At 45.7% G+C, this 57,671-nt stretch carries 40 protein-coding genes and 1 riboswitch (1 of these 41 running past the window's edge); of the genes, 17 read left to right on the top strand and 23 right to left on the bottom strand.

The genetic code is table 11. From position 1 onward, the window contains the following. A protein-coding gene (locus tag BMX95_RS07040; RefSeq protein ID WP_081201275.1) for a hypothetical protein crosses the window boundary here: on the top strand, positions 1 to 25 show its 3' portion. Its footprint begins 551 nt before the window's first position; 25 of the gene's 576 nt are visible here — the last part of the coding sequence; its start codon lies off the left edge, out of view; its stop codon occupies positions 23 to 25. A 79-nt stretch (positions 26 to 104) separates the two neighbouring features. Here the strand turns inward: BMX95_RS07040 and BMX95_RS07035 are convergent, their stop codons facing one another. From BMX95_RS07035 to BMX95_RS07015, 5 genes are all read right to left on the bottom strand, one after another. Beyond that, on the bottom strand, positions 105 to 2,600 hold the full coding sequence (locus BMX95_RS07035) for a hypothetical protein (RefSeq protein ID WP_081201273.1): 2,496 nt from the start codon (positions 2,598 to 2,600) through the stop codon (positions 105 to 107). Between the two features lie 310 nt (positions 2,601 to 2,910). Then, entirely contained in the window at positions 2,911 to 3,294 is a 384-nt protein-coding gene (locus BMX95_RS07030) for an acyl-CoA thioesterase (RefSeq protein WP_081201271.1), read from the bottom strand. 95 nt (positions 3,295 to 3,389) lie between these two features. Further along, entirely contained in the window at positions 3,390 to 5,699 is a 2,310-nt protein-coding gene (gene metE, locus BMX95_RS07025) for a 5-methyltetrahydropteroyltriglutamate--homocysteine S-methyltransferase (protein ID WP_165758966.1), read from the bottom strand. A gap of 160 nt (positions 5,700 to 5,859) precedes the next feature. Further along, positions 5,860 to 6,066: riboswitch (cobalamin riboswitch) on the bottom strand. Positions 6,067 to 6,161: 95 nt separating this feature from the next. Next, positions 6,162 to 8,531, bottom strand: a complete 2,370-nt coding sequence (locus tag BMX95_RS07020) for a ribonucleoside-diphosphate reductase subunit alpha (protein WP_081201267.1) — start codon at positions 8,529 to 8,531, stop codon at positions 6,162 to 6,164. An 81-nt stretch (positions 8,532 to 8,612) separates the two neighbouring features. Further along, complete coding sequence (locus tag BMX95_RS07015; protein WP_081201265.1) at positions 8,613 to 9,584, bottom strand: ribonucleoside-diphosphate reductase small subunit; 972 nt, start codon at positions 9,582 to 9,584, stop codon at positions 8,613 to 8,615. Positions 9,585 to 10,066: 482 nt separating this feature from the next. On the opposite strand from BMX95_RS07015, the gene BMX95_RS07010 reads away from it, so the two are divergent. The 8 genes from BMX95_RS07010 (at position 10,067) to BMX95_RS06975 (ending at position 20,062) form a co-directional block, all read left to right on the top strand. After that, on the top strand, positions 10,067 to 11,575 hold the full coding sequence (locus BMX95_RS07010; protein ID WP_081201263.1) for a carboxypeptidase M32: 1,509 nt from the start codon (positions 10,067 to 10,069) through the stop codon (positions 11,573 to 11,575). Between the two features lie 36 nt (positions 11,576 to 11,611). After that, positions 11,612 to 12,028, top strand: coding sequence for a hypothetical protein (locus BMX95_RS07005; RefSeq protein WP_081201261.1), 417 nt, complete (start codon positions 11,612 to 11,614; stop codon positions 12,026 to 12,028). A gap of 368 nt (positions 12,029 to 12,396) precedes the next feature. Next, complete coding sequence (locus BMX95_RS35425) at positions 12,397 to 16,833, top strand: PKD domain-containing protein (protein ID WP_280517373.1); 4,437 nt, start codon at positions 12,397 to 12,399, stop codon at positions 16,831 to 16,833. 30 nt (positions 16,834 to 16,863) lie between these two features. After that, the gene (locus BMX95_RS06995) at positions 16,864 to 17,907 is read left to right on the top strand and encodes a PorP/SprF family type IX secretion system membrane protein (protein ID WP_081201257.1); all 1,044 of its coding nucleotides are present in this window, start codon (positions 16,864 to 16,866) and stop codon (positions 17,905 to 17,907) included. 34 nt (positions 17,908 to 17,941) lie between these two features. After that, positions 17,942 to 18,103 (top strand): hypothetical protein, encoded by a 162-nt coding sequence (locus BMX95_RS34860; RefSeq protein ID WP_165758965.1) that lies wholly within the window; start codon positions 17,942 to 17,944, stop codon positions 18,101 to 18,103. 316 nt (positions 18,104 to 18,419) lie between these two features. Further along, positions 18,420 to 18,992: a hypothetical protein gene (locus tag BMX95_RS06985; protein ID WP_133053956.1), complete on the top strand. Its 573-nt coding sequence runs from the start codon at positions 18,420 to 18,422 to the stop codon at positions 18,990 to 18,992. A gap of 118 nt (positions 18,993 to 19,110) precedes the next feature. Then, positions 19,111 to 19,578, top strand: a complete 468-nt coding sequence (locus tag BMX95_RS06980) for a redoxin domain-containing protein (protein WP_081201807.1) — start codon at positions 19,111 to 19,113, stop codon at positions 19,576 to 19,578. 148 nt (positions 19,579 to 19,726) lie between these two features. Further along, positions 19,727 to 20,062: a T9SS type A sorting domain-containing protein gene (locus BMX95_RS06975; RefSeq protein WP_081201250.1), complete on the top strand. Its 336-nt coding sequence runs from the start codon at positions 19,727 to 19,729 to the stop codon at positions 20,060 to 20,062. A gap of 154 nt (positions 20,063 to 20,216) precedes the next feature. Here BMX95_RS06975 and BMX95_RS06970 read toward each other — a convergent pair whose 3' ends face one another. The 3 genes from BMX95_RS06970 to BMX95_RS06960 all read right to left on the bottom strand — a co-directional run bounded on the left by BMX95_RS06970 (position 20,217) and on the right by BMX95_RS06960 (position 26,599). Further along, the gene (locus BMX95_RS06970) at positions 20,217 to 21,389 is read right to left on the bottom strand and encodes a class I SAM-dependent rRNA methyltransferase (RefSeq protein ID WP_081201249.1); all 1,173 of its coding nucleotides are present in this window, start codon (positions 21,387 to 21,389) and stop codon (positions 20,217 to 20,219) included. Positions 21,390 to 21,493: 104 nt separating this feature from the next. Next, positions 21,494 to 23,335, bottom strand: coding sequence for a RagB/SusD family nutrient uptake outer membrane protein (locus BMX95_RS06965; RefSeq protein ID WP_081201248.1), 1,842 nt, complete (start codon positions 23,333 to 23,335; stop codon positions 21,494 to 21,496). Positions 23,336 to 23,353: 18 nt separating this feature from the next. Next, a complete protein-coding gene (locus BMX95_RS06960; protein ID WP_081201247.1) occupies positions 23,354 to 26,599 on the bottom strand; it encodes a SusC/RagA family TonB-linked outer membrane protein in 3,246 nt (1,081 codons plus the stop codon). A 759-nt stretch (positions 26,600 to 27,358) separates the two neighbouring features. Here BMX95_RS06960 and BMX95_RS06950 point away from each other — a divergent pair. Together BMX95_RS06950 and dnaJ are read left to right on the top strand one after the other, a co-directional pair. Then, complete coding sequence (locus BMX95_RS06950) at positions 27,359 to 27,925, top strand: nucleotide exchange factor GrpE (protein ID WP_081201245.1); 567 nt, start codon at positions 27,359 to 27,361, stop codon at positions 27,923 to 27,925. Positions 27,926 to 27,942: 17 nt separating this feature from the next. Continuing rightward, complete coding sequence (dnaJ, locus tag BMX95_RS06945) at positions 27,943 to 29,109, top strand: molecular chaperone DnaJ (protein ID WP_081201244.1); 1,167 nt, start codon at positions 27,943 to 27,945, stop codon at positions 29,107 to 29,109. A gap of 59 nt (positions 29,110 to 29,168) precedes the next feature. Here the strand turns inward: dnaJ and BMX95_RS06940 are convergent, their stop codons facing one another. The 5 genes from BMX95_RS06940 to BMX95_RS06915 form a co-directional block, all read right to left on the bottom strand. Then, positions 29,169 to 30,887, bottom strand: coding sequence for a vWA domain-containing protein (locus tag BMX95_RS06940; RefSeq protein ID WP_133053955.1), 1,719 nt, complete (start codon positions 30,885 to 30,887; stop codon positions 29,169 to 29,171). Between the two features lie 117 nt (positions 30,888 to 31,004). Continuing rightward, a complete protein-coding gene (gene hpt / locus BMX95_RS06935; protein ID WP_081201242.1) occupies positions 31,005 to 31,541 on the bottom strand; it encodes a hypoxanthine phosphoribosyltransferase in 537 nt (178 codons plus the stop codon). A gap of 3 nt (positions 31,542 to 31,544) precedes the next feature. Beyond that, entirely contained in the window at positions 31,545 to 32,768 is a 1,224-nt protein-coding gene (locus BMX95_RS06930; RefSeq protein ID WP_081201241.1) for a glucosaminidase domain-containing protein, read from the bottom strand. 12 nt (positions 32,769 to 32,780) lie between these two features. Next, positions 32,781 to 33,419, bottom strand: coding sequence for an O-methyltransferase (locus tag BMX95_RS06925; protein ID WP_081201806.1), 639 nt, complete (start codon positions 33,417 to 33,419; stop codon positions 32,781 to 32,783). A 482-nt stretch (positions 33,420 to 33,901) separates the two neighbouring features. Next, positions 33,902 to 35,443, bottom strand: a complete 1,542-nt coding sequence (locus BMX95_RS06915; RefSeq protein WP_081201239.1) for a sodium:solute symporter — start codon at positions 35,441 to 35,443, stop codon at positions 33,902 to 33,904. Positions 35,444 to 35,706: 263 nt separating this feature from the next. On the opposite strand from BMX95_RS06915, the gene BMX95_RS06910 reads away from it, so the two are divergent. Next, the gene (locus BMX95_RS06910; RefSeq protein ID WP_242673153.1) at positions 35,707 to 36,246 is read left to right on the top strand and encodes an LOG family protein; all 540 of its coding nucleotides are present in this window, start codon (positions 35,707 to 35,709) and stop codon (positions 36,244 to 36,246) included. Positions 36,247 to 36,460: 214 nt separating this feature from the next. Here the strand turns inward: BMX95_RS06910 and BMX95_RS06900 are convergent, their stop codons facing one another. Beyond that, positions 36,461 to 37,039, bottom strand: a complete 579-nt coding sequence (locus BMX95_RS06900) for a hypothetical protein (protein ID WP_133053954.1) — start codon at positions 37,037 to 37,039, stop codon at positions 36,461 to 36,463. Between the two features lie 515 nt (positions 37,040 to 37,554). On the opposite strand from BMX95_RS06900, the gene BMX95_RS06895 reads away from it, so the two are divergent. Beyond that, on the top strand, positions 37,555 to 37,956 hold the full coding sequence (locus BMX95_RS06895; protein WP_081201236.1) for a response regulator: 402 nt from the start codon (positions 37,555 to 37,557) through the stop codon (positions 37,954 to 37,956). Positions 37,957 to 38,003: 47 nt separating this feature from the next. Continuing rightward, the gene (locus tag BMX95_RS06890; protein WP_081201235.1) at positions 38,004 to 39,074 is read left to right on the top strand and encodes a sugar transferase; all 1,071 of its coding nucleotides are present in this window, start codon (positions 38,004 to 38,006) and stop codon (positions 39,072 to 39,074) included. 239 nt (positions 39,075 to 39,313) lie between these two features. Here the strand turns inward: BMX95_RS06890 and atpC are convergent, their stop codons facing one another. Together atpC and atpD are read right to left on the bottom strand one after the other, a co-directional pair. Beyond that, positions 39,314 to 39,571 carry an ATP synthase F1 subunit epsilon gene (atpC, locus tag BMX95_RS06885; RefSeq protein ID WP_081201234.1) on the bottom strand — a complete coding sequence of 86 codons (258 nt, stop codon included), beginning with the start codon at positions 39,569 to 39,571 and terminating at the stop codon, positions 39,314 to 39,316. 51 nt (positions 39,572 to 39,622) lie between these two features. Further along, on the bottom strand, positions 39,623 to 41,122 hold the full coding sequence (atpD, locus tag BMX95_RS06880; RefSeq protein ID WP_081201233.1) for a F0F1 ATP synthase subunit beta: 1,500 nt from the start codon (positions 41,120 to 41,122) through the stop codon (positions 39,623 to 39,625). Between the two features lie 384 nt (positions 41,123 to 41,506). Between atpD and BMX95_RS06875 the strand changes: the two genes are divergently transcribed. After that, positions 41,507 to 42,670 (top strand): hypothetical protein, encoded by a 1,164-nt coding sequence (locus BMX95_RS06875; RefSeq protein WP_165758964.1) that lies wholly within the window; start codon positions 41,507 to 41,509, stop codon positions 42,668 to 42,670. A gap of 200 nt (positions 42,671 to 42,870) precedes the next feature. On the opposite strand, the gene BMX95_RS06870 is transcribed toward BMX95_RS06875, so the two are convergent. From BMX95_RS06870 to BMX95_RS06840, 7 genes are all read right to left on the bottom strand, one after another. Beyond that, positions 42,871 to 45,909 (bottom strand): efflux RND transporter permease subunit, encoded by a 3,039-nt coding sequence (locus tag BMX95_RS06870; protein WP_081201231.1) that lies wholly within the window; start codon positions 45,907 to 45,909, stop codon positions 42,871 to 42,873. Positions 45,910 to 46,054: 145 nt separating this feature from the next. Continuing rightward, positions 46,055 to 47,104: an efflux RND transporter periplasmic adaptor subunit gene (locus BMX95_RS06865; RefSeq protein ID WP_081201230.1), complete on the bottom strand. Its 1,050-nt coding sequence runs from the start codon at positions 47,102 to 47,104 to the stop codon at positions 46,055 to 46,057. Between the two features lie 149 nt (positions 47,105 to 47,253). Next, positions 47,254 to 48,615, bottom strand: a complete 1,362-nt coding sequence (locus tag BMX95_RS06860) for a TolC family protein (RefSeq protein ID WP_081201229.1) — start codon at positions 48,613 to 48,615, stop codon at positions 47,254 to 47,256. Positions 48,616 to 48,685: 70 nt separating this feature from the next. Beyond that, entirely contained in the window at positions 48,686 to 49,321 is a 636-nt protein-coding gene (locus tag BMX95_RS06855; RefSeq protein WP_081201228.1) for a TetR/AcrR family transcriptional regulator, read from the bottom strand. A gap of 345 nt (positions 49,322 to 49,666) precedes the next feature. Beyond that, complete coding sequence (locus BMX95_RS06850; RefSeq protein ID WP_081201227.1) at positions 49,667 to 51,142, bottom strand: lipase family alpha/beta hydrolase; 1,476 nt, start codon at positions 51,140 to 51,142, stop codon at positions 49,667 to 49,669. A 2-nt stretch (positions 51,143 to 51,144) separates the two neighbouring features. Next, positions 51,145 to 53,283 (bottom strand): hypothetical protein, encoded by a 2,139-nt coding sequence (locus BMX95_RS06845; RefSeq protein WP_081201226.1) that lies wholly within the window; start codon positions 53,281 to 53,283, stop codon positions 51,145 to 51,147. Continuing rightward, positions 53,268 to 53,564 carry a hypothetical protein gene (locus BMX95_RS06840; RefSeq protein ID WP_081201225.1) on the bottom strand — a complete coding sequence of 99 codons (297 nt, stop codon included), beginning with the start codon at positions 53,562 to 53,564 and terminating at the stop codon, positions 53,268 to 53,270. Before BMX95_RS06840 ends, BMX95_RS06845 begins: the two co-directional genes overlap by 16 nt. Before the next feature lie 265 nt (positions 53,565 to 53,829). On the opposite strand from BMX95_RS06840, the gene BMX95_RS06835 reads away from it, so the two are divergent. Both BMX95_RS06835 and BMX95_RS06830 read left to right on the top strand, forming a co-directional pair. Then, complete coding sequence (locus BMX95_RS06835; RefSeq protein ID WP_081201224.1) at positions 53,830 to 55,701, top strand: DNA polymerase III subunit gamma/tau; 1,872 nt, start codon at positions 53,830 to 53,832, stop codon at positions 55,699 to 55,701. A gap of 165 nt (positions 55,702 to 55,866) precedes the next feature. Continuing rightward, positions 55,867 to 57,519 carry a pyruvate dehydrogenase complex dihydrolipoamide acetyltransferase gene (locus BMX95_RS06830; protein ID WP_081201223.1) on the top strand — a complete coding sequence of 551 codons (1,653 nt, stop codon included), beginning with the start codon at positions 55,867 to 55,869 and terminating at the stop codon, positions 57,517 to 57,519. The last annotated feature ends 152 nt before the right edge of the window (positions 57,520 to 57,671 follow it).

Here is a 57,671-nt window from a genome sequence, read left to right as displayed (position 1 = left end):
GACGATCACGATTTTGAAGAACTAGATTGTGAGTGGTGAGTTTAAATAAATAAAAATGCCCCACTTTACAGTGAGGCATTTCTATTTATCGAAGTAACTTCTATTTACTCAATAATCTTCTCTACCCTGGTGAGCTGACCTTCTTCATTTATACCTTCCAGAATAATCCGGATGCGTTTTGTTACATCGTTATTATAGAAGGTCAGGTTTATTTTGTGATTGTTCTTATCGGTAAGAATGTATGGCTGCCAGAATAAGGTAGGACGAATATCGGGCAGATCGGAATTGGTTACTTCCTTGCTGTAGTCGGGTGAATAAAACTCCTTGGGAACGGAATAACCGTTTAGTTTGGTTTTATCGAGCCCGCCCATATTGGAAGTATTGGCTGTAACATCGCCGCCTTTTTTGGTATAGATGGCAATGGCACCGCCGGCGCCACCACCCACTGCACCGAAAAACGGTGGCCGGAATGCTTTCACATATGCGATATCTGTAACCGGAATATTTTCAATGGCACTTACATCAACCGGCATTTCATTCAAAAACAGGGAAGGTGTAGCGCCCCGCCATTGTAACGAGGTTTGACCGCCGGTAGTGATCTGCAAACCGGCCACCCGGCCCTGCAGATACGTGAAGATATTCATAGCTCCCAGTGCTGCCACATCATCTGTAAGGTCAAATGTGGTGGCATCGCCGCCAGAGAATAAACCACTGGTATAGCGTTCATCCATTATCTGTGACTTCGACTTTGTTTTTGCCTTTACCGTAACGGCTTCCAGTGTTTTTACTTTTTTCTCCAGTTCAGGTTTCAACCGCTCCGCCTCACTGGCAAAGTACTTGCCCCTGTTCAACAGGCTTGTATCAATGGGCATGGGCACGCGCCAGGCCGAATCGGGTTTTATAAGAAAAGGAGGTTTATGTGTTCCATTGCTGAAATTAACCACGGATTTATTAGCGAGGTACTTGTTGTTGTTAAACTGGTAAAACACATTCACCGTATCAAAGAACACCAGTCCTTCCTGTTGAAATTTACCCGTTGAGTCAATTGATAAAAAGAACAATTGACGGGAGGAGTCTTTTGCCTGCAGGAACACGTTGATCTGGGTATTTTTTGGCACCTGGCTGGGCTGTATACCGGTTAATGTAGCGCTGAGCGAGAGATAATTTTCGCGTGGGTATTTTATAACCGGCAGTTTACCGGCGGCGAGGTCTTCCCATTTGAACCGGCGCCAGCCATTGGTAAGCATTACCAGGTCAAGGTGCGAACGTACCGTATCGTCGTTACCGGTTAAGTAATAATAGGGATTGTGAATATAGCCACGCAGATCGCCGCTTAATAGCAAATGCGATACAATGTTATCAGCATCGGGATCAGCTTTGGTCAATCCGGCATCGGTGATTGAGATACTCAGGTTCGATTTCAGCGTATCGGGCACATCGATCACCAGGGTATTTTTTGCCCGGCTTGCAGTGCTCCTGGTAATTGGTACTACACGGGTGGTAAAGAAATAATCTTCTTTATTTACGAAAGTAATACGCTCGGCAACAGGCTTCCAGTTCGCATCGAATAAGGTCATTTGCAACATACCGGTGGGAATGCCTTCCAAAGGAATGGAACCGCTCACCATAAAATTCTGCGTCAGGTTCAACCGGGCCTTGTATACAACCTGTGAGTTGAAATAACCCAGCAGGTACAGGGTTTTATAATCGTCTGATGCATCCTGTGACCTTCTGATAATAAATGCCTCCCGGCTACCGGTGGGAGCGCATTGTATGGTTACCCCGGTTTGTTTGGCTACAGGCAGGGATGTTTTATGTGTTTGCTTTTTTTCGTCTGTCCATTCGGCGGTATAGGTTTTACCGGCCTGGGGTTCAATGGTAAAACGCCCCATCCCATCATGCACTGTACCAAAAGTGGCTACCGTAGCTCCCGAGCCATCTTTAATGGCGCCTTCTGCCGATACAGGCAATCCGAATTCGTCGGTCACTTTAACTGCCACCACCGACTCAAGACCTGTTACCAGGTCACCGCCTTCAGGGAAGAAGCGTAAGGTAACGGCAGGTGCAGGATTACTGCCTGCACCACCTTGCGGCGCAGTGGCGGGTTGTTTGCCAGCCGTTGTTTTGGCGCTGGTTGTTGCCGCAGTGGAAGCTGGGGCAACTGCAACCGTTTTATTCAGAATGCGGATGGTTTTGCTAAAGATAAAAGAGGTATCAAAATTCATCATCCAGGTTGTATAGGCCCGGAAGACGATAATGGGCGGTGTATTGGCTGGCAGGTCAAAACTACCGGCAGAAGAGCCCTCATAAATGGGCAGCAGCTTTTGTTGTAACACCTTGCCCGACTGATCGAGCAGTTCAACATAAAAGTTCTTGCTGATGGGTGAGGGTACAATGCCCGCAAACAGGTACGATTTAAACCAGATGGTTTCACCGGTATTGTAAGCCGGTTTATCAAAGTGAACATATATCTTCTCCTGCGGGTATCTTTCACCATACAGGTTCACCATGGAATCGATCTGTTGAGCATAGCCGGCCCCTATACCGGAAAAAAGTAAGGCCAAAACAATCAGGGATCTATAAAAACGAATGCAATTCATGGGGCAATTTAACTTTTAACAAATTAATGGGTTTCATAGCTTAAAATTGATAAAATTTTGTCTACGAATTGTTAAAGAAAACCTCATATTAAGACTTTTTAATCTAAACCTCCGATTGGTTGGCGTTATCCGCCCTTTTCAGGGGCAGAGGGCAGAAGGCAGAAGGCAGAGAGCCGCGACGCGGCAGGTGAAACGGCAAACGTGAAACGGTTCGCGAGCTTTGAAATTAATAAACGACCTTACCCCGCCCGATTTCTCTGCCTTCTGCCCTCTGCCTTCTCCCTTCTGCCCTCTGCCAACTCACCACTCACTACAAAATGGCTACTGGTTTCTTGTGCTCATCCACCGCTACCAGCGTAAAGGTGCCGCTGATTGCCCGTTCCCGTTCAAATGAATACATTTCTTCAATATATATTTCAACCAGCACCCGTACACTGCTTTTACCCGTATGAATCACTTTACCAATCAGCTCTATGATGGTTCCGGCCGGTATGGGGCGGGTAAAATCTATTTTATCCGAGGAAACCGTTACCATTCGTTTGCGGGCAAAACGGGTAGCTGCGATAAACGCTACCTCATCCATCAGGGCCATGGCTGTGCCGCCAAATAACGTGTCGTAATGGTTAGTGGTGTTAGGGAATACGGCCTTGAAGATCCGGGTTTCGGATTGTTTGATCTTTTCCTCTATGGTCATTGGTATGCTGTAATTACGTTAAATTAAAAAAGCAAGTTACCCCGCAAAGAGGGGCAACTTACTTGTAACTGAAACTTAGGCGATGATTATTTTATTTAAATCAATACGGGTGCTGTTGCTTTCTCCCGCGCCTGCTGGGCTGCCTGCACCATGTTCTTCAACGCGGCAATGGTCTCCGGCCAGCGACGGGTCTTTAAACCGCAGTCAGGATTTACCCATAGGTTTTTAACCGGCAATAAGGCCGTTGCTTTCTCCAGTAAATGGGTCATTTCTTCCACTGTGGGTACCCGTGGGGAATGTATATCGTATACACCGGGCCCTATTTCATTAGGATATTTAAACCGGGCAAAGGCCTCCAGTAATTCCATTTGTGAACGGCTTGTTTCAATGGTGATCACATCGGCATCCATTTTGGCAATGTGCTCCATAATATCATTGAACTCGCTGTAACACATATGGGTGTGGATCTGCGTTTCGTCTTTAACCCCACTGGCCGATAAGCGGAATGCTTTTACCGCCCATTCCAGGTATGCCGGACCGTCTTTCTTTCTCAATGGCAATCCCTCGCGAATAGCCGGTTCATCAATTTGTATTACTTTGATGCCTGCTTTTTCCAGGGCCACCACTTCATCTCTTATGGCCAGGGCAATTTGAAAAGCCGTTTGCCACCTGGGCTGGTCATCCCGTACAAACGACCATTGCAGGATCGTTACGGGGCCGGTAAGCATTCCTTTCATCAGCCTGTTGGTTTGTTCCTGGGCAAAAGCGCTCCATCGAACGGTCATATCACCGGTTCTGCTTACATCCCCTGCAATCACGGGTGGTTTCACACAACGGCTGCCATAGCTTTGTACCCAGCCGTTTTTGGTGAACAGGAACCCATCGAGCTGTTCGCCAAAATACTCCACCATGTCATTGCGCTCAAACTCGCCATGCACCAGCACATCGAGGCCTATCTCTTCCTGCACCCGGATAGCCGAGATGGTGGCGTCTTCAATTTCCGACTCGTATTGTTGCTGGGTCAAATCTCCCTTTTTCAATTTAGCGCGCAGCTGCCGGATCTCTTCAGTTTGCGGAAACGAGCCAATGGTGGTGGTGGGAAATAAGGGTAATTGAAACCGCTGCTGCTGTATCTGTTGCCGAACGGTAAACTCACTCGTACGGGTGGCGTCTGCTTCTTTAATTGCTGCCGCCCGGTCTTTTACTGTTTGTTTATGAATACGGGTTGAGTTCCGGCGGCTTTCTATAATGGCTGCATTCTTTTTCAACAGGGTTGTATCGCCGGCCACTATTTGTTGTAACTCATTTATCTCATCCAGTTTTTGTTTGGCAAATGCCATCCAGTTTTTGATCTCTGCATCCAATGCAGTTTCTCCTTCCAGATCAACAGGAGAATGCAGTAAAGAGCAGGAAGGCGCCAGCATCAGCCGGTCTTCACCAATAACTGCTTTTGCTTTCTCGATAATCGCCAGTGATTTGCTGTAATCATTCTTCCAAATGTTACGGCCATCTACTACACCCAATGAGATGGACAGTCTGGGCGGCGCGGCTTTTACTACCTCATCTACCTGTTGCGGTGCCCGTACCAGGTCAATATGCAGGGCACATACCGGCAGGTTTACGGCCAGACTGGTATTTTCCTGTAAGCCTTCAAAGTAAGTGGCCAGTAATATTTTCAGATCACCGCACTGCCTGCGGATCTCTTTATAAGCATATTCAAAAGCCTGCTTTTGTTTCTCTGTAAGGTCGGTCACCAAAAATGGCTCATCGATCTGCACCCAGATGGCGCCATTGTCTTCCAGTTTTTTCAGCACCTCTATGTAAACCGGCAACAATTGTTTTAACAGGTCAATGCGGTCAAAGGGTTGATTGTCTTTTTCTTTCCCTAACAGTAAATACGATACGGGCCCAATCAATACCGGCTTTGGTGTAGTTCCTGTTACGCGTTGGCATTCGTTGAACTCGTTGAACAGTTTGTCGGACAGGATCCGGAATTGCTGGCCAGCCGTAAATTCAGGTACAATGTAATGGTAGTTGGTATCGAACCATTTTGTCATTTCCATGGCGGTGATGTCGAGGCCATGTTGCTGGTAACCGCGGGCCATGGCAAAATACAGATCGATCTCTGTGTTTTCCTTAATATCGGTGGCCACAGGCGTATAACGGGGCGGAACAGCGCCCACCAGCAACGACATATCCAGCACCTGGTCGTAAAAGCTGAAATCGTTACAGGGTATCATGCCGATACCCGCCTGTTTCTGCAATAACCAGTTTTCTTCCCTGATCTTTTTGGCGGTAAGAAATAATTCGCTTCTGGTAATGTTACCGGCCCAGTATTGTTCACTGGCCTTTTTTAACTGGCGTTGCGCCCCAATGCGGGGGAACCCAAGATTGTGTGTTAGCATACGCATAAAACATTTTGTGAAACATTAATGAATAGTATTAATGTCTTTACGTTTAATGTGTATGCTTTCGTGATAAAGTGTTAGACCGAAACAGTTACAATGTGAGGTGCAAGGTGAGGTGATTAACTGTTTTCGACTGCTGCTTTTGAACCGCGAAAGCATTGGTCTCCGTTTTCAGGCAAGTATCCTGGCTTGTTGTTTTGCTACATGCCTTCCCATACCATTGAGGCCTGATACAGTGGCTAATTATGCAGCGCTGTGAGGTTATACCCCACTACAACATACAGTTGCGCGACAGCCCGTGATTCTCACACGGTTCCTTTTTAATCCCCGCTTTACGCAGAGAACCCGAAAACAAGTGTTAAAGTAAAGAACTCCGGGTGCAAATATAGGAAAAAAAAGAGAGCCCCCATATGGAGGCTCTCCGTGTTCAATACTTGGTATATGTTCGAGCTGTGAAGACTATGAGCTGCAGGTTACGCAACCTTCTTCCATGGTGCATACCTGACCTTCTATTATTTCATCAGCGCTTTCACCTCCCATTCCTACTACAGGCTCCATTTGACGGCTGCCTTGTTTTTCAACCGTAAACTGTACTGCCTGGGCTGCTGCCTGTGTACGCAGATAATACATACCTGTTTTCAGACCTACCTTCCATGAATAGAAGTGCATAGAGGTCAGTTTGGCCACAGTTGGATTATCAACAAACAGGTTCAGCGATTGCGACTGGCAAATGAATGCACCGCGATCGGCTGCCATGTCAATCAAATGACGTTGTTTTATTTCCCATACAGTTTTGTACAACGCTTTGATATCGGCAGGTATTTCGTTGATGTTTTGAATAGAACCATTAGCCGCAATGATCTTGTTCTTCATGGTATCGTTCCAAAGGCCCAGTTGTACCAGGTCTTTCAACAGGTGTTTGTTTACGATGATAAACTCACCGCTCAATACCCGGCGAACATAGATGTTTGATGTATAAGGTTCAAAACATTCGTTGTTACCAAGGATCTGTGAAGTAGAAGCTGTTGGCATAGGTGCTACCAGCAATGAGTTGCGCACGCCATGTTTCATTACTTCTGCACGCAGGGCATTCCAGTCGTGACGGTTCGATGGTTGTACATTCCACAGATCGAACTGGAACTGTCCTTTTGATAAAGGTGAACCGGCAAAGGTTTCATACGCCCCATGTTCAATCGCCATATCCTTGCTGGCGGTCATCGCTGCAAAGTAAATGGTCTCGAAAATGTTTTTGTTCAACACTTTTGCCAGGTCGCTTTCAAAAGGCAAACGCATCAGGATAAACACATCCGCCAAACCCTGTACGCCTAAGCCAATAGGGCGGTGACGCAGGTTTGAACGTTTTGCTTCCTCAATTGGATAATAGTTGTTATCGATGATGCGATTGAGGTTACGTGCAGCCTGATAGGTTACATCGTATAATTTATCGAAATCGAATTTTCCTTCGTTTACAAAGCGGGGCAATGCCAGGGAAGCCAGGTTACAAACCGCTACTTCATCAGCGCTGGTAAACTCCAGGATCTCTGTACACAGGTTGCTGCTTTTGATGGTTCCCAGGTTCTGCTGGTTGCTTTTACGGTTGGCAGCATCTTTATACAGCATGTAAGGCGTACCGGTTTCAATCTGCGCTTCCAGAATAGCAAACCACAGGTCCTGCGCTTTTATTACTTTACGTTGACGGCCTTCTGCTTCGTAGCGGTGGTACAGCGCTTCAAATTCGTCACCAAAGGTATCGCCTAAACCAGGTGCTTCATTGGGACAGAACAGGCTCCAGTCGCCGTTCGATTCTACGCGTTTCATGAACAGGTCGTTTATCCACAGTGCATAGAACAGGTCCCTGGCGCGCATTTCTTCTTTACCATGGTTTTTACGCAGGTCAAGGAATTCTACGATATCAGCATGCCAGGGTTCCAGGTAAATAGCAAAAGCGCCTTTGCGTTTGCCACCGCCCTGGTCAACATAACGGGCTGTATCGTTGAATACACGCAGCATGGGAATAATACCATTGCTGGTACCATTGGTTCCTCCTATATAGCTACCGGTAGCGCGTACGTTGTGAATTGATAAACCGATACCACCGGCACTTTGTGAAATCTTAGCCGTTTGTTTCAGCGTGTCGTAAATACCATCGATGCTGTCGTCTTTCATGGTCAACAAAAAGCAGGATGACATTTGCGGCTTGGGCGTACCACCATTGAATAAAGTAGGCGTGGCATGGGTAAACCAGCGCTCACTCATCAGGTTGTATGTTTTAATAGCGCTTTCAATATCTTCTTTGTGAATACCGATAGATACGCGCATATACATATGCTGCGGACGCTCAACAATAACCCCATCTACACGCAACAGGTATGATTTTTCCAGTGTTTTAAAACCGAAATAATCAAAACCGAAATCACGGTCGTAAATGATAGAGCTATCCAGCAATTCTGCATTGGCTTCGATGATCTCCATTATGTCATCGGCCAGCAAAGGCATTTTACGGCCTGTAGCTGAATCGGTATAATCATACAGCCTGCGCATGGTACCAGAGAATGACTTCTCGGTATTCTTATGCAGGTTGCTCACGGCTATACGTGAGGCCAGCAAGGCATAATCTGGGTGTTTGGTAGTTAATGAGGCAGCTGTTTCAGCAGCCAGGTTATCCAGCTCGGAAGTGGTAACCCCGTCATAAATACCTTCAATTACTTTTTTTGTTACTTCTATCACATCAACCAGCGGGCTCAATCCATACGACAGCTTCTGAATACGCGCCGTGATCTTATCGAACTTTACAGTTTCTTTTTTCCCGTTCCTTTTTAATACGTTCATGTCAATGGAGTTTATAGTGCTATCAAATAATATTTCCGATCTTTCGGGATGCTGGATTTTTTACGCTCTGGCTTTCTCTCTTTAGAAATCTTCATCAAGCGAAAACTGTTGCGACTCTTTGCTGGCGTTTACCCCGGCTTTGCGGTAATCTCCTACTCTCTTTTCAAAGAAATTGGTTTTACCCTGCAGGGAGATCATTTCCATAAAGTCGAACGGATTGGTGGCATTGAACATTTTGGGATACCCCAGTTCACTCAACCATCTGTCGGCCACAAATTCAATATACTGTTGCATCAACCGGGCGTTCATCCCAATAAGGTCAACCGGTAATGCTTCGGTGATAAATTCTTTTTCAATACGTACGGCATCGCCGATGATATTGTACACCTGCTCCTGTGTTAATTTAGCACTGAGCATGCTGTACAACAGGCAGGCAAATTCGCAATGCAAACCTTCGTCACGGCTGATCAGCTCATTGCTGAAGGTAAGCCCGGGCATCAACCCTCTTTTCTTCAACCAGAAAATGGAACAGAAGCTACCGCTGAAGAATATACCTTCTACTGCTGCAAAAGCTACTAAACGCTCGGCGAAGTTCCCTTGTTCAATCCAACGCAAAGCCCACTCCGCTTTTTTCTTCACAGCCGGCACGGTATCGATGGCATGGAACAGCCGGTCTTTTTCGTTAACGTCCTTAACATATGTATCTATCAGTAATGCGTATGTTTCGGAGTGAATGTTTTCCATCATGATCTGAAAACCATAAAAGCAACGCGCTTCGGGCAATTGCACTTCACTCATAAAATTCACTGCCAGGTTTTCATTCACAATACCATCGCTGGCAGCAAAAAAGGCCAGTACATGTGAAATAAAATGGCGCTCGCCATCATTGAGCGAAGCCCAGTCTTTCAGATCGCCGCTTAAATCAATTTCCTCTGCCGTCCAGAAGCTGGCTTCATGCTTTTTATACATTTCCCATATTGCGGGATATTTGATTGGGAGAATAACAAAACGGTCCTTGTTTTCCTGTAACAACACTTCATTTTCATGCTGCATGACTATAGTAGTTAGAATGTTAAAAATGCGGCACGACAGCAGATAACAACCCCATAACTTCACTTGAAATGCTGAAGCATCAATCATTTGCCGGTACCTTATCGGGAAAGTTCCAAACATACTTTGTTACCGGCAGATCTCCTGGCTTGACTGATTGGTATGATGTCATTCAGTCAGCACCGTAACAAATTATTAATAAGAACCTGTACGAAAGTAATAGTCCTGTGAAAAACTAAATGAAAAGGTTCTTCACAGGGTGTTAATAGTTTTTACCTCAATGTTAAACGCATTTGAATAATGGGTATGTTCCACATAAGGCCAAACCCGTGCAAGCGATGGAAAAAGAGCCAGTTAGAACTGGTATGGGGAATAACGTTCCACTTGCCGTTTTCCACACTATACTTAATTATAGTGGTGGTTTTTGGGTATGGCATAATTTACCGACTTTCGCACCCTGTACTTAATTATAAATTTCATTCAGCATGACAAATACAGCTACCAGATCCCTGTACGAAGATTATATAAAAGAGATGCAAACGATCGCCGATCTGCGCTACGCCTCTGCTGTGTTGCAGTGGGACCAGGAAACTTATTTGCCACCCAAGGGAGCACCTATTCGCGGCCAGCAGATTGCCACCCTTTCTGAAATTGCCCATAAACATTTCACCGATGAAAAACTGGGCGCGCTGTTACAGGAGCTGTTGGCGGGTGATAAATTGTCAGCTGATGAAAAAAGGAATGTGGAACTGACGTGGCAGGATTACTCCAAACAAAAAAAATTCCCCTCTTCCTTTGTACGTACACTGGCCGAGGCAGTAAATAAAAGCTTTCACAGCTGGATGGAAGCCCGCAAGGCAAATGATTTTTCATTTTTTGCCAATGACCTGGCCCGCCTTATCGAATTAAAGAAACAGGAAGCCGATATGCTGGGTTATGAACACCACCCTTATAATGCATTACTCGACGATCACGATAAAGGCGCCACGGTGCAATTGCTCGATGGGGTGTTTTCGGCCATTCAGCAGCCGTTAAAAGAGCTGCTGGGGAAAATTGCCAGTCAGCCCGTGGCAGATGACAGCTTTTTACGCCAGCATTACAACAAGGACAAACAGTGGCAGTTTGGCCTGCAGGTGGTTAAAGAACTGGGATACGATATGGAAGCCGGCCGCCAGGATATTTCTGAACATCCCTTCACCACCAATTTCAACAGTAAGGACGTTCGTATTACTACGCGTATAGATGAAAATGACCTGAGCAATATGGTGTGGAGCTGTATTCATGAAGCAGGCCACGCCCTGTACGAACAGGGTTTGCCACTAACCGAATATGGATTACCGCTGGGTGAGCCCGCCTCCTATACTATTCATGAATCCCAATCGCGTTTATGGGAAAACCATGTGGGCCGCAGCCGTGCTTTTTGCGAACGCTGGTTGCCGGTATTACAAACGTATTTTCCCGAACAGCTGGGCCGGGTATCCCTGGAGCAATTCTACAAAGGCATTAATAAAGTGGAACCGTCGCTGATACGCACCGAGGCAGACGAACTTACCTATCATTTTCATATTATGATCAGGTATGAGCTGGAAAAACTGTTGATCGGCGGTGCCATGAATGTAAAAGACATCCCCGGTTACTGGAATGAGCAATATCTTACACTTATGGGGGTAAAAGTACCGGGCGACAAACAGGGCTGCCTGCAAGACGTGCACTGGAGCCATGGCAGCTTTGGCTATTTCCCCACTTACAGCCTGGGCAGCTATTACGCCGCACAGTTCTACTCTTATGCAAATCAGTCAATTACAGACTTAAACGGACTTATAAAACAAGGGAATACAACCCCTCTGCTGCAGTGGTTACGCAATGCGGTACACCAGAAAGGACGGCGCTTTACGAGTGAGGAGTTGTGCAAAGATATATGCGGAGAAACCCTGAATATTGAATATTTTACAGGCTACTTACTTGGAAAATACAAAGATATTTATAATTTTTAATATCTGAATCTGTTGCCGACGTCTGAAGTCTGAACTATGAAGCTATTAAAACCTCTGATCTTGGTGGGTTGCCTTGCCCTGTTATCCACGTCCTGCAAAAAAGCAATTGAGAAAAAAGTGCAGGACCTGGTGATGGATGCCATTACTCATGGGGAATGGATCGTAGAACAGTACTTTGAAGGCACCAACAATCTTTCAAGCCAGTTTTTAGACTATCGTTTCAAATTTAATGAAGATGGAACTTTAACTGGTACTGCAAACAGTAGCAGTACTGACGGCACCTGGAAGCCCAATGTCACTGATTACACCATAACAGCCGATTTTCCAACCGCTGTTGATCCGTTGAAAAAATTAAACGGACTGTGGAAGATCAAAGACAGTGACTGGGATTATGTGAAGGCAGAAATGCAAACAACTGACGGAACCAGGCTTTTGATATTACGCAAAAAATAGATCCGGAAAGAACTTTATCCCAACGAGGCTTGTTCTTTTCTCGTACAAATAAGTTGACGCAACAACACTTGCCCCGGCAAGTCGGGGTTAACCACTATACTCCTCCCATTAACCGGCAACTTTTGAACGGATAGGCTTCAGCCCCAAATATCCTATTTAATACTTCCAATTACAATCCGCATACCCCTGACAAAACCATTGCCCACAACTGGTTAAGAACTGGTCATTTGTGCTATGCAGACACCTGTAGTTAAATTATGTTTTACTGTTTGAAATATAATTTACCGGGAACATGGTTTGCATTGATTTGGTCATTTTCGTACAGAAGAGGGGAATAACTGCCTATAAACCATAAAACAGTTTTGCACTTGAGTAAATTTGCACTGGCACCTTGTGGAAACCGGCTACTTATGCCGGTTCGGTTTTCTTTTGTAAACCGGCTTTTTCTATTAAGAACCTGGCTTTGTTTATCATTGGCATTTTTATTTTCCCTGCGCGCTTTTGCACAACAAATGGTACCAGACTTTACTTCATCGGCAACATCGGGTTGCGCGCCTTTGGTTGTGTACTTTAAAGACCTTACTACCGGGAATCCCCTTTACTGGAATTGGGATTTTGGCAATGGCTCTCTTTCCAATGTACAAAACCCCGTAATAAGTTTTGACCAACCCGGCACTTATACAGTAAGGTTGGTAGTTCGCAACAACGATGGTACCAACGGCATCACAAAAAACGCATATGTTACAGTTTATCCCTCTCCTTCGGCACAATTTACCAGCAACCTTACCACAGGTTGCGTTCCGGTAAACATCCAGTTTTCAGATCGCAGTACTGTTCCCGGAGGCAGTATTGTATCCTGGCAATGGGATTTTGGTGATGGTAGTACCAGCACCGACCCAAACCCCACGCATTCTTATAGCAATGTTGGTTTTTATAACGTCAGCCTCACTGTTACCAGCAGCTCGGGTTGTAAAAATACGGCGACTGCTGGCCGTTATATCCGTATTGTGTCGGGTGTTAAAGCGGCTTTTGACAATGGGAAAGCGGCAACCTGTCAGGCTCCCTATAACATCAATTTCATTAATCAATCGAGTGGGCCGGGAAATATGACCTTTCAGTGGGACCTGGGTAATGGCACTACGTCTACCGCCAGCACCCCATCCGCTACCTATGCTGCCGGCACTTACAATGTAACGCTTACGGCCACCAGTGAGTTCGGCTGTTCAGGCACAGTTACCAAACCGGTCACATTTACGGGACCTTCTACTTCAATTGGAGTGCCCGATACCCTTTGCCAAAACGCAACTATTTCTTTTGTCAATAGTTCATCAGTGACCCCGCAAAAGACTTTGTGGGAATTTGGCAATGGCCAGCAATCAACCACCGTCAATGGCAGTACAGTATACCCTGCAACCGGTGACTACACAGTAAAATTGTACAATAATTATCCTACATGTAAAGATTCAGCCACCAAAAAAGTGTATGTGGCGCCTTCTCCCACGATCAATTTTACGGTTGCTAACGGAGCGGCCTGTAAACCACCATTGAGTGTAACCTTTCAGGATGCTTCTCCTGCGCCTAATACAAAATGGGCGTGGGAATTTGGCGACGGCAGCACAGGAACCGGCTCCCCTGCTACCCATCAATATAATTCAGCTGGCAATTTCAATGTAACGGCTGTTTTCACAGATAACAAAGGATGTGAAGGAAAGGTCACCAAACCAGCCATTGTACAAATCGTAGCTCCTACCGTAGAGATCACGAGCGGAAAAGCCGGTGGGTGTGTCCCTTATAATTACACGCCTTCTGCCAACGTAAGTTCGGTAGATGGGATAGTTTCTTACTCCTGGGATTTTGGCGATGGTACGGTGATCACCAGCGCTAACCCAAATCCACCGCACCTGTATACGAAAACTGGCAAATATCCGGTTAAATTAACCATTACTACCACCGGAGGTTGTACGGCAACAGACACGGAATCTGACGGTGTGCAGGTAGGAACGCCGCCAACAGCCAGCTTCAACATGTCGAATACCGATGCCTGCGCTTCGGAACCAATCATTTTTACCGATCAATCAACGCCGTCACAGGATGTAAATGGCTGGGCATGGGACTTCGGCGACAAAACCTCTTCCGATGAACAGAATCCTACACACCTCTATGTAGATTCAGGAACATTTATCGTTCAGTTAATTGCTTTCAACAACCGCTGTCCCTCTGCAACCGCGTTCAGTAAAACTGTTCATATAAAACCACCAATTGCCAGGTTCAGACCTATATTTACCTGCGGTGATCTGACAGTAACATTTAAAGATTCTTCATCTGTTGATCCAGATCCATCTAAACCGGCAAGCTATTCGTGGTCATTTGGCGGCCCCGTGCCCGGCACTTCAACTGCTCAAAGCCCCTCCTATATGTTCCCGGCGTTTAACCAGGACTATCCCGTCACCCTCACTGTAACACAGAATGGATGCACCAGTCAGTTTGCAACAGTGGTTAAACTGGTAAAAGAACTGGCCGATTTCACCGTTGCGCCAAACGTATGCCGGGGTTTCAATTTTGCGATCAATTCTACCAACAACCCAAAAAACATTGCCAAATACGAATGGCAGATCGATGGAGGCCCCTTAGTTGCAGGCGGCCCTTCCTATACGGCTAACATTACTACAAATGGCCAACATAGTATTGGCCTCACCATTACCGACATCAACGGATGTATCAATACCAAAGAAGTGAGTAATGCGGTAACCGTAGTTAGCCCCACAGCTAACTTCACAGCGGCATTGCCCGGTGGTTGTAAGGATGCTATCATTACGTTTAATGATCATTCCACGCTGAGCAGCGTAGGCAGCCCGTTAAAAAGCTGGGCATTCGATTTTGGTGATGGCAAAACCCAAACGTTTAGCACTACGCCCTATTCACATTCGTATACAGACACCGGTGAATTTATACCGCAGTTGACTGTAACAGATAATATGGGTTGCACAAGTACTTATAAGTTGCCGGACACCATTTTCATTTCAACACTTGAGCCGTGGTTTAACTCCGATTATACGACAATCTGTCCTTCGTCGGATATTCATTTGGCCGATTCCACTTTCGGTAAACAGCTTACCTACCTGTGGGACTTTGGCAATGGCAGCACCTCTACGGTTAAAGATCCCGTTCTCAGGTATGGCGGCGACAATGCCAGTTATAACGTGAAGCTGGTGGTAACCGATCGTGGCGGGTGTAAAGATTCCGTAACCCGCAACAATTATATCACAACCTTAAAACCAGTTACCGCTTTCGGCATCGAAGACACGTTGACCATTTGTCCGCCCATTGAAACCAAGTTTACCTCACAGGCACAGAATTATGATTCACTGGCATGGGATTTCGGGGATGGTGCTACCTCTACATTGATGAGCCCCACCCATTTTTATAACGCCTATGGTGATTTTACGGCTAAACTTTATGTATATGGCTATGGCGGATGTAAAGACTCGGCCAGTAGTAATGTGCATGTAATAAATCCCGGCACTAAAACAACCCTTACCTACGGTCCGCTGGAAGCCTGTAATGAATTACTCGTCGACTTTTCGATCGATGTTATACCCGATCTTCCCTTTTCACTTGCATTTGGAGACGGCGTTATAGACACCTCCATGGCCTTAACCTATCAGCATTTTTACGGGTCACCGGCATTTTACTATCCGATATTGCAGTATACCGATAAACAAGGATGTATAGCCGGTGTTGGTGGGGGCTCCACTATTAAAGTGATCGGCGCTGATCCTTTCTTTGCAACGGACAATAAAAAATTCTGCGATTCAGGTACTGTTAACTTTACCAATTATACTATTGGCAACGACCCGGTCGTAAGCCGGACATGGGATTTTGGGGATGGCACCCCCACCACTTCCGTGAGTGATCCTTCTCACAAGTATCAGCAACCGGGGCTGTATACAGTTTCCCAATCTGTTACTACCCAACAAGGGTGCAGTAAAACCATTTCCGATTTCATAAGGGTATTGCGCACGCCGGATCCATACATTATAGGCGATAGTATTGCCTGTTTGAATGTTACCATGAACCTGGAGGGTAAGCTCACCGTGCCTGATACCGCTATTACCTGGCAATGGGACCTTGGCAATAACAATTCGCCTACTACCCCAAACGTATCGCTCTCATATAAGGAAAGCGGAAATTATACAGTTAAACTGCAAGCCAGCAACTCGCTCGGTTGCAGCGATACCACCAGTAAATCCCTGTACGTGCCGCCTACACCTGCTCTTACAGTGGTTGAAAATCCGGTTATTCCTGTAACAACAGGCATCACATTGCCGGTCACTTATGGCCCGGAAGTAGTTAGCTACAACTGGACGCCGGATAAAAACCTGAGTTGTACTGATTGCCCAACGCCCTATGCCAATCCTAAAACCACCACTACCTATTTGGTGCAGGTAAAAGACCAATACGGTTGTACAGCAAGAGGGGGAGTTACAGTAACTGTTGTGTGCAGCGGGCTGAACTATTTTGTTCCCAATACCTTTTCACCAAATGGAGATGGCGTGAACGACGTTTTTGCACCACGGGGCATTGGCTTGGCCCGGGTGAACAGCATGCGCATCTTTAACCGCTGGGGCGAGATGGTGTTTGAAAAAATGAATTTCCAGGCTAATGACCGTACCCCTTCCGGCGGTTGGGATGGCTTCTATAAAGGTAAACCTGCCAGCGCCGATGTATATGTATATATCATAGAATTTGTGTGTGAAAACAATGCCATTGTTCCCGTAAAAGGCAATGTGGCATTGGTGCGGTAATTAAAGTATTTAACATTAAATAACCCAACCATGATCACCGGCCGAAGTATTAAACGATCCATTGCCGGCTTAACCCTGCTGCTTTCCCTGCTGAACGCAAAAGCACAGGATATACATTTTTCTCAATTTTTCGAGGCACCTCTGTTGCGCAACCCCTCGCTGGCCGGCATATACACCGGGGATTATCGCATTCAGGGCGTTTATCGCGATCAATGGAACAGCATTACCAATGCCTATAGAACCGGTTCGCTGAACGCGGAATATAAATTCCACATGGGTACCGGTAATGATTTTATGACTACCGGTTTGCAGGCCGTATTTGACAAAGCCGGTACTGTGGGGTTAACTACCACGCAGATCCTGCCAGCCCTCAACTACCACAAATCGTTGAGCGATGAAAAAACCATGTACCTGTCGCTGGGTTTTATGGGCGGACTGATACGCAAAAGCATCGATATTACCAAGATCACCACCGATAACCAGTATACGGGTGGCGGGTACGATGCCACTTTACCTAACGGGGAAACTATGCTATCGCCCAATTATGCTACCTGGGACGCCAGTGTGGGTATGAGCTTTAATACCACCTTTGGCCCCGATCAGGAAAACAGCATGTTCATCGGATTTGCCTACCACCATTTGAACCGGCCCAAAAACACGTTTTACCACAATTACAGTATTGAACTGAATCCCAAATATGTTGCCTCTATTGGGGTTAAGTGGAGTGTGGATGATGTTTCTTCCCTTACCCTACAGGCCGATCACTCTATACAGGGTAACAATACGGAAACCATTGGCGGTGCCTTGTATTCTTATAAACTGGGCTACGACCTCGACAACAACCCTACCTATACTTTGAGCGCAGGTTTATTCCTTCGCTGGAAAGACGCCCTGGTGCCGGTACTGAAAATAGACTGGGGACACCTGTCTACTGCCCTGAGTTATGATGTAAATATATCGCAGCTGAAAACAGTAAGCATGGGCCGGGGCGGGTTTGAAATATCACTTTGTTACATAGGCTTTTTGCACCACGATAACAGCAGCGAGTACAAAATGTTATGTCCTAAATTTTAGTTTATTGGGCTACGGTAAAAACCACCGCACAGTTATGAATAACCAGTTGGCCTGGTACTATTTTAACAACAGCAGGCTGTTTGCTGGTCAATATTTCGATAGCATTAAGGCAACGTCTGATTGCGCTTTTACGAATAATGTAAAGACGGGCATACAGGCTGAAGCAGTTGGCTTTTTCAGAACCATGCTGTGGTGATTTAGAATACGAATTAAGCAACAATGATTTAGAACATTTTGAATAAAAACAATACGCTGTTGAACAAAACAAAGAGGCAAACGTTTGTTGAAATTAATAAAGATCTGTAACGGTAAAAGGTTACAAACCCGTGAGTCGGGTACGCTTATTGTTATAAAGTTATACATCGCTGCTTTGATTACTGACTGCTCCTTACCTCCTGTTAGTGCCAGCTCCGCTACCGCTTTTCCTTCCTCCCTGGAAAACTAATCCACATGCAGTTTTTTTTGTTATCCGGAATTTATAATTCGCTGATAAAATCTTAAATTTAATAAACATGAGAGTCTCGGCAGCGATAGCAACCTTCCGCCGTCCGCACCAACCAATCGGACTGCCTGTAACAATGCTTATGACCATTGTTGCGCTGGCTATTTCCTCATCTTCGTTTACCCAAAACAGGTATGACTGGCGAACGAATATCGATCAGGTGATCCATGAAACAGACAGCCTTTCCCTGAAATCGCAACGCACTTTCTACCTCAATAAAATTCTACGGAAAGATGAACCGCTTAAAGAAACCTGGTACTACACCGTTCACAATAACAATATCATTGTTTTTGAGGTCCGCTACCGAATTGATTCCCTGGAGTATACCGAAACCTACTATATGAACCGGGGCCGGTTGATCTGTATGGAATTGTATGAAACAGATTTTCTCTCCTATTATGAAGATGAAATAAAACATGGCGAGGTGTTCTTCTTCGACCACGACATGCTGATCCAATATGTTACCGTAGGCAATGGCCTAACCGATCTGTCTTTCCGCGATCCGCAATACGAACCACTTCGAAGGTTTTACAAACGGTATATTGAACTGCAAAAAAATATACTTTCGCTTGCGACTAACTAAGTGCCTGCGGTAGCAGGCGATAATGAATTATTAATTAATTTGCCGACGGTTTACCCGCCTTCCGGTACATTACGGCGGGCAGCATTTGCTCATTTTTCCATTTTCAAATTTTCATATTATGGCTTCCGTTGGACAACCCGCACCCGATTTTATCTTATTCGATTCTGCCAAGAACCAAATAGGTCTGAACAATTTAAGAGGCAAAAAAGTGGTCCTGCTTTTTTACCCGTTTGCTTTTTCAAGCACCTGTACCAAAGAGCTATGTTATGTACGCGATAACATGAGTTTATTTAATAATATCGATGCAGAAGTATTAGGCATCAGTGTAGACTCTTTGTACACGCTGGCCAGGTTTAAAGAAGAACAGGGGTTTCAATTCACTTTGCTCAGTGATTTCAATAAAGAAGTATCCAGGCTGTACAACGCCATTTATGAAGAATGGAACTATAATATGAAAGGAGTTTCAAAAAGGGCTTCGTTTGTGATTGACCGGCAAGGGACCGTACAATATGCCCAGGTGTTAGAGAAAGCCGGCGACCTGCCCGATTTCGACGCTATTCAGGCAAGCCTGAACGCAATTAATTGATTATTATCAATTAAGATAAGGTTAAAATTCAATCTGTATCCAAATATGTAAGCAGATTCCCTTACCCAAGCCCGGTTAATTCCTAAAGGATTTGTAATTTTGGGCAAACGGAAGTATCTTGAACAATAATTGTAAAATATCATCTTGCATGAAGATTTTTTACGCATTGTCTACTATCCTTTTATTGACTTTACAAGCCAAAAGCCAGGACAGAAATCCCGGAAGGGACACTGCGCCTGCCATTGTAAAGTTCTACCCAAACCCGGCTACCTCCATTATCACATTTGATTTTCAACGCGGTTACGATAAATCTTACAATCTGCAGATCTTTAACTTCATCGGAAAGAAAGTGCAGGAAATAAATAATGTATCTCCCAAAACCACTGTTAATCTGAACGATTTTTACCGCGGTATATATATCTTCCAGTTAAAAGATAAGAACGGTAAAGTAATTGATTCCGGTAAGTTCCAGGTTTCCAAATAGGCAATGGGCAGTAGGCAATAGTGAATAGGAAGACTCGAAAATATTTTGAATTCAGGCACTTCGCCTGAATTTCTTGTTTTAGGACGTTGAGGTTTCGGAAACTAAAATTTTCCGAAACCTTTTTTCATTGCCCATTACCCATATCCTATTGCCTTTATAATACCTGAACAATAAGGAATTTCAAATAGTGGGTATTCTCCCATTCCCAAACAATGGGGTGGTCGGCCGACTGTGTTAAAAAGCTTACCTGCCTGATCTTTCTGCGCGCGTCCTTGGCCGCCAGCTGAATGATTTCGAGGAACAGATCGGGCTGAACCAGGTTGGTACAACTGGAAGTAACCAGAAAACCACCGGGTTTAATCAGCTTCATGCCCCGCAGGTTGATCTCTTTATAACCAGTAATGGCTTTTTGAATGTTATCCCTTGTTTTGGTGAACGAGGGCGGGTCAAGCATTACCACATCATACTGCTTTCCTTCTTTGGCCCAGGCTTTCAGTACGTCGAACGCGTTCATGCATTCAAACCGGCAGGTTTTGTCAACCCCGTTCAGGGCGGCATTGCGGTTGGCCTGGTCTACTGCGTTTTGAGAAATATCAAGCCCCAGTACAGACTTGGCGCCGTAATGAGCTGCATGTATTTCAAAAGTTCCGGTATAGGTAAAAGCGCCCAATACATCGGCTCCTTTTACAATGTGCTGAATGGCACGGCGGTTATCCTGCTGATCGAGGAAATACCCTGTTTTTTGACCATTCTCGATATCCACAAAGAACTTCAATCCGTTTTCCTGAATGGTGATCTTTGTATCAAAGGGTGCTGATAAGAATCCCTTGTGCTGCGGCAGGCCTTCCAGTTCCCGCACGGGTACGTCATTCCGCTCGTATATACCTTTAGGCTTGAAGATCTTCTCCAGGGCCGCTACAATGGCGGGTTTCCAAACATCGATGCCCAGCGCCAGGGTTTGAATAACAAAATAATCATTGAATTTGTCAATGATCAATTGGGGCAGGTAATCGGCCTCCCCGAAAATAAGCCGGCAATTTTCCGTGTACCCCAGTTGCTGGCGATATTGCCAGGCTTCCAGCAGGCGGTTATAGAAGAATTCTTCATTTATTACATCGTCCTTTTTACGGGTAAGCAGGCGTACCAGGATCTGCGAGCGGGGGTTAATGTATCCTTTGCCGATAAACTTTTTATCGTGCGTGTATACGTCAACAATATCGCCGGGGTTCACCCCTTCCGGAGCCTCATTTACTTCATTGGCGAAGATCCAGGGATGCCCGTTGGCTACCCGCATACTGATCTTCTTTTTTAATATTACCTGATTCATCGCCGCAAAAGTAAGACTTTAAACGAGTCGTGCCACGGACCCTGTTTAAAGGACGTGGCACGACTACTTTTGTACAGCATTTTCACATTCTATGATAATCCGGATCAGTATCCTCCGTTCTGTTTGAGGTTTATTGTTCCGAATGCGTTTTCTATATCAATTTGTTGTTGAGGGATCGGGAAATATTCATTCTTTTTGGCCGTAAATTTAGAAGACTGGTTGATGGCAAAAATGGTAGGCCGTTGCTTTTCTGCGGTTGCAAAATCATTTAATTCAGCAGCCATTACCGTTCCGGTGCCATTGTCCCAACGGGCCAGGTCAAAGAAGCGCACGCCTTCCATGGCCAGCTCCAGTTTTCTTTCGAACCGGATCGCCTTTTTGCCGAATGTTCTATCAGCAAATGCGCCTGCAGGATATGGGTTTACCACATACTTATCGGCTGGCGTTGTTTGGGTTTTGTATTTACCGGCTCCAGCATCGTAATCGCTGCCACTATATACCCAGCCAGAGGCGATTGCAGCCCGTGCACGTACATAGTTTACGTATTCCAATGCTTTTACCTCACTACCCACCTCTATCTCACATTCAGCAGCCCATAACAATACATCGGCAAAGCGAATAAGGTTTATGTTATTGGCGGTGATCTGTGTGGGCCCCCAGAAACTGGTTTCGGTTGATGATAACAGGTTCTGTTGTGACTTGGCATACGCATTTTTCTTAGGACTGAAATAACCATTGGTAGCCTGGTCGCGGATCCAGGTGTTGTTTGGTGTTGGGCCCCAGTCGAAATAAGGAACACCGGGACGGCCCATCGTCCAGTCGATCCGGGGATCGAGGTTACCCGTATAAGGCGCAGCCGGATCGCTTACATTCGGGCTGCTATTGTAGGTATCGAACAGCGGTAAGCCATCGGCATCTGTCTTGTATGAGTTGGCCAGTGATATAGTGGGGTTGTTAAAACCGCAGCAACCACCGGGGCCTGCGCTGTTAGGCAGGTTCAGGGCTTCACCCACATTACCGTTGGTACCTGAACCATCATTTACCGTTGCCTGATAGGCGAAAATGGATTCATCGCTGTTGTCTGTGGCTGCATTGAAGTTGTCTTCAAAATTCACCAGCTTGTAGGAATTACCCAAAGCGGTTACACCATTGCCACTACCGCCATAGGCAGTTGGGATGATCTTATCGAACTGCGCTTTGGCTGCTGCATACTTGTGTTGAAACAGTAACACTTTACCCATGTAAGCAATAGCAGCTGATCTGTTTGCCCTGCCCTTTCCATTTTGAGATTGATTAACGGGCAAACCATCAATTGCTTTTTGAAAATCGGCCTCTATCTTTGGCCAGATGTCTATGTAATTACCCGATGCATCTATATTAGGCACATTGGTATTTTTAGCTACTGTTGTAATGCTTTCATCGACAAATGGTACATTGTTCCACATTTTCTTTGCTTCAAAGTGAAAATGTCCTCTTAAAAAATAGGCCTCGGCTGCGGTCAGCGTTTTCTCCGCATCCGTCATGTCGGTTACGCTGGCTAATGCACGCAGTACATCATTACAACGTTGCACCCCTTCATAAACGGCCTGCCATTTTTGATTAAAATAAGGGTTGTTGGTATTGTAGGCCCATGTTTCTATTTGTACAATGTCCCCCTGATCGCTTGGGGTTGAACCTTTATAGGAATCGCCACCCGCTACACTGCCAAATACCCAGTTGGAAGGTCCGGATGACCAGTTTGTACCGTTATTTCCCATACCGCTCAGCATATGGTAAGCGCCCAACAACAAACCAGATACACCGGCTCTGTTGGTTAACTGTTCGGGCTTAAAGGCGCCCAGTGGTTCTTTTTCGAGAAAACTTTTACTGCATGAGGCAATTATCAGTAACAGCGTCATTAGTGAAATCGCCGCTGTATGTCTGTATAGAAATGGATTACGTTTCATTTTGCGTTGATTTCAGTTTTAAAAAGTTAGGTTTACGCCCACATTGTAGTTCTTCTGGTTAGAAGGATAGTTACCGAAGTCGATACCGAAGTTTGTATTATCACGCAGGTTCGAAGTCGTTAACTCTGGGTCCAGACCAGTATATTTGGTCATAGTGAACAGGTTGGCTGCCTGCACGTAGATCCGTAAACGATCAATACCTACTTTTTTAATGCGGCCGGTTGGTATGTTATAACCGAGCACCATCGACTTGCAACGCAGGAAGGAACCATCTTCCAGGTAATAAGAACTGAACTGGGTAGTAGTACTGAAGTTGGCGCCGCGCTCTAACCGGGGCACTTTGGCATTTGTTCTGGTGGGCGTCCACGAATTGTTGGCCGCATCCTTACTCAAAGCACCGTCAAATACTTGCGGGAAATCGGTCCAGTAACGAACGTAATTGATCACATCATTACCTACTGATGCGTAAAAGAAAGCAGAGAAATCGAAGTTCTTATAACTTGCTTCCAGGTTCAGGCCGGCTGTGAATTTAGGATTGGGATTACCAAAGAAAGTGCGGTCGTCGGCATCTATGTTGTTATCGGCTTTGGTATCCTGGAATTTCAGGCGGCCGGGTGCTGCTGCTTCCTGTTTCGGCGATTTGTTTACATCGTCATCGCTTTGAAACAGTCCCACCATTTTATATCCATAGAAAGCACCCAATGCCTGACCTGGCTGCAAACGGGAGAATGCACCAAATCGGCTGGAACCGGTACTTACCTGGTCATAATACTTAATACCGTCGGGCAAACTCTTCACCTGGTTTTTATAGGAAGTGAATGTACCGGTAACGTCATAATTGAACTCACCTGCTTTACCATGATAGGTAGCTGCAATGTCCACACCGGTATTCTGGATGTTACCTGCATTCACAAATGCGGCAGTTGCACCACCACCGGTTGCCGGCGCCAGCGGTCTGAACAGCAAACCACTGATGGCCTTTTTATACCACTCAAAAGAGAAGGTTAATTTGTTTTCCAGCAGGCTCGCATCAAACCCTATGTTGGTAATGATGTCTTCTTCCCAGGTAGTTTGTTTGTTACCAAACTGACTGTTATAGATACCCAGGTTAGAAGTATTGTTACTACCGTTGATATCGTAATAGGAAATAGCAGCACTCTGGGTAAACAGCGTATAGGCATTGGTAGGACTGATGTTACTGATTGACCCCAGTTTACCCCAGCCGCCACGCAGCTTCAATTCGTTTAACCAGCTGATGTTGCCAAAAAATGCTTCACGCGAAATACGCCAGCCGGCTGTTACTGATGGGAATACCCCCCAGCGCTGGCTTTCATCAAACACGGATGAACCATCACGGCGTAACGTACCGCTCAACAGGTATTTATCGTCGTAGTTGTAGTCAACCCGGCCAAACTGTGAGTACAACGCACTTTGTACCGGGGTAGGCGGATTGTTACCATCGATGGTAACACCATTATTAATACTCAGGTTACCCGTTACCTGACCATTGGGCGGACCGAACAACAGCGTCCACAGATTAGGACTTACTGTAAGGTTACCGGCATTGGTCAACGGATAGTTGGTACGTTGTCCGAAAAGGCCGCGTTGATAGTTTTGAATGGCTTCTGTTCCTATCAGGGCTTTAACGGTGTGTTTGCCAAAGGTTTCGTTATAAGTTAACGTGTTCGTCCAGGTCCAACTGCTGTTATACATGGTGAACTCGGTAAAGCTGTTGGGGTTTTTATTGTTTTCGGCATTTTCATACGAAGTATAACCGAATACATTCCAGTAGTGGTTATCGAAGAAACCACCAAAGCTGGTACGGGCGGTAAAGTGTTTCAGCAGGTCTACTTCTGCAAACACGTTGCCCTGCACCTGCCAGTCGTTGTCTTTGTTATCTGCAGTGCGTTTCAGGTTAGCTACCGGGTTTTGCGCATTTCCCAGCCCCTGTGAACCTGTACCTGCAAAATTGCCCATGATATCATATACGGGGATCAGCGGGCTTTCGCGGTAACTGTGCGAGATGGGATTGCCTTCATTCTGGTTAGAGTTGGGCAATCCGGGGTTTTGCCGGTAAAACACATACGCGTTCTCACCAACGCGGATCTTGTTATTTAAGTTGAAAGTGGTGTTGATACGGGCAGAATACCTTTTTAAATAGGTTTCTATCAGTGTACCTTCCTGGTTAAAATAATTCAGCGACAGGAAGAAGGTGGACTTATCGGTACCCTGTGAAACAGCCAGGTTATGGCTGGTGATCACTGCCGGTTTAAAGATCTCATGAAACCAGTCGGTACCCTGTTTATTGATTTTGGTGATCTGATTATCGTACAGTTTGTACTGGGAAGGATTCACCCGGGGGTCTCCTTCCATGGCTGCAGTAGGGGTAATATAATCGGGGATAACCGGAGTAGTGCCGGTGCCCAGCTGTTTGTGGCCTGGCGTTAACCCGCTATTAATATAGCCTTGTTGAATGGCGTTGGCGGTTTCCTGGGTGTTGGCAATGTTGAACCCGTCTTTCAATGGGCGTTGCGTACCCACGTAGGCGTCGTAGGCAAGTTTTACTTTGCCCGATCTGCCGCGTTTGGTGGTAACGACAATTACGCCATTTGAACCACGCACCCCATATATGGCGGCGGCGCCGGCATCTTTCAATACCTGGATTGACTCGATGTCGTTCACGTTAATGTCGTGCAGGTTACCCTGTGTACCGTCGATGATCACCAGCGGATCGGTTGACCCTACGGAAGTAATACCGCGCACCCTGATGTTACTGTTGCCGCCCGGAGCGCCGGAGGTAACTACGGTAACACCCGCAGCCTGACCCTGTAATGCTTTTTCAGGGGTGCCGGTGGGTATCTGGCGCATGTTATCTACTTCCACCACGGCCACGGAGCCGGTAATGTCTTTTTTCCGTTGGGCAGTATAACCGGTGATAACCACTTCATTCAAATTGGAAGTAGTTGTTTTCAAAGAAACATTCAGCGTAATATTACTACCAACGGGCATCTCCTGTGATTCATAACCAACAGAAGAAAAAACCAATACAGAAGAAGTACCAGGAACAGAAATAGTGAAATGTCCTTCCCCATTGGTTTGCGTAGCAACGTTCGAACCCTTAACGGTAACAGTGGCGCCGTTGATGGGTTGATTGTTCGAATCCGTTACTTTTCCAGTAATACTTTTTTGCTGAGCAAGAATCGTTGTGGCAGGTAATAGCAATAGTATGGCTAGCCACAACCTAACAGTTAGCTTTGAGGGCATAAGTGATGTTTTTGTAAAATGTTTGGTTGTGAAAATGCTGTGAACTAAAATTAGCGATTAATCAGGTTCACCAAAATAAAAATTCAGCTTTTTGATAACCGTTAGTATCAACTAATTATCATGAAATTTTTCATATGTTTTAAGTATTGATAATTAAGTGTCCGATAAATAGCTGACATAACGTATATCAATAAATGGTTTTGAATTAATTCGAAGAACCACAATTAAATATATCCGATTTAGAGGTGTAGTTGCCGGAAATTGCTGCTTCCGGTAAAAAAATGGTTAGTTTATGTTAAATATGTATCGTTCCGGGTTCTTAAGTTTTTAGGTTATTATGTTATTGAGTTATATGTTATTTATTCTAAGTTCTTTGTTCCGGGTTCAGCGTTCCGGGTTTCGGGTTATTATGTTTTTAGGTTATTGAGTTATTAGGTCCCTTTTTCGGATGGCTCGCGGTCGCGGTCTTTCTGCCCTCTGTCTCTTTTGCTTACCTTTGCACCCGCCCGGGCAGGGTCTGGGACGAATGTCCATTTTACCTTCAAAAGGCCGTAAATAAGACAATTTGACTCCCCGGCGCCTACTGGCAAAATAATTGACAGATATAGCATTGCCAGTGAAAATTGGTATTTTTAGCGCCGCCCTAAGGGCAGCGTCACCCCTGACGCAGAAAAGACCGGTTCCGACCCTGTTTGGAAGCGGTTTTGACCGTCAATATTGCAGTTTTTGAAAAGTGAATAAAACACGTAAGCACTAGTTATGGCAGATAATGAAAAAAACACAGTGAACCGTGAAAACGGGACCAATGCCGGAATGGATATTAACACCGACGAAAGCATCAGCGGCACTTCGCATTTGAATGAACCAGTGGCCAGTGAAGATGAGGTGGGCAAGCTACAGGCAGAAATTGCCGAGCTGAAAGACAAATACCTGCGTCAGGCGGCTGAGTTTGAAAACTTCAGACGCCGTACTGCCAAGGAACGGATAGAAATGATAAACACAGCCGGTAAAGAGGTGATCACTTCCCTGCTGGATGTGCTGGATGATTGCGACCGCGCCGAAAAACAATTACAGAACAGTAATGATACCCAGGTAAAAGAAGGCATTCAATTGGTATTTAATAAGTTAAGAAGTACACTCCAAAGCAAGGGCGTAAAACCCATGCAAACCATTGGCACCGATTTCAATCCAGACCAACACGAGGCTATCACGGAAATTCCTGCCCCTACTCCGGCTATGAAAGGCAAGGTGGTCGATGAAGTGCAGAAAGGTTACTATATGAATGATAAAATTATCCGCTTCGCCAAAGTCGTAGTTGGGAAATAAATTTTCAAATCAATATAATGTCGAAAAGAGATTATTACGAAATATTAGGGGTTTCCAAAGGTGCATCGCAGGATGAACTTAAAAAGGCTTACCGCAAGGTAGCCATGCAGTTTCACCCTGACCGTAACCCTGGTGATAAAGCAGCCGAAGATAAATTCAAAGAGGCTGCCGAAGCCTATGAAGTGCTGAGTGATGCCGACAAACGCGCCCAATACGATCGTTTTGGGCATGCCGGGGTACAAGGTAATGGCCGTGGCGGCTATGGTGGTGGCCAGGGTAATATGGAAGATATCTTCAGCCAGTTTGGCGATATCTTCGGTGATGATATCTTCGGAAGCTTCTTTGGCGGCGGCGGTGGCGGCGGAAGAAGAGGTGGCCAGCGCATGCGGGGCGTTCGCGGCAGCAACCTGCGTATAAAGATCAAGTTGACGTATGAGGAGATAGCCAAAGGCGTTACCAAACAGGTAAAAGTAAAAAAACACGTACCCTGCAGCACTTGTCAGGGCAGTGGTGCAAAAGATAAAGGCAGCGTTCAAACCTGTGGCACCTGCGGTGGCAGTGGACAGGTTCGCCGGGTTTCCAATACCTTCCTCGGTCAAATGCAAACCGTAACTACCTGTCCGCAATGTAATGGTGAAGGAACTACCATCACCGCTAAATGCGGCAGCTGTAAAGGCGAAGGAAGGGTGTATGGGGAAGAAACCGTTACCCTCGATATTCCTGCCGGTGTTGGCGAAGGCATGCAGCTGAGCCTGGGCGGCCGGGGTAATGCCGGTGAACGTGGCGGCCCTCCCGGTGACCTGATCGTTTTAATTGAAGAAGAACAACATAAAGACCTGCACCGGGATGGCCTGAATGTGGCCTACGAACTCCACATCACTTTCCCTGATGCCTGCTTTGGTACTTCTGTTGAAGTGCCTACCATCGATGGCAAGGCGCGGATCAAAATCCCTGCCGGCACTCAAAGCGGAAAGATCTTCCGCCTCAAAGGCAAAGGATTCCCTGGTGTGAACTCTTACGAAAAAGGTGATCAACTGATCTATGTGAATGTGTGGACACCGCAAAACCTGTCGGCAGAAGAAAAGGCACAGCTGGAGAAAATGAACAGCTCACCCAACTTCAAACCACAACCTGAAAAGTCTGATAAAAGCTTTTTTGATAAAGTGAGAGAAATGTTCTCGTAACTTTCAACTTATATTATTCAACGCGGAATGCTCATGCTGGTGTTCCGCGTTTTTTATTTTTATAGTTGTTTCTTCCGTTTTCGTTCCCGCCCATATACCTTTTTCGCCCTTTCAATAATGGTAATAAACTCCTGCTGCACGGCATCCTGCGCATCTTCCGAATCGGTAGCCAGCTTTATTACTTCGCCCCAGCTATACTTCTGCGCATACTTTGAATCTTTCAGCAGGGCGGCAAACATAGCTACCGATGATGCAAACCGGCAGGTAGGCGGCAGACTGGCAAAAGAGGATACGTTATACGGACAGCGATAGGTAGTATAACGCTGAAGTGTGTCGTTGGGCTGTTTATACCGCACGTTTATTTTTGCCAGGTTGCCCTGGTTGGTTACAGGTTGCCCGGCAGCAAAAACCGGTTCTATTTCAAACAAGGCAATCACCGAGTGGCCCGAACCTACTTCGCCCCCATCCAGCTCACTGACAGAATCCACCAGCGCTTTCCATTTGTTATCAAAACCAATTAACCGGTATTGTTTAACCAGCCCGGCATTGAATTCAATATTCAAAAAGGCATTATCGGCTACACTGTACAGTGTTTGGGTCAATTCCTTCACCAACACTTTTTCGGCTTCGCGCTCATTATCCAGGTAGGCGAAATTTCCGTTTCCTTTTTTTGCCAGCACTTCCAGTTTCGAATCCTTATAATTACCCATACCCACCCCCAAACAGGTTAAATAAATCCCCGATTGCTGGTGCAGGGTGATCAGTTTCTCCAGTTCATCGTCGCTTGTTTGGCCCACATTAAAATCACCGTCTGTAGCCAGAATAACGCGGTTATTGCCGCCCTTTATGAACTGACTCTTGGCCAGGTTATAGGCTGTTCTGATGCCTGACTCACCCGGGGTTGATCCGCCCGGGTATAGCTCTTCGATCGATTTCCGGATCTTCTCTTTCTCCTTGCCCGAAGTGGGTTGCAGCCATACGCCAATGGTGCTGCCATACACCACAATGGAAATGGTATCCTTATCGCGCAGGTTATTCACCAGTAAAGTAAAGGCCGATTTCAACAACGGCAGGCGGTTAGGCATATCCATGGAACCTGAAACATCTATCAAAAAAACCAGGTTGCTGGGGGGTATTTTTTCAGGGTCCAGTTTACGAGCCGAGATCTGCAGCGTGAGTAACTGGTTTGTTTTGTTCCAGGGGCATTCCGATACATATGAGTTAAATCCGAATACGCTATCGGTCGGCGGCGGAATGTATTTAAAATTGAAATAGTTCAGCATTTCTTCGGTACGCACCGCATCGGGCGGAACCGTGGTGTTCATATTCAAAAAGCGACGCACATTGCTGTACGATGCTTTGTCGGTATTGATGGCAAACCCGGTTTCAGGATATTTATCGGCCTGTACAAAATCATTTTCCAGCAATGAATTGTACGTTTCGGTGCCTACCGTCCAGTTACGGCGTTCACCGGGTTTTAAATTGCGGGTAAAAGAAAGCAGCCGGTTCTTTTGCAGGTTGGCCGAAGTAACTAATGTTTTTAAAACCAGGGAATGAAACTTAGCGGTTTCGAGTTTTATGGAGAGCGATTGATAACCGTCGAGGGAAATGGTAACGGAGTCAATGTGTTTGGTGGTCATAATCCCGAATGAGCCGCTGCTTCCCGAGGAGTACACATAACCGGTTGAGTGAAGCAAAATACGTGCGTTCGACAGAAGATTATTCTTTTCGTCCCTGACCTCACCTCGTAAATAATACTGCGCATGGGCAGTGATCATAAACAGGAATGAGGTTAATATGGCATACGCATGTTTCAATATGTTGATGCAGATTACGCAGCTAACCGGTTAACGAACGCTGCCGTTAACAGATGACACTTAATACCATATCAACTCCTATTCAATCAGCTTGAAGATTTCCGGAATGTTTCTACCTAATCCGTCATAATCAAGGCCATACCCGACTACAAATTTGTTCGGGATGGAAAAACCAAGGTAATCGATGGTAATGGGAAATACCGTTGCTTCGGGTTTGTGCAGCAGCGCTACAATTTTTAACGAGGCAGGTTGCTGGTGGTGTAACTGGGGCAAAAATTCGCTGAGTGTTTTGCCGGTGTCAACAATGTCTTCTACTATAACCACATCCCGGCCAAACAGGTCCATATCGAGGCCAATAGCTGTTAATACATGACCGGTTGATTTTGTTCCCTTATAAGAGGCCAGTTTTATAAAACAGATCTCAGCATCGATGGCAAGCTCCTTGAACAGATCGGACGCAAACATAAATGAGCCATTCAAAATTGCAATGAACAATGGCTTTTTGTCACTGTATTCCTTATTCAGTTCGCCGGCAATTTCTTTTATCCGGCCAGCGATCGTTGATGCATTAATGTACGGTTCAAATTGTTTGTCGTGTACGCGAATATCACCCATAAATCAGTTTTTGTAAATAACCAGTTCCTGTCCAACCTTCAGTTCATTACCAGCCAGTTTATTCCACTCTTTAAGTTGTTCTACTGTAATACTATATTTTTTCGCAATACTAAACAAAGTTTCTTTTTCCGATACTATGTGAATAGTGCCGGCTGTCGCCGATGAATTAGCGGGTGTGATCTGGGTAGGTGTTGGAACCACCACCGGCGGAACAGGTGTTGGCGCTACATACACTACATCCTTTGCCAGTTTAGGCATTTCCGGTGCTTTGTCCTGCAAATACAATTTCTCTCCTATAGCCGGCTCTCCCTGATCCTGCAAACGGTTCAAATTGATCAGGTTTTCAAGGCGGATACCTTCTGACTGACTGATATCGTACAACGTTTCACCCGGCAACACGATGTGAAATTCCTGGGGCCCTTCCCTGCGTTTACGTTGAACAAACACTAATTGGTCCTGTGCCAACACATCGTCTTCATCTTCACTAAATTCATTAAAATCCAGCAGGTGTCTTAACGAAACGTCGAATTGTTTGGCAATACCCAGTAAGGAAGTTCCAGCTTTGGCAAAGATCACCTTGGTCCTGTTGATCTTGAATTCACCGATGGGGTATTCAACCACCGGTTTGGGGCCAACGGGTACCTGTATCACTACACCGGTACCAATATTCACTGGTTTGCCACCACCTGCCAGCACTTCATCATTGGGCGATATTTTACCCATGGCAATGAGCGTGTATTGTTGCAGGTTGTAATCTTCTATGTATTTGATCAGGATCTGCGGGTACTTGGGATTGGTAGCATAACCGGCTTTTTTCAATCCGTTTGCCCAATCGCTGTAATTCGTGGGGTCCAACTGAAACAAAAAGGCGTAGCGGGTACCATTCTTTAAGAAATCGGAATGATCGATATACGATTGTTCAGGTTTATCATATTTTCTGAAACATTCGCCACGGGCATCGTCATCATGATACACTTTCTCGCCTTTCCAGGTGGCCTGGCATTTTATACCGAAGTGGTTGTTCGATTTAAGTACCAGATCGCTTTTGCCGGCCATACTTTCATGTATCCCCTGCGCCAGGGTAATGGCCGCAGGCACGCCACTCCGTTGTTCTTCGCGAATGGCAATTTCTTTATAAGTATTTACATAATCAACCACATCGCTATTGCGCTGTGCCTGCAGGTGCTTTACTGCGAAAAAAGCTGTTACAACCAGTAAACGTTTCAACGGTATCCTGTTTTATTTTTTTCGAATCATTAATAATCCATCCCGGATGGTTAGCAACACCTTGTCTACCTGAGCATCCTGCAGCACATATTCATTGAAAGCCTGAATGGCTTTTGCATTTTTGCCAGATACCGGTTGCTGCAGTACCTGACCATGAAAAAGTACGTTATCGGCAATGATAACGCCCCCCGGCCGCACCAATGGTAATACCAATTGATAATATTGGGTATAACTTACCTTATCTGCGTCAATAAATACCAGATCCCAGGTTTCCTGTAACTGAGGGATAATGGTTAACGCATTCCCGATATGCAAAATTATCTTTCCCGCGTCAATTGACCTATTGAAATTTGCCTGAGCTACAGAGGCGTCCTGTTCCCGGAGCTCAATTGTATGTAATTTCCCGTCTTTTAACAACCCTTTTGCAAGGCAAAGTGCACTGTAACCGGTAAAAGTGCCTATTTCCAGGATACGCCGGGGCTGTAACAGGCAACTGATCATTTCCAGAAATTTTCCCTGTACATGCCCGCTCAACATATGCGCATGGGAATGCATCGCCTGTGTGGTGGTGGCTATCTCCTGCAAAAGTGCCTCATCCGGAGAGGTGAACTGACTTGCATACGCTTCTGCGAGCGGATCGATGATATCCAAATGGTGATTTTTGGGCAAAAATAAGGGAATGGGGAGAAAGGCAATGGGGTGGCAGAAGGCAGAAGGCAGAAGGCAGAAGGCAGAAGGCAGAAGGCAGATGGCAGATGGCAGAAAGCCGCGACGCGGTGTATCGCTTATAGCTTACAGCCTGAAGCTTACAGCTGCATTCGTATTGCTTAGCCCTCGGTCGGGAGTAAAAATCCATTCACCTTCAAAAAATGGCCTCCCGACCTCAGACTAAACACTCCAGCTATCGTAAATATTATTTGGGTAATGTTATTATGCTATTCAAGGATGGTTTGTATCGCACTATGTAACTTTCTTCGTTTAATGTATAGCGGTAATTGTAATGGTAGGTATTAAACGAGCTATTTTATATTTTAGTTTATAAGCTGTTCATTTTTTTGAATACATAAGTGTAATCATAATAAAATGCCTCCCGGTACATCGGAAGGCATTCTCTTTTTAACAGCTAAAAACTTTTATTGTTGCAGGGCTTCGGCTTTTTTTGAAATGCTTAATAAACCAAGATAGGTCAGGAGTCCATTTATAATAAGCAACTCAATCCCTACCTGGTAGCCACCGAAGATCTGTACTGAATATTGTTTGATGAAATAACACAAAACCGGTGCGACCAAACAAATGATGGTGATAGCAATTGTTTGTGGCAATGATCTTTTACTCAGAATACCGAATGCGAAAAGCCCCAGCAGCGGGCCGTAAGTATACCCGGCCAGATCAAGTATTTTATCGATGATACTACGACTTCCTATCGTGTAAAAAATCATAATACAAACAAGGAAGATCACGGTAAAACTAAGATGCACCGTTAATCGTAATTTCTTTTGTTGTTTTTCAGTCAGGTCCGTGCGGCGTTTCAGCCCCAGGATATCTATACAAAAGGATGAGGTCAATGCGGTAAGGGCACCATCTGCACTGGGAAACAGGGCGCTGATCAGCGCAATAATGAAGATGATGGAGATCGCCTGCGGCATCATTTGCAAAGCCATGGTAGGAAACAGGGCATCACCCATTACATTTTGATTATTGACCATAAATTGATGGGTGGTAGCGCCTGCTGCATTTGTGGCCTGGGCATATTCTGCTCCATGGTTCAATGCATACAGGTACAACAAACCGCCCAGCAACAGGAACAAAAAGTTAACCCCGGCGCTCACCAGGTTAAAGGTGATCATATTTTTCTGGGAATCTTTCAGGTTTTTTACACTGATATTTTTCTGCATCATTTCCTGATCGAGCCCAAACATTGAGATGGTAATAAAAGCTCCGCCAATGATCTGTTTTAGAAAGAACCCACCACTTTTGGGATCGGTATTGAAAATAGTTGTGTAGCCTTTCTCCGTCAGTGTTCGCATGGCATCGCCTACCGAAATATGCAGATTATTTAAAATAAATACCACGGTAGCCACCAGTCCTACCAGCATCAGGGTGGTTTGCAATGTATCGGTGTATACAATGGTTTTTACTCCGCCTTCAAATGTATACAGCAAAATCATCACTAATATGATAAGCGCGGTAACAACAAAGGGAACACCAAAGTTTTTCAAAATAAATTCCTGTAGTACAAAGATCACCAGGAACAGGCGTGCAGTAGCGCCTACCGTGCGGGAAATAATAAAGAATAAAGCCCCCGTTTTATAGGCAATGGTACCGAAGCGCTTTTGCAGGTAATTATAAATGGAGGTAAGGTTCATTTTGTAATACAGCGGCAACAACACAAAAGCCACTACCAGGTATCCAATGAAGTAACCGATCACCACCTGGAAATAAGCAAATCCCTTATGTACATTGCCGGCAAAATCACCCACCGTACCAGGCACCGATACAAACGTAACACCACTCAGCGATGTGCCCACCATTCCAAAGGCCACCAGCATCCAGTTTGAATTGCGGTTACCTATAAAGAAAGAATCGTTGTTCGAATTGCGGGAAGTAACCCACGCAACAACCAGCAACAAAAGAAAATAACCGATCACAAAAGAGAACAACAGGGATGCAGACATAATTTAAAGATGATTAAACGGTTCGTTAAAGTCGGATAAGTTCTTTGGGCTAAAAGCCTGAATAGAAGTTGGTTTGCGCTGCCTGGCCTGCATTCATCAGATTATTCTTACTTTAAATTCTGCTCACTGTTACCGCGCTCCCCCTTATTCAAACTTAGGGTCTGAAGGTAATAAAAATGTGTTTTACTATTGCTGATAATCCATTTATCTTAGCTACTGACAGGCATTTTTTTAACAATATGTCTGTAATTAAAACAGCCTATATGAAAATAGAATCGGTAGCAGTTTTTTGCGGATCAAAGAATGGACAAAACCCCATGTACGTAAAGCACACGACAGAGCTCGGCAAACTCATCGCCCTGCTGAACCTGCGGATGGTATACGGAGGTGGTAAAGCCGGATTAATGGGGGTAATTGCCGATTCGGTTCTGGCCAATGGCGGAAAAGCAATGGGCGTAATACCCAAAATTCTTACAGAATGGGAAACCCAGCATACCGGTTTAACAGAACTGTTTGTAGTGCCTGATATGCATACCCGAAAAAAGATGATGTATGAAATGGCCGATGCCGCCATTATATTACCCGGCGGCTTTGGCACCCTCGACGAATTGTTTGAAATGCTTACCTGGAATCAACTCAAGATCCACGATAAGAAAATATACATCCTGAATACAGATGGTTTTTACAACCACCTGCGACTGCATTTGCAACAACTGAAAAAAGAAGGCTTCCTGTATGAGTTACCGGAAGACCGTATCATTTTCTGTGATACGCCGGTTGAGATATTTAATAAGATTGGTTGATCGGTTGACAGAGTTGACACGTTGACAAGTGAGTGGTGAATGGTGAGTGGTGAGTGGGCTCGCGAGCTTTTAGGAGTCCGATATAATCGCGAACCCTTTCACGACTCACGCCTGCCGCGTCACGGCTTTCTTCCTTCTGCCCTCTTCCTTCTGCCCTCTGCCTTCTGCCCTCTGCCTTCTGCCCTCTGCCCTCTGCCTTCTGCCCTGTCTTCAATTAGAATCCGAAATTGTAACCAAAATTAAAGAAAGCTCTGTTACCATACGGGCTGCGCTCATTCTGTAGCAGGTCGTAATTGGCAGTTACAATAAAATATCCCCGGCCAGCAGGTATGGCTGCACCTATGCCACCTAATAAGGAAGGTACGATCTTATTGGGAAGCTTTTCATCAGGCTCGCCATTATAAAAATGATACTTGAGCCAGGTATAGTTGGCTTCGGGTTGAACCTGTAAGAAAATATATTCAATCGGGTAAAAGCGGCCAAAGACATTCAAACCAGTAACACCATATTCTTCTTTATAACCAGCATAATCATACTTGTTGCTGCTATAAAGAAAATTGATACCGGCGCCAGCTGCCAGATACCGGTTAAACCGGTAACCTATTTGTGGGGATACATTTACCAGGGTTGAATAACTGCCAAAGGCCAAACCCAAATTACCGCCAAAGAACAGTTTGCTTTTATCGAAACCACCACCACCACCATTCGAAGATTCGTCCCCTTCCCTATCCTGAGCCACAGCCACTAAACTACATAATGCAAACAAACAGGCAGTCAATAAATATTTCTTCATAGCCATTAATTTCCTGCAAATTAGCGAATGGGGAAATTCCCCAATAAATTATAGCTGTTAAGATGTTGATAATAGCGTAAAACTCCATGTATATCAATTAATAAGATAAAAACGGGCCGCCATGTGGATAAATACTCATTAAATGCTCTTTTCTATATAATGCTCACTTAGCGAATAACTTATAACTGATCAATAATAAATATGCCTTTTCTACCCACTCCCGGGTATTTGATTTATTGGGTTTTGTTACTACTTTTATTGTGTCCATCCATTGAAAGCCATAAGGATTAACTGTTTGTAGCTCACATCAACACCACAAATCCTTGGAAATTCCCCCCGGACCGGTTAACCCCAACGTGTTAATCTAACAATCCTGTAAAGCCGTTTTGTACCAACCTATTCGATTCCTGGCAGCCATATGTCATAGGATAACTATTTCAATACCTGTGCGAACCGTACGTATCCATACGTCCTTGGGAAAACAAACCATTGTTTTCAGCAATTAACGTACGAGAATGAGAAGATGTATTCTGGCTATCGACGATAGCAAAGCAATAAGGTTCTTATTGCACACGGTACTTGGAAAAGATTACCAGGTAGTTACCGCCCCCGATGCCTGTTCGGCCATGTTTTGGTTAGCGAAAAAGAACCTGCCCGACCTGATCATTGCAGAACCGCAGTTACCCGATGTGCAGGACTGGGAACTGATCACCGAATTTTCATCGAGCGCTATTTACCGGGATATTCCTTTGATCGTGTTATCATCCCTGGATAAAGATGCTACTGCCGCCAAATGCCTTAAATATGGAATAGCAGATTATTATATGAAACCCTTTAACCCGCTCGAACTAAGTGAAACAGTCCAAAAACTCTTGAGCAGGGTGGCTTCAAAATTGAATGAGAACGAAGTGAACTAAGCGAAAGCCGGTTTTATAACCGGAATTGAAAAACAAAAACCGATGGTATGGACCTAACAATTCTACCTACCCAAAAGATCATTAATACATACAAGCGCTATAGCCTGCCTGCCGAAAAAGAACCAACTGATATAAAGAAGTTGCAGTTCTTTTATATAGGTACGCAAACCCGTTATACCGAAAAGCTGAAGGAATACTTCGAGTTCGGTTATACCACCCTCAGCGCCGACAATGCCCTGTATACCTTAAAACGGTTGTTGAAGAAAGCCGATGACGTTACCATCCCTTCCATGATCATTGCCGAAGGGACCCTGGGAACGGACCATTTGGCTGAACTGCACCAATTCATCTATAGCCATAAAATAATGGCTGATGTGCCGTTTATTGTTGAGGCCACCGGGCTGTCGAATGAAGAATTAAACCGCTTTAAACGGTATGCGTTTATCGATGAGTTGTTATATCTGAATGAATTTACCGCCCCTGCCCTGTTGCGCAAGGTGAGCTTTTTACAAAGAATGAAACAGAAACGGGTACACCAACCCGAAACCTGTAAGGTGGAAACCTTCTTTCGTCCATATGCCGATGTAAAGGCGGTGGTGAAAAGAGGATTGGATCTGTTGATCGCCTCTGTATTACTGGCCATATTAGGCCCACTGATGCTGTTGGTGGCGCTGGCCGTGAAACTGGACACCGGCGGACCGGTATTGTATACTACCTTAAGAACCGGCCGTGGCTATCGCATATTCAATTTGTATAAGTTCAATACCATCGTTCAGGATGCCACGAAAAAGATTACCATCAGCAGAGTGGGGATGTTCCTGCGCAAAACAAGTTTGGATGAACTGCCGCAGTTGCTGAATGTATGGCAGGGTGATCTGTCGCTGGCTGGCCACCGGGCATTGCCGTTATACGAAGCAGAAAGGTTAACTACCAATAACAACGCCCATCATTTTTTGTCTCCGGCAGGTATTACCGGCTGGCAGTTACAGAAAAACGGAAAACTGGTAATGCCGGTTGAAGCCCCATTGGCGCCGGCTGCCGACAAATCGGATCTGTTGTATGATATCTGGTTGATGGCTAATAAGTCTTCAGCCGCTATTCAAAAGACGAACGCCTGATTTACATATTGCACGATTTATTTTGGGGCAGAAGGCAGAGGGCAGAAGGCAGAGAACCGCGACGCGGCGAAGGCGATGTTTTATCTCCCCTTTGCCAAAGGGAATTGGTAGCTCTCCCTTGCCGCGCGGAAGTGTATTCTTTCTGCCTTCTGCCTTCTGCCCTCTGCCCTTTTAAAACAAAAATCCCCCCGGGAAACCCAGGGGGACGTATAGTTAATTTCAGTTGAAACTATGGTGACTTATCCAATAATGGTAGCACCTTCTACCAGAACGGTAACTTTATTACTTACCACTTCTACAAACCCACTTTGGATATCATAAAAAGCCAGGTGATTGCTTTTATCTTTTAACACTTTTACCCTTCCGGATGTCAGTGCGCTTACCAGCGGAGCGTGTTTGTCAAGCACTTCGAACTTACCGGTTATACCAGGCAGTTGAACGCCATACACTTCACCACTGAACAGCTTTTTCTCCGGAGTTAAAATCTCAAGGTTCATATTATGTGTTATAATGCTTGATAATTGTTAAATCCCTTTTAGGGGCAGGGATTAACCCTGGGCTTGTGCCAACAGTTTCTTACCTTTTTCGATAGCATCATCGATGGTACCAACCAGGTTGAACGCTGCTTCTGGATATTCATCAACCTCACCATCCATGATCATGTTAAAGCCACGGATAGTTTCTTCGATGGGAACCAGTACCCCTTTCAAACCGGTAAATTGCTCAGCCACGTGGAAAGGTTGTGACAGGAAGCGTTGTACTTTACGGGCGCGGAATACGGTTTGTTTATCTTCTTCACTCAACTCATCCATACCCAGGATGGCGATGATATCCTGTAATTCTTTATAACGTTGCAGGATCAGTTTTACGCGGTCAGCGGTGTTGTAGTGAGCATCACCAACGATAGCCGGTGTAAGGATACGGCTGGTAGAATCCAGCGGGTCAACCGCAGGATAGATACCTAAGTCAGCGATCTTACGGCTTAATACGGTAGTAGCATCCAGGTGGGCGAAGGTAGTAGCCGGAGCGGGGTCAGTTAAGTCATCCGCAGGTACGTATACCGCCTGTACTGAAGTGATTGAACCGTTTTTAGTTGAAGTGATACGCTCTTGCATCAGACCCATTTCAGTAGCCAGGGTTGGTTGGTAACCTACCGCTGAAGGCATACGTCCCAACAGGGCCGATACCTCAGAACCAGCCTGAGTGAAACGGAAGATATTATCTACGAAGAACAGGATGTCGCGGCCTTTGCCTTGTCCATCACCATCGCGGTAGTACTCAGCGATAGTAAGACCACTCAGGGCCACACGGGCGCGGGCACCCGGAGGTTCGTTCATTTGTCCGAATACGAAAGTAGCTTTTGAATCGCTCAGTTCTTTCATGTCCACTTTGCTCAGATCCCAGCCACCATTTTCCATGCTGTGGATGAAATCTTTACCATATTTCATAATGCCGGCTTCGATCATCTCACGCATCAGGTCATTACCTTCACGTGTTCTTTCACCTACACCTGCAAACACTGATAAACCGGAATATGCTTTCGCGATATTATTAATAAGCTCCTGGATCAATACGGTTTTACCCACACCAGCACCACCGAACAAACCGATCTTACCACCTTTTGCGTATGGCTCAATCAGGTCAATTACTTTAATACCTGTAAACAGTACTTCAGTAGCAGTACTCAGGTTTTCGAAGGCTGGGGGTTTACTGTGGATCGGACGTCCACCAGCTTTTGGTACAGCGGGTAATCCATCGATAGGATCGCCGGTTACATTGAACAAACGACCTTTGATAGCTTCACCGGTTGGCATGGCGATAGCAGCGCCGGTATCTGATACTTCCATTCCCCGTACCAGGCCTTCAGTACCGTCCATGGCAATACAGCGTACGCTGTCTTCACCAAGGTGTTGCTGTGCTTCCAGCACCAGTACTTCACCATTTTGGCGCTTCAATTCAAGCGCATTATAAATTTCGGGGAGTTTTCCTTCAAACTGCACGTCCACTACAGCACCGATAATCTGCTTGATCTTACCAACATTTGGCATAATATAGTTTGATTTTGCGTGAGCGTTTTAATTAGGGATTTGATTTACAACGCTTTACCAGCGCTTTCAACCAAAATTTTCAATTTCGGCTGCAAAGGTAAGTGAACGAAGGGTATTTTGGAATTTTAAACGAGTACATTTTTTGGAAAGTGCCGCCCCTGTTGAAAAAAGCTGGTTTCCAGTTGCCGGATTCTGGTTGCCTGGTAAAGGTTTTTATATGCTTCCGCATTTACGTTACTGATTAACTTGTTGCGTGCAACCTGTAAATCAGCAACCTATACACAGTAGCCGGTAACGGGTGCCTGGTAACCGGCTACTTTTTACCGCTTTTTTCCCTTTATTTGTATTTTGAAAATGGACTATGCGATATCCTTATATCCGAACATGCAATTAACCGAAGTTATTACAACCACAGCAGGCAAAGATTTCATCAGGGCCAATGTTGAACTAAATCAGTCCAACCCAAATTATATCCGTCCCCTCGATAAGGATGTGGAAGAAGTGTTTAATCCCGAAAAGAACAAGGCTTTCCGCCAGGGTGAATGTACCCGCTGGGTACTGTATGACAATGATGGCCGGCTCATTGGCCGCATTGCCGCTTTTGTAAACAGGAAATACCGGAACAAAGGCGATGAATTTCCCGTAGGCGGCATTGGCTTTTTCGATTGTACCAACGACCAGCCCGCTGCCGACATGCTTTTTGATGTAGCCAAACACTGGTTATTGCAACGCGGTGTGGAAGCCATGGACGGCCCCATCAACTTCGGCGAACGCGACCGCTGGTGGGGACTGGTTACCGAAGGCTATCAGGAACCGCTGTATTGCATGAATTATAATCCGCCGTATTATAAGGAGCTTTTCATAACCTATGGATTCCGGCCTTTCTTTAACCAGATCTGCATTGGCATAGACCCCAAGAAAAAACTCAGCGATAAAATGCACGCCCGGCACGATCAATACGCTACCGCCGATTACAAGTGCATTCCCATCGATAAAAAACAGCTCGAGAAATTCGCGACCGATTTTGCGTATATATATAATAAAGCGTGGGCCGGCCATGGCGGTTTAAAAGAAATGAAGAAAGAACAGGTGGTCCTGATGTTCAAAAAAATGAAACCGGTGATGGATGAACGCATCATCTGGTTCACCTATCATAAAGAACAGCCGATTGCCATGTTCATTAACCTGCCCGACCTGAACCAGTGGTTCAAATACCTGAACGGACAATTCAGCTGGTACCACAAACTGAAATTCCTGTGGATCAAAAGATCCAAACCCTGTAAGAAATGTACGGGACTGGTATTTGGTATTGTACCTGAATTTCAGGGCAAGGGCATCGATGCCTATATGATCGTTGAATCGGGCAAAGTGATCCAATGGCAAACACCGTATACTGAATACGAAATGCAATGGATTGGCGATTTCAATCCTAAAATGCTGAACGTAGCCACCAGCCTTGGCGATACCTTCCGCAGCCGCGTATTGACTACTTACCGGTACCAATTCGACAGAACCCGTCCGTTTAAAGCACATCCTACAATTAGTTAGTATCGCACATAAAACAAGAGGCAACCGCGTAACTGGTTGCCTCTTGCGCTTTGAAGAAGTGAGTGAGTAGTGAGTAGTGAGTAGTGAGTGGGTTCGCTCACTTTGAGACTAATAACCGACCTTGTGCCGCCTACATTTCTCTGCCCTCTGCCCTCTGCCCTCTGCCCTCTGCCCTCTACCCTCTGCCCTCTGCCCTCTATCTATTGCCCTAATTTAGGTGCCAACAACTTATACAATACCGGCGTCACAATCCTCGTCAACAGTGTAGAGCTGATCAGTCCTCCGATTATCACCAATGCCAGCGGTGAATACAGCGGATTGTTTTCCATCACCAGCGGCAGCAGGCCGCCAATGGCTGTTAACGTGGTTAAGATGATGGGGACAAAGCGCGTTTCACCTGCCTCCTGTATGGCTTTGTCGAGGCTCATGCCCTGCTTGCGCAGTTGATCGGTATAATCAACCAGCAATATCGAGTTCTTAACTTCAATCCCGATCAGGGCAATCAACCCAATTACAGCCACGAAGGAGAAGGTATTGCCGGTAGCCAATAACATCAACACGGCGCCGATAATTCCTAATGGTATTACAGACAGCACGATCAACGTTCCGCGGAAAGTTTTAAACTCCAGGATCAGCGTGCCTAATATGCCGAAGATCGTGATCAACACAATAGTGCCTAATCCGCCAAAGCTTTCCTGGCTGGCTTCCACTTCACCGGCTGCTACATAATGGGAGTTGGGTGGAAAATGCATCGTATCCAGCTGTTTAATGATGCCTTCGGTCATTTTACCGGTATTAAAACCACTTTGAACAAAAGCAGTGGTTACGGTATAGCGGTCTTTATCATAGTGCTTAATGGTAACGGGCGAAGTTTCAAAACGGATATCGGCCAACTGATTCAGTGGAATGGAAGCGCCTTTCACACTGGTAACATATATTTTACTGAATGCATCGAAAGTCTGCTTATCCCCACGCGGCAGGGTAACCGTGATGTTGTATTCATCCCCATTGTCTTTTCTGAAAGTACCGATGTTCAGTCCGGCCACTGCCATACGAACGGTGCGGTCTATTTCATTCACCGGTACACCTAATAACCCGGCCTTTTCTTTGTTCACTTTTACCTGCAGGTCGGTTTTCAGGGTGGTCAGTTCATTGTTCACGTAAATGGTACCGGGTGCTTTCTTCAGCAAATTTTCTACTTTGAAAGCCAGGCTGCGCAGAGTATCCAGGTCTTCACTAAACAGGCGGATGGCGATGGGCGCTTCCACCGGCGGCCCCTGTTCAAAATCCTTTACTTCAATTTTTGCATTGGGATAATGTTTGAATTTGGTGCGCAGTTCATCGATCAGTTTTCGTTTTTCAGCAGGCGGTGTTTCTTTCAACTGAACAAACAACTGCGCATAGTTGCTTACTTCGTTTTGCGGGATCACGTTGTAATAAATGCGGGGATTACCTCTACCTACATTCGTAGCGTAATTCTTCAGATCGGGAATGCTGTTGATCTCTTTTTCTACATACCGTGCTACCTGGTCGGTGGCCTGCAAACTGGTCCCCAATGGCGTTTCTATATTTATCAGGAACATCGGTTTTTCTGAAGCGGGGAATACACTAAAACCTACAACCGGAACCAATGCCAGCGAACCAACAAAGATCACCAGCGCTACCAGCAAGGTAGTAACGGGGCGTGCAATAGCACTGTGCAGCAACCGGCGATACGATCCACCAATGAACTTCTTCAATCCACGCAGGAACAGGTTGCCTTCGGGGTTTTCATGACTGCTTAAAATGCGGCTCGACAAGAACGGGACGATCGTAAGCGAAACAAACAATGAGGCGAGCACTGTGGTCACAACGGCTGCGGGTAAACTGCGAATGAAATCACCCGCACCTTCCGGTAAGAACATCAGCGGCAAAAAGGCAAAGATCAGGGTGACGGTACAACCAATAACCGCCAGCCCTATTTGTTTGGTAGCCGTCATGGCTGCTTCGCGCCTGCTGTAACCCATGCGCAGATAACGTTCGATGTTTTCCACTACCACAATACTGTCATCAACCAGTAACCCCAATGCTACTACCATACCTACAATACTCAGCTGGTTAATAGTAATGCCAAACATGTCGAGCAGAAACAACCCAATGGCCAGGGACAAGGGTATAGAGATCATCACCACAACCGAGGCCCGTACGCCCAATGGCAACAAGGTTAACAACACCAGAAAGATGGCAATGGCAAAGTCGCGGGTAAACCCACCCAGGCGGGTATGCACACTTTTGGCGTTATCAAAACTTTGTTCGTAGCCTATACTTTTGGGCAGTTCTTTTTGGAATTTCTCCAGTACTGGTTTTATTTCTTTCTCCACCGCAAAGATGTTGGTGCCCATTTTACGGCTGGCGGTTACAAACACGCCGCGTTTGCCATTCAGGCGACCGATATAGGTTTGTTCTTCATAATTAAAGTTAACCTCGGCAATATCCTTTACATAAACCAGTTTGCCATTTACATTACTGACAATAGTGTTTTTTATTTCTTCTACGCTTTTATAATCACCACTGGTTTTTATGTTGAACTTCTTCTCCCCCATTTCAATACTACCACCAGGAATGTTCACATTTTCACTTTGTATAGCGCCTAAAACATTATTGAGCGGAATGCCATATTGCACCAGCTTTTCCAACTGCAGCGATACGCGAACCTGTTGTTGGGGGAAGGCCCAGTTGTCAACGTTCTTTAAAGTTTTTATTTTCTCCAGCCTTTCTTTTAATGTCTTGCTCCATTCTTCCAGGTCTTTGTAAGGTGCTGTTTCGCTCATAAGGGCTATCTGCAAAATGTTTACATCGGCCGGACTGAACTTAAGGATATCGATATCGGTAATATCCCGGGGCAGTTGTGTTTTCAACGCATCAACTTCCCTTACCACATCCTGGTATTTTTTATCAGGATCGCTTTCATATTTAAACTCCACCTGTAATACGGCCAGGCCATCATCGATGCGGCTGATGATCCGTTTGATGTCGTCGAGTTCATTCATTCTTTTTTCAATGGGATCAACCACCAGCTCTTCCATGTCTTTCGGACTGGTACCAGGATACACCACTACCAAACTAAAGGTGGGCGCCTGAAAGTCGGGGTCTTCTCCCCGGGGCATATTCAGCAGCGAATTAACGCCTATAGCAATCAGCATCACAAACACAATGAGTGTGAACTGATAATTTTTTACTGAGAAGTCAGTTATTTTCATAACAGCCTGATTTGAGATTTGTAACTTTTTTAATACGCGGGAAATGAAAAGATGAGTTGATATTTTCTAATTGTCTGTGCGTACCACTGGGCCAGCACGGTAATCAAATCATCACTGATGGTAGTTTCCTTTTTCATTATGCTTGTTATTTAATAACCTTTACAATTGATTTGTCGGTGAGATAACCTACGCCTTCTGTGATCACTTCCTTTGCACCGTCCAAGCCACTAACAACAGCAGCTTTGTTGTTTTCCAGGAAGGCAATGGTCACTTTGTTTTTAGTAACTGTTTTACCATCGGTATTAACCGTATATACATACCCTGTTTTATCAGTTGCTTCGGTCAATGCTTCTACTGGCATTATGGTTACGGTTTGTTCGCCGGTCGGCTGCAGTTTTACAGTGGAGAACAAACCGGCAGCAAAGCGGGCATTACCGGGTAATACTTTTACTTCTATCTCATAAGTACCGCTGGCTATATCTGCGCCCTGTGCTACCTCGGTGATGATGCCGGTAAAGGTTTTGTTGGGATAGGCATCGAACTCTACTGTAGCCTTCTCCCCTTTTTTCAGTACGGCCCAGTCTTTATCCGATACACCAAAACGGATCACCCAATCATTACCTGCTGTTCCATTGAATTCAAACACCGGTGAACCAACAGCGGCCAGTTCGCCTTCATTCATTAATTTCTTAAGTATGATCCCGCTTTCCGTAGCGCGTATTTGGGCGTATTGTTGGTTGAACCTGGCTATGCGCAAACTTTCTTCGGCCACCTGTAATTGGGTATTGGTATTCTGTACCTGTTCCAGCGTAGCTACAGTATCGTTGTATAAATTCTTTACCCTTTTTACATCGCGTTGTACTTTTTCAACGCCCTGGGCAGCCTGTTGTACCTGGGCATTTATTTCGGTAAGATCGAGTGTAGCCAGCAGTTGTCCCTTTGCCACGTGATCGCCTTCCTTTACATAGATCTTTGAAATAATACCACCTATCTTGAACGACAACCGGGCTTCGCTTGTAGACGCCATGCTGCCTGAATATTTCAGCACAGGCGCATATTGGGTAGTGGTAACCGGCTGCACTTTTACAGCGATGGCTTCATCAACCACATCGGCTGCTTTTGCATTGCTTTTGCAGCTTGTAAATACGATAGCTGCTGAAGCGATCAATAATATGGGGAGGAGTATGCGTTTCATTGTGTATATTTTGTTTGTTAGTGTATTTGTCAGTAGTGAGTTGTCAGTAGTGAGTGGGCTCGCTAATTTTGATCAGTATAACGGGCCTTGCACCACCCGAAATTTTCTGCCTTTTCACCATTGCCTTTTGCCTATTGCCCATTGCCTTTCTACAATTTATAAGCTGCAGTCGCCCGTTCCAATTCAGCAGCTCGTGACAACACCGCCAATTGCGCCAGTGAATAATTTAATTGTGCGCTGGTTAACTGGGTACGGGCATCTATCAACTCTATTTGCAGCGCCTGTCCTTCCCGAAATCTTCTTTCGGCAAATCGGTAGGTTTCCACGGCGCTTTGCACTTCATCATTTAAGGCTTCCAGCGTTTGTATGGCTGAACGATAATTATTGAGCGAGGTACGAACCTGTAAGGTCAGTTGTTGTTGTACATCTTTATACTGGTTGTTGAGCGCATCCAGGTCCAGTTGCGACTGTTGGATCTTATATTTATTATCATTGGCTTTGAACAGGTCCCACTTAAGTTGCAGGCCGCCTAACTGATAAAACTGATCACTATTGAAATGGAACCCGAATCCCTGAAAACCGATGTTATAAAATGCATTGAGTTTTGGCACCAGGTAGTTGCGGTTCATTTTCAAACCGGTACCTACTACTTTTTGGGCGCTTTGTATTTTGGTAAGTTCTTCGCGGCTGGCAGGTAATTCCAGCGCAGCAGGTACTGTTGTATTTGTTCTTTCAAATAAAGCAGAATCGGCGGTAACCGGTGCTTCCAGGTTTTCATTCAACAAACAATTAAAATAGGCAGCGGCATTGAGCTGTTGATTGGTAGCGGTGATGAGCGAAGCTTTTACCTGGCTTACCTGCGCTTTTGCCCGCATTACCGATTCTTTAGTGCCTATATCGTTTTGTACAAACTTTTCACTCACCCGTAAATTCTCACTGGCCAGCTTCAGCGCATTATTGTAGATGTCAACCGCTTTACCAGCCTGCAGGTATTGATAGTATGCTTCCTTGATGTTTTTTACCAGTTCTCGTTTATAGATCTCGATATCTATCTGCTGGGTATGGATCAACTCTTGTTTAATAGCTTTATTATAATAGATATCGGTATTCACCAATGGCATCGATACTTCCAGCCGCGTGTCGTGAAAGTCGTTTGGCAAAAACGTGATCTTCTGGTTATCAACCTGTGGAAATTTACTGGCGCCGGTTAACTGGTTCAAAGTGGAATACACATTGTTCAACAGATCGCCAATGGGAATGTCCTGCGTGCGGCCACCCGAAGCCAGGGTGTATTGCGAATTAAAACTGGCCTGCGGATAAAACAGGGTTTTGGCCCTTTTCAGATCCACTTCAGCTTTTTGCAGGTCGAAGGTTTTCTGGTGCAGAGCCAGGTTTGTTTCCAGCCCCTTTTTAATGTATGTATCCAGAATAGCGGTTTGCGCAGCGGCCGGTTGAGCAAAAAGGCCCCCTGCAACCCCGATCACGATCGGGATTGATAGACTTCTTTTCATAAGTCAATCTGTTTTATTTTATTATGTAAATAATCTTAACGGTGTTAAGTAAAGGAGTAAAAAAAAACCCTCAGGTTTTTTTATCAGAAATATCCAATGAGTTCAACAACCAGGTCAATCCTCTTTGCATCATCGCTACCATTTGGTCCCGCGGTACCAGTTTATCGAACCGGTCCCTGATGGCCAGGGCTACCATGCCATGTACCATGCTCCAGATAGACATCGCTACTGCCTCTACATCACCTTTCTCTACCAGCTTTTTATCCATACACTCCTGGATGGTTTCTTTTAGTTTTCCCAGAGCCTGGTCACCGCTTTTCCATTCACAGGTTGCATCCAGTACTTCTAAAGCTTCCATGGGGGCCTTTAAAATAAACATCAGTTCATAGTAGGCAGGATTTTCCAGTCCAAACCGGATGTAGTACTCGCCCATTTTGGCCAGACGAACGAGCGGGTTTTTTATTGTCCAGAGATCGGTATTATATTCCGCCATTTTATGAAATCCCATTTCATGCAGGTTGAAAAGGATCTCGTTTTTGTCTTTAAAATACAGGTAAACTGTTGTAGGACTGTATTCTATGAGGTCGGCAATTTTACGGATAGACACATTCTCGAACCCCTGCTCCATGAATAATTTCATGGAAGCATCCAGGATCATCTTCTTGATCTCCTGCTTTTGTTTCTCTTTTCTTTCCGTTATGCCCATAATAGGTTAATTAACGACACAAATATACTTAACACTGTTAAGTATCCAAACAAGTACCTGACTTTCTTTAGAATTTCTCCAGATCACCCCTTTGGGGTCTGTTTTAGCCATATTTAAGAGTACTTATATCTTAAGGGTTTCATTAGGTATTCTCAAGGTTATCATAAGCTTATCCTTAGGTTCAAACCCTAGGATAACCCTGGGATGACCTAAGGAATACCCTAGGATGACCTTAGGATGAAAGATGGCATAAATTAAGTTTCAGGTAGAAATCCACCTGCTATAAAATCCAAAACGTTGTTTGAATAGGTTGTAATTATTTGTTCCTGGCCTGGCAGGGTATTTTTAAAGAAGTCGTACCTGCTGAAAACCGGCGAGTTCGCCCTTCTCTAACAGCGACTCCATTTCGCTGAGTTCTGGTGGCGTCGTGGTTTCCGAATCCCATAATCCGGGATCATCTGAGAACGGTTGTTTGCGCGCGGTTCCATCCAGGTGTGGAGCGACACTCTCTGTGTCATCTGCCGACAGGTGCCCGCGAAGAGCCCCTTCGGGGGTGTCAGGAAGATTATTGGCGCTTTTTCCTTCCAGCCAGCTAAATACGGCTTCATAAACCTGAGGGATATTCGGTAATCCGCCGTGAACCCCTTTAACATAACGAATGGCTACGTTTTCCAACATGGCCGAAGCAAGGGGTACCCGCCCGTCACCATCCCTGTTAGGATCTCCTTCAACTCTGGAGGTAATCTTGTCCATTTTTTCCCAGGCGCCAAATAGTTTAGAATGATAGGCGAGTTTAAAAAGCGTTTTATATCCCACTCCGGCAATAACCAGCATCTTGTCTTTAAAGGTTTGATCCAGTTGCCGGTGATAATCGTACAACTGCTGATAAAAGACTGCCACCCCATTCAGCACTTTTTGAAGGGCTGCGGCCTCTTCCTGCGACAGGTCCAGCTTCCAGGACGCAACATCATACATGTCGAAATTCGAACAGGGGTGCAGGTAAGGAGTATCCTCATCAGGAGATGGTGCGGCGGAATCCGCTTGTCTTGTTCCGGGATAAATACCCAGCGGAGCGGGCAGCAGGCTCAGCACTCCCCATAATGACCGGAACGTTTCCCTGCTTAGATAAACACCCAATAAGGCCATCAGGTTAAAGCCCCACAAATGATTTTTTAAATAACCCGCAATTGACGGGGAACCATAATGCGGAGTAGCAATGAAAACAATACGGCCAATCATTGGCCATAATTCTTCACCATACTGCATTAAGGTGACCCGCAACATCATGCCACCCATACTGTGGGCAACCAGGTGAACAGGGTTATTTCCATTCCTGGTATAGGTTTGAATAATGAGTTCCTTTAAACGGGGGGCGCTTAATGCCAGCGATTTTCGCCAATCATAGGGAAAAACCACAGCGCCAAAATCCTCCCGCTTTAAAATGGCAGTGAGAAAAGGTTCATATGCTGTATCAACAGCACACGCAGCAATAGCATTGTCCGGGTCGGCATCTTCCGTGCCATCGGCGGAAAGCCGCAGATCATCGATATGTTTGCGGGTACGAACATCCATCCACCAGATACCGCCTTTAGATTCACTCTGCAGCAGGCTGCCCATAACACCGGGTATAACGATCATGTTTTTTGCTGCCTTTATACCGAGATGATGATCGTCTTCACCGTCTGCCAGGCGAGCATATTCTGAATAAACATCGGAGCCGAGCCAGTTAAGTAATGTTTCCTTATTGTCATTATTCCGGATAATGTTTATTCGTTCATCCGTAGCCGATAAAAGAAATCTATTGATCAAATCGTTTGACATGGTTATTGATTTTTAATGTTTTTAAGTTCTTCGGGAGCAGCCATAAATAATTCATATTGGTTTATGTAGGTATAAAACAACCCGCCGATATTCTGGTATTGGGTCCAGAGCCACAGCCTGGTTTGCGCTACGGCTTCTCCTGCTGCCATTGGACTTGTATCTACTTTGCGAAAGAAAAAATTATAAAAGATACAGGCAAACCGGCTGGCGAAGCGGATCGGCACTTTTATCTCGGTGCCCAAGTAGGCCCTGCATCCCCGCCGGAAAAAGGAAGTTTCCAGTTCATTTGCCATATAGGCATCTGCTGTGCTGGTGGTACAGGCGTTGGCAAAAATGAGCGGACGATCCTGTAATGGCAGGATCCCCAGTTCCATACGGTTAACCACATCCGCTGCATCGGAGGTGGAACCAAATCGTAATACAGGATTATTACCATCTCCCACACTGCATTGACAAAAGAAATAGATCATGCCGAGGGGAGATGCCGCAGGCTGGTTCAACATAGACACTAATTCTTTCTTTGCATTCGTTGAACCGGCGCCGGGAATAATAAGTTGTTGTTGCCAGTTGGCCAATTGCTGCTGCTGCCAGCTGGCCTCTATATAAGTTGGATCGCTGGTATTATTGCCCCAGTAAAAAAGATTGGCGCTATAGGTGCTTTCTACTTTTCCCAACGTTCTCGGTGCAGCCTGTACAACATGAGACGTGTATTCGATCCGGTAACGCAAGCCGATGAATGAGCCGCCATCCACCGCCTTTGTGCTATCGATGGGAATTTGGGTATAAAACAACCCCCAGGGTACATGGGGTATAAATCCATCGGAGCCGGAAGGCACCCAGGAAATATTGATCCGATGACCTGCAACTAATTCATCCATGACGCCTCTGATCTCTGAGCCGCTTGGGAAAAAAGTTTCATAAAGCAAATAACCATCAAAAGCGAGGGCTTTTAATTCGGGGCTTTGGGCCGCCGATACCCAGGCTTGTTCATGCGATTGATCTGATCTAAAATTCAGGTAACTCCAATCGTACTCAGGCTGAAAATTGCGAAGCCGGTCCATAGTTTCAGTGGCATCCAGGTCATTAAGGTAATTGTCCCATTTGGCGCGGAACTTTTCCGCACTGGCCACCACATTTTCAATAAGGCCCGCAACCTGCGCCGGGGCAACGGGCCAGTCCATGGGTTTATTCACGGCTTTACCGCCAGAGGTGCCGCTGACGTATGCCTTCCCGCCGCCGATCACAACGATATTCAGTTCTCCGGGCGGGGTGGTCCATTCATGTGGATATGGCAGGTTCAGCTGGGAAGCCGGACTTTTTACCCAATCGTTCCGGATCAAACCACCTTCGGCTTCTTCAATCTGACCAGTTGGTTTACCCACCTGCAGCCTTAGCTGAAACTTCCGGTACAACTCCTTTACCGGAGCGTTTTCAACTGAAAGCGAATCATTTTGAGCGATGGTAAATAGCAACACTTCCAGCTGCGCCTCTCCCGCCAGCCGTGTGATGATAGGCAGACTGACCGTAACACTGTTTCCATTCTTCGGAACAAGCAGGGTAAATTCGGGCGTTGGAATTTCTACTGTCGACGAATAAACCACACACTTCAGCCACAGGCCCTCATTGGGAATATCCAGGGCTGCGACGCCTGTGTCGCCCGTTAAAAGATTATGATCCACAGCATCTCCCACTTTGAAATATAACGTGTATGTATGTGCTGGTTGAAGATAGTCCCCGGGTGTAGCAAGCTCAGGAATCCAGGCGTTAATGGTTTTCTCGCTTCCGGGTGGTATGGCATTATTCTCCGCAGGTGGGGCATATTCCAATTCCGGCTCCGGCACTATATCATTCATCTTCTCCAGGTTTTCGAATTCTATTCTGATGCCTCTATAAGCTGCCTCATTATTATAGGCCTGATTCAGCCAATGTCGAACCAGGGGGGCTGCCTCCGTTTCCAGCAAGCCAGCAATGAGTTCGTCTGTCGCACTCCATCTTCCTAATTCCTCATTACTTTCCGGGCTTTTAATCCGGTCAAGAAATCTTGACCGTAAATAAGTCCAGGTGGATCCAGTAAGTTTATTTAAAACCTTGTCGAAGCGAAACAGGTTCTGTATAAGGTAGATCTTCAGCTCGTTATCCATACTTGTTTTATTAAAATATTTTTTTGTACCCACAGCCGCTGGCGGTGAACGCCACATGGATCCTCCTTAAAAGGCAGGTTTTTGAGGGTTTCCTCCAGTATTTCTATCACTTCTGTTGGATTATAGGCAGGTGTACTCCTTATTGCGGCGGCCAATTTATAGCTGTATTGTGCTGATTTGTAGCGGTCACCCCGAATTTCGGGAATGGAAAGCAACTGCCGGCAGGTGTCAATGGTGTCCTGAAGGTCCTGCGGATTGGAATTCTTTTGCCTTTCTAGCATAAGCAAAGCCGCATTATTACGGTCTCTATATCAAAGTACCCCATTCTCACCAATTTTTTCCCCGTTAAAACACCCATTTTAAGAAAGCAGCAGCCTGAAGATTGACTATAAAATATTGAATAGGGGAGGCTGAAAAGAAATCAACTTTCCGTTAAGTTTTGAGGACCTGCTTTTAACTGCATAAAAAACAGATATTCAATCCATTAGATCATTTTCAAATTTGCATATTTGCACATTCTGCTTTTCCTTACATTTGCGACATATCATGGATAAATTCATTGTTTCAGCCCGGAAATATCGTCCGCAAACCTTTGATACGGTCGTAGGACAAGCCCATATTACCACCACCCTGCAGAATGCGATCAAGAACCACCACCTGGCGCATGCCTTTTTGTTCTGCGGTCCGCGTGGGGTGGGTAAAACAACCTGTGCCCGTATTCTGGCTAAAACCATCAATTGTGATAAGCCTTCTGCAGAGGGTGAAGCATGTAATGAGTGCCCGTCGTGTGTGGCTTTTAATGAGGGCACTTCGCTGAATGTATTTGAATTGGATGCGGCCAGTAACAACTCTGTGGAAGATATCCGGTCGCTGGTGGAAAAAGTAAGATTTGCTCCCGAGCCCGGTAAACATAAAGTATACGTAATTGACGAGGTTCACATGTTGAGCTCCTCGGCCTTTAACGCCTTTTTGAAAACGCTGGAGGAACCACCCTCCTACGCTATCTTCATTTTGGCTACTACCGAAAAGCATAAAATTCTACCCACTATCCTGAGCCGATGCCAGATCTTCGATTTCAAGCGCATCACAAACAACGATACGGTAGAACACCTGGAGAGCATTTGTAAAAAAGAAGACATCAATGCCGAGAAGCCAGCCTTACAGATCATTGCCCGCAAAAGCGAAGGCTGTATGCGCGATGCCCTCAGTATTCTCGATAAAATTGTAAGTTTTACCAGTGGTACCGTTACCTATCAAAATACCCTGGAGCACCTGAACATTCTGGATGCAGACTACTATTTTAAACTAATAGATTGTATGCAGAACCAGGACCTGGCCGGAGCCATGTTATTATACGATGACATTGACCGCAAGGGTTTTGAAGGCGATATGGTATTGAACGGGTTTTCTGAATTCATTCGTAACCTGCTGGTATGCAAAGACGAAAGAGTAGCAGGATTGCTGCAGGTGGTAGAAAGTTTTAAAGATAAATACGTGTTAGTCGGACAAAAAACCCCGGTAGCCTACCTTATAAGCGCCCTGAACATTTTAAACGAAGCCGAAATAAACTTCAAAGGGGCCCGTAACAAACGACTGCACACCGAACTGGCCATTATAAAACTCACCTACCTGCAACAGGCGCTTGAACTGGCTGCCGGCGGGGACGGCCTTGCTAAAAAAAAAGTAGCTGAGGGTGCCCAGTCTGTAGCGTTTCGCAAGCTGGGGATGGTAGAGCAGAAAATGGAGAGCAAAGGGCAGCGGGCAGAAACAACAGCCCCTAAAAAGGTAGATTCGACAGTTTATCGCCAGCCTACTGACGAAGCGAGGTTAATAATAGAGGAGCCTTCGGTTGGGTACCTGAACCCTGATGAGGAAGAGTTGAATTACATTAATTCAATGCATTCCGGAAATGCTGGTGGACAGCATTCTTCCACCCTCCCGACGGGTCGGGAGGCCTCGGGTAAGGCAATGCCCAAATTGGGGACATTGGAATCGATCAGGCAGAAATTTGCCAATAAAACGGCAGGTTCCAGTAATCCGGTCATCCCCCTCACGCTGGAACAATTGCAGCAGCACTGGGCCAATTTCTCCCAAAAATTAAAAGATAACAAGAACCCGGCGGCCCAATCATTCGATATGGCGCAGCTGATGATCACCAGTGGTAACTCCTTTGAAATTGTGAGCAACAACAACCTGGAGCAGAAATTTATTGAGGGTGAACGGCGCCAGTTGTCGGACTATATACAGCAGTGCTTTAATAACCGCACCCTGATGTTCACTATTGTGGTGACGGAGAATCCGGTAGAATTTATACCTACGGAAAAACCCCTCTCGACGAAAGAACAGTATATTAAAATTATAGAACAATACCCAATGGTGAATGAATTGCGGAGTAAGCTGAAGTTAGGGTTTGATTAATTTCTGCAGACCTGCCGGGTTCGCTTTGGCAGCCTGCTATTGCGATCCGTTGCTGCGGACCTGACAGGTCGGAATGTTAATTGACCTTTACCCATTGACCATTGAGCATTTTGCTGTAATTTCGAGCACTCAAATCGAAAAAATCAGAATATCAAATAAGAATTTATGGCTGAAGTGATCTTAATGCCCCGCCTGAGCGATACCATGACAGAAGGCGTGATAGCGGCCTGGCATAAAAAGGTAGGCGACAAAGTAAAGAAAGGTGACTTACTGGCTGAGGTGGAAACCGACAAGGCCACCATGGAACTGGAAAGTTATAAAGATGGCACCCTGCTTCACATTGGTACTGAAAAAGGGGGAAAACTACAGGTAAATGATCTGCTGGCCATCATTGGTAACCCCGGTGAAGACATCAGCTCGCTGATTGGTGGTGGTGGTCAGAAAGCCGCCGCAGCAGCCGCTCCGGCAGCTGAACCAGCTAAAGCCGAACAACCCGCCGCTCAACCTGCTGCTGCTTCTGGTGGCGCCACACTCGACCTGGCCAATATGCAGGAAGTGATCCTGATGCCGCGCTTAAGCGATACCATGACAGAAGGCGTAATTGCCGCCTGGCATAAAAAAGTTGGCGACAACGTTAAAAAAGGCGACCTGCTGGCTGACGTGGAAACCGATAAGGCTACCATGGAGCTGGAAAGCTATAAAGAAGGTAAATTATTATACATCGGTGCGCAAAAAGGCGATAAAGTTCCAGTAAACGCCCTGTTGTGCATCATTGGCGATGAAAAGAAAGTAGATGTTGAAAAGATCGTAGCTGCCGCCAAAGGTGGTGTTGCTACAGCCGGCGCGGCCCAAAGCCAACCGCAGGCAGCTGCTCAACCTACCCAAACCGCCAGCGCAGCCACTGAAACCGCTGCTCCAGCCGCTACTGGCAGCAATGGCAGAGTGCTTGCTTCTCCCCTCGCTAAAAAATTAGCAGAAGATAAAGGAATCGATATTTCCAAAGTTGCCGGTTCCGGCGATGGCGGCCGTATCATTAAAAGAGATATTGACAATTACACACCGGCTGCAGGTGGTGGTCAGGCTGCTCAAACAACAGCTCAACCTGGTAAAACTGCTGCTCCTGCCGTTGCTGGTCAGGTAAGCTTTGAAGATGTACCTGTATCGCAAATGCGTAAAGTAATTGCCAAACGTCTTGCTGAAAGCAAATTCACCGCTCCTGAGTTCTACCTCACCATGGAAATAAACATGGACAAAGCAGTAGAAAGCAGAGCCAGGATCAATGAAATTGCTCCGGTTAAGATCTCGTTCAACGACATGGTGTTAAAAGCCTGCGCTATTGCCCTGAAACAACATCCCAAAGTGAACAGCAGCTGGATGGGCGATAAGATCCGCGTTAACCATCATGTGAACATCGGTGTAGCCGTAGCCGTTGAAGAAGGTCTGCTGGTACCTGTTGTACGTTTTGCCGATCTGAAATCATTGTCACAAATCGGTACTGAAGTAAAAGAGTTCGCGAAGAAAGCAAAAGATAAAAAACTGCAACCGGCAGATTGGGAAGGCAGCACCTTCACCATCAGCAACCTGGGTATGTTTGGTATTGAAGAATTCACTGCCATCATTAACCCCCCAGACTCTTGTATCCTCGCTGTAGGCGCCATTAACCAGGTTCCTGTAGTGAAGAACGGTCAGATCGTTGTTGGTAATGTTATGAAAGTTACCTTAACCTGCGACCACCGCGTGGTTGACGGAGCTACCGGCGCCGCCTTCCTGCAAACATTGCAACAGTTACTGGAAGAGCCATTGAGAATGCTCGTTTAAGAACAATGCACCTAGTTATAAAGAAAGGCCCTGCTGTTGAAGCGGGGCCTTTGTTATTTTATGGTGATTGGGGAAGGGCAGAAGGCAGAGGGGGAAGGGCAGAAGGCAGAGGGCAAAGGGCAGAGAGGAAAGGCAGTAGGAATACAGGCAGT

Origin of the sequence: Niastella yeongjuensis (assembly GCF_900110245.1) — a bacterium.
GTDB lineage: Bacteria > Bacteroidota > Bacteroidia > Chitinophagales > Chitinophagaceae > Niastella > Niastella yeongjuensis.
This window is presented reverse-complemented; position numbering and strand designations above follow the sequence as displayed.

Coding starts and splice junctions, on each gene's coding strand:
- BMX95_RS07035 (WP_081201273.1), bottom strand. CDS start 2,600: ATGAATTGCATTCGTTTTTATAGATCCCTGATTGTTTTGGCCTTACTT.
- BMX95_RS07030 (WP_081201271.1), bottom strand. CDS start 3,294: ATGACCATAGAGGAAAAGATCAAACAATCCGAAACCCGGATCTTCAAG.
- metE (WP_165758966.1), bottom strand. CDS start 5,699: ATGCTAACACACAATCTTGGGTTCCCCCGCATTGGGGCGCAACGCCAG.
- BMX95_RS07020 (WP_081201267.1), bottom strand. CDS start 8,531: ATGAACGTATTAAAAAGGAACGGGAAAAAAGAAACTGTAAAGTTCGAT.
- BMX95_RS07015 (WP_081201265.1), bottom strand. CDS start 9,584: ATGCAGCATGAAAATGAAGTGTTGTTACAGGAAAACAAGGACCGTTTT.
- BMX95_RS07010 (WP_081201263.1), top strand. CDS start 10,067: ATGACAAATACAGCTACCAGATCCCTGTACGAAGATTATATAAAAGAG.
- BMX95_RS07005 (WP_081201261.1), top strand. CDS start 11,612: ATGAAGCTATTAAAACCTCTGATCTTGGTGGGTTGCCTTGCCCTGTTA.
- BMX95_RS06995 (WP_081201257.1), top strand. CDS start 16,864: ATGATCACCGGCCGAAGTATTAAACGATCCATTGCCGGCTTAACCCTG.
- BMX95_RS34860 (WP_165758965.1), top strand. CDS start 17,942: ATGAATAACCAGTTGGCCTGGTACTATTTTAACAACAGCAGGCTGTTT.
- BMX95_RS06985 (WP_133053956.1), top strand. CDS start 18,420: ATGAGAGTCTCGGCAGCGATAGCAACCTTCCGCCGTCCGCACCAACCA.
- BMX95_RS06980 (WP_081201807.1), top strand. CDS start 19,111: ATGGCTTCCGTTGGACAACCCGCACCCGATTTTATCTTATTCGATTCT.
- BMX95_RS06975 (WP_081201250.1), top strand. CDS start 19,727: ATGAAGATTTTTTACGCATTGTCTACTATCCTTTTATTGACTTTACAA.
- BMX95_RS06970 (WP_081201249.1), bottom strand. CDS start 21,389: ATGAATCAGGTAATATTAAAAAAGAAGATCAGTATGCGGGTAGCCAAC.
- BMX95_RS06965 (WP_081201248.1), bottom strand. CDS start 23,335: ATGAAACGTAATCCATTTCTATACAGACATACAGCGGCGATTTCACTA.
- BMX95_RS06960 (WP_081201247.1), bottom strand. CDS start 26,599: ATGCCCTCAAAGCTAACTGTTAGGTTGTGGCTAGCCATACTATTGCTA.
- BMX95_RS06950 (WP_081201245.1), top strand. CDS start 27,359: ATGGCAGATAATGAAAAAAACACAGTGAACCGTGAAAACGGGACCAAT.
- dnaJ (WP_081201244.1), top strand. CDS start 27,943: ATGTCGAAAAGAGATTATTACGAAATATTAGGGGTTTCCAAAGGTGCA.
- BMX95_RS06940 (WP_133053955.1), bottom strand. CDS start 30,887: ATGATCACTGCCCATGCGCAGTATTATTTACGAGGTGAGGTCAGGGAC.
- hpt (WP_081201242.1), bottom strand. CDS start 31,541: ATGGGTGATATTCGCGTACACGACAAACAATTTGAACCGTACATTAAT.
- BMX95_RS06915 (WP_081201239.1), bottom strand. CDS start 35,443: ATGTCTGCATCCCTGTTGTTCTCTTTTGTGATCGGTTATTTTCTTTTG.
- BMX95_RS06910 (WP_242673153.1), top strand. CDS start 35,707: ATGAAAATAGAATCGGTAGCAGTTTTTTGCGGATCAAAGAATGGACAA.
- BMX95_RS06900 (WP_133053954.1), bottom strand. CDS start 37,039: ATGAAGAAATATTTATTGACTGCCTGTTTGTTTGCATTATGTAGTTTA.
- BMX95_RS06895 (WP_081201236.1), top strand. CDS start 37,555: ATGAGAAGATGTATTCTGGCTATCGACGATAGCAAAGCAATAAGGTTC.
- BMX95_RS06890 (WP_081201235.1), top strand. CDS start 38,004: ATGGACCTAACAATTCTACCTACCCAAAAGATCATTAATACATACAAG.
- atpC (WP_081201234.1), bottom strand. CDS start 39,571: ATGAACCTTGAGATTTTAACTCCGGAGAAAAAGCTGTTCAGTGGTGAA.
- atpD (WP_081201233.1), bottom strand. CDS start 41,122: ATGCCAAATGTTGGTAAGATCAAGCAGATTATCGGTGCTGTAGTGGAC.
- BMX95_RS06875 (WP_165758964.1), top strand. CDS start 41,507: ATGCAATTAACCGAAGTTATTACAACCACAGCAGGCAAAGATTTCATC.
- BMX95_RS06870 (WP_081201231.1), bottom strand. CDS start 45,909: ATGAAAATAACTGACTTCTCAGTAAAAAATTATCAGTTCACACTCATT.
- BMX95_RS06865 (WP_081201230.1), bottom strand. CDS start 47,104: ATGAAACGCATACTCCTCCCCATATTATTGATCGCTTCAGCAGCTATC.
- BMX95_RS06860 (WP_081201229.1), bottom strand. CDS start 48,615: ATGAAAAGAAGTCTATCAATCCCGATCGTGATCGGGGTTGCAGGGGGC.
- BMX95_RS06855 (WP_081201228.1), bottom strand. CDS start 49,321: ATGGGCATAACGGAAAGAAAAGAGAAACAAAAGCAGGAGATCAAGAAG.
- BMX95_RS06850 (WP_081201227.1), bottom strand. CDS start 51,142: ATGTCAAACGATTTGATCAATAGATTTCTTTTATCGGCTACGGATGAA.
- BMX95_RS06845 (WP_081201226.1), bottom strand. CDS start 53,283: ATGGATAACGAGCTGAAGATCTACCTTATACAGAACCTGTTTCGCTTC.
- BMX95_RS06840 (WP_081201225.1), bottom strand. CDS start 53,564: ATGCTAGAAAGGCAAAAGAATTCCAATCCGCAGGACCTTCAGGACACC.
- BMX95_RS06835 (WP_081201224.1), top strand. CDS start 53,830: ATGGATAAATTCATTGTTTCAGCCCGGAAATATCGTCCGCAAACCTTT.
- BMX95_RS06830 (WP_081201223.1), top strand. CDS start 55,867: ATGGCTGAAGTGATCTTAATGCCCCGCCTGAGCGATACCATGACAGAA.